Annotated in this window: 55 protein-coding genes and 1 riboswitch (2 of these 56 running past the window's edge); of the genes, 18 read left to right on the top strand and 37 right to left on the bottom strand. The window is 60.0% G+C overall.

Annotated elements, in window-relative coordinates:
* Both gyrA and mtnA read right to left on the bottom strand, forming a co-directional pair.
* Positions 1–1,384, bottom strand: the 5' portion of a protein-coding gene (gene gyrA / locus ACI77H_RS05435; protein WP_407010780.1) for a DNA gyrase subunit A. The gene continues 1,280 nt to the left of window position 1, outside the view; the window shows 1,384 of its 2,664 coding nt (coding positions 1–1,384); its start codon is at positions 1,382–1,384; its stop codon lies beyond the left edge, outside the window.
* 433 nt (positions 1,385–1,817) lie between these two features.
* A complete protein-coding gene (mtnA, locus tag ACI77H_RS05440) occupies positions 1,818–2,894 on the bottom strand; it encodes an S-methyl-5-thioribose-1-phosphate isomerase (RefSeq protein ID WP_407010781.1) in 1,077 nt (358 codons plus the stop codon).
* A gap of 108 nt (positions 2,895–3,002) precedes the next feature.
* Between mtnA and ACI77H_RS05445 the strand changes: the two genes are divergently transcribed.
* The 5 genes from ACI77H_RS05445 to ACI77H_RS05465 all read left to right on the top strand — a co-directional run bounded on the left by ACI77H_RS05445 (position 3,003) and on the right by ACI77H_RS05465 (position 7,947).
* The gene (locus ACI77H_RS05445; RefSeq protein ID WP_407010782.1) at positions 3,003–4,337 is read left to right on the top strand and encodes a TRZ/ATZ family hydrolase; all 1,335 of its coding nucleotides are present in this window, start codon (positions 3,003–3,005) and stop codon (positions 4,335–4,337) included.
* 57 nt (positions 4,338–4,394) lie between these two features.
* Complete coding sequence (ubiG, locus tag ACI77H_RS05450; RefSeq protein WP_109633737.1) at positions 4,395–5,093, top strand: bifunctional 2-polyprenyl-6-hydroxyphenol methylase/3-demethylubiquinol 3-O-methyltransferase UbiG; 699 nt, start codon at positions 4,395–4,397, stop codon at positions 5,091–5,093.
* A gap of 4 nt (positions 5,094–5,097) precedes the next feature.
* Positions 5,098–5,769 carry an N-acetylmuramic acid 6-phosphate phosphatase MupP gene (gene mupP / locus ACI77H_RS05455; RefSeq protein ID WP_407010783.1) on the top strand — a complete coding sequence of 224 codons (672 nt, stop codon included), beginning with the start codon at positions 5,098–5,100 and terminating at the stop codon, positions 5,767–5,769.
* Between the two features lie 136 nt (positions 5,770–5,905).
* Positions 5,906–6,646 carry a YciK family oxidoreductase gene (locus ACI77H_RS05460; RefSeq protein WP_407010784.1) on the top strand — a complete coding sequence of 247 codons (741 nt, stop codon included), beginning with the start codon at positions 5,906–5,908 and terminating at the stop codon, positions 6,644–6,646.
* Positions 6,647–7,020: 374 nt separating this feature from the next.
* Positions 7,021–7,947, top strand: a complete 927-nt coding sequence (locus ACI77H_RS05465; RefSeq protein ID WP_407010785.1) for a GGDEF domain-containing protein — start codon at positions 7,021–7,023, stop codon at positions 7,945–7,947.
* A 47-nt stretch (positions 7,948–7,994) separates the two neighbouring features.
* Here ACI77H_RS05465 and ACI77H_RS05470 read toward each other — a convergent pair whose 3' ends face one another.
* The 4 genes from ACI77H_RS05470 to ACI77H_RS05485 all read right to left on the bottom strand — a co-directional run bounded on the left by ACI77H_RS05470 (position 7,995) and on the right by ACI77H_RS05485 (position 12,757).
* Positions 7,995–9,869: an MFS transporter gene (locus ACI77H_RS05470; RefSeq protein WP_407010787.1), complete on the bottom strand. Its 1,875-nt coding sequence runs from the start codon at positions 9,867–9,869 to the stop codon at positions 7,995–7,997.
* A gap of 87 nt (positions 9,870–9,956) precedes the next feature.
* Positions 9,957–11,105, bottom strand: a complete 1,149-nt coding sequence (locus ACI77H_RS05475; RefSeq protein WP_407010789.1) for a TDT family transporter — start codon at positions 11,103–11,105, stop codon at positions 9,957–9,959.
* A gap of 105 nt (positions 11,106–11,210) precedes the next feature.
* On the bottom strand, positions 11,211–11,522 hold the full coding sequence (locus ACI77H_RS05480) for a cupin (RefSeq protein WP_407010790.1): 312 nt from the start codon (positions 11,520–11,522) through the stop codon (positions 11,211–11,213).
* A 41-nt stretch (positions 11,523–11,563) separates the two neighbouring features.
* Complete coding sequence (locus tag ACI77H_RS05485; RefSeq protein WP_407010791.1) at positions 11,564–12,757, bottom strand: MFS transporter; 1,194 nt, start codon at positions 12,755–12,757, stop codon at positions 11,564–11,566.
* A gap of 91 nt (positions 12,758–12,848) precedes the next feature.
* Here ACI77H_RS05485 and ACI77H_RS05490 point away from each other — a divergent pair, with 91 nt between their 5' ends.
* Both ACI77H_RS05490 and ACI77H_RS05495 read left to right on the top strand, forming a co-directional pair.
* The gene (locus ACI77H_RS05490; protein WP_407010792.1) at positions 12,849–13,388 is read left to right on the top strand and encodes a TetR/AcrR family transcriptional regulator; all 540 of its coding nucleotides are present in this window, start codon (positions 12,849–12,851) and stop codon (positions 13,386–13,388) included.
* Positions 13,389–13,638: 250 nt separating this feature from the next.
* On the top strand, positions 13,639–17,109 hold the full coding sequence (locus ACI77H_RS05495) for a NahK/ErcS family hybrid sensor histidine kinase/response regulator (protein WP_407010793.1): 3,471 nt from the start codon (positions 13,639–13,641) through the stop codon (positions 17,107–17,109).
* Positions 17,110–17,221: 112 nt separating this feature from the next.
* Here the strand turns inward: ACI77H_RS05495 and rmuC are convergent, their stop codons facing one another.
* Both rmuC and ACI77H_RS05505 read right to left on the bottom strand, forming a co-directional pair.
* Positions 17,222–18,586 carry a DNA recombination protein RmuC gene (gene rmuC / locus ACI77H_RS05500; RefSeq protein ID WP_407011044.1) on the bottom strand — a complete coding sequence of 455 codons (1,365 nt, stop codon included), beginning with the start codon at positions 18,584–18,586 and terminating at the stop codon, positions 17,222–17,224.
* A gap of 175 nt (positions 18,587–18,761) precedes the next feature.
* The gene (locus ACI77H_RS05505; RefSeq protein WP_407010794.1) at positions 18,762–19,082 is read right to left on the bottom strand and encodes a sel1 repeat family protein; all 321 of its coding nucleotides are present in this window, start codon (positions 19,080–19,082) and stop codon (positions 18,762–18,764) included.
* Between the two features lie 997 nt (positions 19,083–20,079).
* On the opposite strand from ACI77H_RS05505, the gene ACI77H_RS05510 reads away from it, so the two are divergent.
* The 3 genes from ACI77H_RS05510 (at position 20,080) to ACI77H_RS05520 (ending at position 22,489) form a co-directional block, all read left to right on the top strand.
* The gene (locus ACI77H_RS05510; protein WP_008031832.1) at positions 20,080–20,304 is read left to right on the top strand and encodes a hypothetical protein; all 225 of its coding nucleotides are present in this window, start codon (positions 20,080–20,082) and stop codon (positions 20,302–20,304) included.
* Between the two features lie 276 nt (positions 20,305–20,580).
* Entirely contained in the window at positions 20,581–21,063 is a 483-nt protein-coding gene (locus ACI77H_RS05515; protein WP_008033583.1) for a hypothetical protein, read from the top strand.
* A gap of 145 nt (positions 21,064–21,208) precedes the next feature.
* On the top strand, positions 21,209–22,489 hold the full coding sequence (locus ACI77H_RS05520) for an OmpP1/FadL family transporter (protein WP_407010796.1): 1,281 nt from the start codon (positions 21,209–21,211) through the stop codon (positions 22,487–22,489).
* 90 nt (positions 22,490–22,579) lie between these two features.
* Here ACI77H_RS05520 and ACI77H_RS05525 read toward each other — a convergent pair whose 3' ends face one another.
* From ACI77H_RS05525 to cobO, 14 genes are all read right to left on the bottom strand, one after another.
* The gene (locus tag ACI77H_RS05525) at positions 22,580–23,131 is read right to left on the bottom strand and encodes a glutathione peroxidase (RefSeq protein ID WP_407010797.1); all 552 of its coding nucleotides are present in this window, start codon (positions 23,129–23,131) and stop codon (positions 22,580–22,582) included.
* Positions 23,132–23,187: 56 nt separating this feature from the next.
* Complete coding sequence (locus ACI77H_RS05530) at positions 23,188–23,310, bottom strand: hypothetical protein (RefSeq protein ID WP_407010798.1); 123 nt, start codon at positions 23,308–23,310, stop codon at positions 23,188–23,190.
* Entirely contained in the window at positions 23,307–24,515 is a 1,209-nt protein-coding gene (locus tag ACI77H_RS05535; protein WP_407010799.1) for an MFS transporter, read from the bottom strand. Before ACI77H_RS05535 ends, ACI77H_RS05530 begins: the two co-directional genes overlap by 4 nt.
* A 52-nt stretch (positions 24,516–24,567) precedes the next feature.
* Positions 24,568–24,972 (bottom strand): MarR family winged helix-turn-helix transcriptional regulator, encoded by a 405-nt coding sequence (locus tag ACI77H_RS05540; protein ID WP_407010800.1) that lies wholly within the window; start codon positions 24,970–24,972, stop codon positions 24,568–24,570.
* Positions 24,973–25,123: 151 nt separating this feature from the next.
* Positions 25,124–25,858, bottom strand: coding sequence for an adenosylcobinamide-GDP ribazoletransferase (locus tag ACI77H_RS05545; RefSeq protein ID WP_407010801.1), 735 nt, complete (start codon positions 25,856–25,858; stop codon positions 25,124–25,126).
* Positions 25,859–25,860: 2 nt separating this feature from the next.
* The gene (cobC, locus tag ACI77H_RS05550) at positions 25,861–26,436 is read right to left on the bottom strand and encodes an alpha-ribazole phosphatase family protein (protein WP_407010802.1); all 576 of its coding nucleotides are present in this window, start codon (positions 26,434–26,436) and stop codon (positions 25,861–25,863) included.
* Complete coding sequence (gene cobT / locus ACI77H_RS05555; RefSeq protein WP_407010804.1) at positions 26,433–27,488, bottom strand: nicotinate-nucleotide--dimethylbenzimidazole phosphoribosyltransferase; 1,056 nt, start codon at positions 27,486–27,488, stop codon at positions 26,433–26,435. Before cobT ends, cobC begins: the two co-directional genes overlap by 4 nt.
* A complete protein-coding gene (cobU, locus tag ACI77H_RS05560; protein WP_407010806.1) occupies positions 27,485–28,006 on the bottom strand; it encodes a bifunctional adenosylcobinamide kinase/adenosylcobinamide-phosphate guanylyltransferase in 522 nt (173 codons plus the stop codon). The genes cobT and cobU overlap by 4 nt, the downstream gene beginning before the upstream one ends.
* Before the next feature lie 121 nt (positions 28,007–28,127).
* Positions 28,128–29,579: a cobyric acid synthase gene (locus tag ACI77H_RS05565; RefSeq protein ID WP_407010808.1), complete on the bottom strand. Its 1,452-nt coding sequence runs from the start codon at positions 29,577–29,579 to the stop codon at positions 28,128–28,130.
* Positions 29,576–30,568 carry a threonine-phosphate decarboxylase CobD gene (gene cobD, locus ACI77H_RS05570; RefSeq protein WP_407010810.1) on the bottom strand — a complete coding sequence of 331 codons (993 nt, stop codon included), beginning with the start codon at positions 30,566–30,568 and terminating at the stop codon, positions 29,576–29,578. Before cobD ends, ACI77H_RS05565 begins: the two co-directional genes overlap by 4 nt.
* Positions 30,561–31,469: an adenosylcobinamide-phosphate synthase CbiB gene (gene cbiB, locus ACI77H_RS05575; protein ID WP_407010812.1), complete on the bottom strand. Its 909-nt coding sequence runs from the start codon at positions 31,467–31,469 to the stop codon at positions 30,561–30,563. The genes cobD and cbiB overlap by 8 nt, the downstream gene beginning before the upstream one ends.
* The gene (gene bluB / locus ACI77H_RS05580) at positions 31,466–32,116 is read right to left on the bottom strand and encodes a 5,6-dimethylbenzimidazole synthase (RefSeq protein ID WP_407010814.1); all 651 of its coding nucleotides are present in this window, start codon (positions 32,114–32,116) and stop codon (positions 31,466–31,468) included. The genes cbiB and bluB overlap by 4 nt, the downstream gene beginning before the upstream one ends.
* Positions 32,113–33,480 (bottom strand): cobyrinate a,c-diamide synthase, encoded by a 1,368-nt coding sequence (locus tag ACI77H_RS05585; protein WP_407010816.1) that lies wholly within the window; start codon positions 33,478–33,480, stop codon positions 32,113–32,115. Before ACI77H_RS05585 ends, bluB begins: the two co-directional genes overlap by 4 nt.
* On the bottom strand, positions 33,477–34,088 hold the full coding sequence (gene cobO, locus ACI77H_RS05590) for a cob(I)yrinic acid a,c-diamide adenosyltransferase (RefSeq protein WP_407010818.1): 612 nt from the start codon (positions 34,086–34,088) through the stop codon (positions 33,477–33,479). The genes ACI77H_RS05585 and cobO overlap by 4 nt, the downstream gene beginning before the upstream one ends.
* A 79-nt stretch (positions 34,089–34,167) precedes the next feature.
* Positions 34,168–34,402: riboswitch (cobalamin riboswitch) on the bottom strand.
* A 154-nt stretch (positions 34,403–34,556) separates the two neighbouring features.
* Here cobO and ACI77H_RS05595 point away from each other — a divergent pair.
* Together ACI77H_RS05595 and ACI77H_RS05600 are read left to right on the top strand one after the other, a co-directional pair.
* Positions 34,557–35,141 carry a hypothetical protein gene (locus tag ACI77H_RS05595; protein WP_407010820.1) on the top strand — a complete coding sequence of 195 codons (585 nt, stop codon included), beginning with the start codon at positions 34,557–34,559 and terminating at the stop codon, positions 35,139–35,141.
* A gap of 68 nt (positions 35,142–35,209) precedes the next feature.
* Positions 35,210–36,523 (top strand): PQQ-dependent sugar dehydrogenase, encoded by a 1,314-nt coding sequence (locus ACI77H_RS05600; protein WP_407010822.1) that lies wholly within the window; start codon positions 35,210–35,212, stop codon positions 36,521–36,523.
* A 25-nt stretch (positions 36,524–36,548) separates the two neighbouring features.
* Here the strand turns inward: ACI77H_RS05600 and ACI77H_RS05605 are convergent, their stop codons facing one another.
* The 6 genes from ACI77H_RS05605 to ACI77H_RS05630 form a co-directional block, all read right to left on the bottom strand.
* Positions 36,549–37,202: an O-methyltransferase gene (locus ACI77H_RS05605; RefSeq protein ID WP_407010824.1), complete on the bottom strand. Its 654-nt coding sequence runs from the start codon at positions 37,200–37,202 to the stop codon at positions 36,549–36,551.
* Positions 37,203–37,217: 15 nt separating this feature from the next.
* Positions 37,218–37,754 (bottom strand): C40 family peptidase, encoded by a 537-nt coding sequence (locus ACI77H_RS05610; RefSeq protein ID WP_407010826.1) that lies wholly within the window; start codon positions 37,752–37,754, stop codon positions 37,218–37,220.
* A 220-nt stretch (positions 37,755–37,974) separates the two neighbouring features.
* Positions 37,975–38,601 (bottom strand): C40 family peptidase, encoded by a 627-nt coding sequence (locus tag ACI77H_RS05615; RefSeq protein WP_407010828.1) that lies wholly within the window; start codon positions 38,599–38,601, stop codon positions 37,975–37,977.
* A gap of 213 nt (positions 38,602–38,814) precedes the next feature.
* Positions 38,815–39,519, bottom strand: a complete 705-nt coding sequence (gene hda / locus ACI77H_RS05620; RefSeq protein WP_008033543.1) for a DnaA regulatory inactivator Hda — start codon at positions 39,517–39,519, stop codon at positions 38,815–38,817.
* Positions 39,520–39,749: 230 nt separating this feature from the next.
* Complete coding sequence (locus ACI77H_RS05625) at positions 39,750–40,823, bottom strand: AI-2E family transporter (protein WP_407010830.1); 1,074 nt, start codon at positions 40,821–40,823, stop codon at positions 39,750–39,752.
* A gap of 38 nt (positions 40,824–40,861) precedes the next feature.
* Positions 40,862–41,920: a DUF2066 domain-containing protein gene (locus ACI77H_RS05630; RefSeq protein WP_407010832.1), complete on the bottom strand. Its 1,059-nt coding sequence runs from the start codon at positions 41,918–41,920 to the stop codon at positions 40,862–40,864.
* A gap of 384 nt (positions 41,921–42,304) precedes the next feature.
* On the opposite strand from ACI77H_RS05630, the gene purM reads away from it, so the two are divergent.
* The 3 genes from purM to ACI77H_RS05645 are packed head-to-tail and all read left to right on the top strand — an operon-like array spanning position 42,305 to position 44,735.
* A complete protein-coding gene (gene purM / locus ACI77H_RS05635) occupies positions 42,305–43,363 on the top strand; it encodes a phosphoribosylformylglycinamidine cyclo-ligase (protein WP_010456810.1) in 1,059 nt (352 codons plus the stop codon).
* Positions 43,363–44,013: a phosphoribosylglycinamide formyltransferase gene (gene purN / locus ACI77H_RS05640; protein ID WP_407010834.1), complete on the top strand. Its 651-nt coding sequence runs from the start codon at positions 43,363–43,365 to the stop codon at positions 44,011–44,013. Before purM ends, purN begins: the two co-directional genes overlap by 1 nt.
* A gap of 8 nt (positions 44,014–44,021) precedes the next feature.
* On the top strand, positions 44,022–44,735 hold the full coding sequence (locus ACI77H_RS05645; protein WP_407010836.1) for a DUF3108 domain-containing protein: 714 nt from the start codon (positions 44,022–44,024) through the stop codon (positions 44,733–44,735).
* Between the two features lie 84 nt (positions 44,736–44,819).
* On the opposite strand, the gene ACI77H_RS05650 is transcribed toward ACI77H_RS05645, so the two are convergent.
* Positions 44,820–46,445, bottom strand: a complete 1,626-nt coding sequence (locus tag ACI77H_RS05650; protein WP_407010838.1) for a methyl-accepting chemotaxis protein — start codon at positions 46,443–46,445, stop codon at positions 44,820–44,822.
* A gap of 251 nt (positions 46,446–46,696) precedes the next feature.
* On the opposite strand from ACI77H_RS05650, the gene ACI77H_RS05655 reads away from it, so the two are divergent.
* Both ACI77H_RS05655 and ACI77H_RS05660 read left to right on the top strand, forming a co-directional pair.
* On the top strand, positions 46,697–47,113 hold the full coding sequence (locus ACI77H_RS05655) for an OsmC family protein (RefSeq protein ID WP_407010840.1): 417 nt from the start codon (positions 46,697–46,699) through the stop codon (positions 47,111–47,113).
* 61 nt (positions 47,114–47,174) lie between these two features.
* Positions 47,175–48,041 carry a pirin family protein gene (locus tag ACI77H_RS05660; protein ID WP_407010842.1) on the top strand — a complete coding sequence of 289 codons (867 nt, stop codon included), beginning with the start codon at positions 47,175–47,177 and terminating at the stop codon, positions 48,039–48,041.
* Between the two features lie 184 nt (positions 48,042–48,225).
* On the opposite strand, the gene htpG is transcribed toward ACI77H_RS05660, so the two are convergent.
* The 3 genes from htpG to ACI77H_RS05675 all read right to left on the bottom strand — a co-directional run bounded on the left by htpG (position 48,226) and on the right by ACI77H_RS05675 (position 51,137).
* The gene (htpG, locus tag ACI77H_RS05665; protein ID WP_407010843.1) at positions 48,226–50,130 is read right to left on the bottom strand and encodes a molecular chaperone HtpG; all 1,905 of its coding nucleotides are present in this window, start codon (positions 50,128–50,130) and stop codon (positions 48,226–48,228) included.
* Positions 50,131–50,211: 81 nt separating this feature from the next.
* Positions 50,212–50,664, bottom strand: coding sequence for a PaaI family thioesterase (locus ACI77H_RS05670; protein WP_407010845.1), 453 nt, complete (start codon positions 50,662–50,664; stop codon positions 50,212–50,214).
* Positions 50,661–51,137, bottom strand: coding sequence for a PaaI family thioesterase (locus ACI77H_RS05675; protein WP_407010847.1), 477 nt, complete (start codon positions 51,135–51,137; stop codon positions 50,661–50,663). Before ACI77H_RS05675 ends, ACI77H_RS05670 begins: the two co-directional genes overlap by 4 nt.
* A 157-nt stretch (positions 51,138–51,294) precedes the next feature.
* Between ACI77H_RS05675 and ACI77H_RS05680 the strand changes: the two genes are divergently transcribed.
* Positions 51,295–51,528, top strand: a complete 234-nt coding sequence (locus ACI77H_RS05680; protein ID WP_064679026.1) for a hypothetical protein — start codon at positions 51,295–51,297, stop codon at positions 51,526–51,528.
* Between the two features lie 67 nt (positions 51,529–51,595).
* Here ACI77H_RS05680 and ACI77H_RS05685 read toward each other — a convergent pair whose 3' ends face one another.
* From ACI77H_RS05685 to sucC, 5 genes are all read right to left on the bottom strand, one after another.
* Complete coding sequence (locus ACI77H_RS05685) at positions 51,596–51,997, bottom strand: MAPEG family protein (protein ID WP_407010849.1); 402 nt, start codon at positions 51,995–51,997, stop codon at positions 51,596–51,598.
* Complete coding sequence (locus ACI77H_RS05690; RefSeq protein WP_407010851.1) at positions 51,997–52,734, bottom strand: DUF599 domain-containing protein; 738 nt, start codon at positions 52,732–52,734, stop codon at positions 51,997–51,999. Before ACI77H_RS05690 ends, ACI77H_RS05685 begins: the two co-directional genes overlap by 1 nt.
* A 188-nt stretch (positions 52,735–52,922) precedes the next feature.
* Positions 52,923–54,236, bottom strand: coding sequence for a branched-chain amino acid transport system II carrier protein (brnQ, locus tag ACI77H_RS05695; RefSeq protein WP_407010853.1), 1,314 nt, complete (start codon positions 54,234–54,236; stop codon positions 52,923–52,925).
* Positions 54,237–54,626: 390 nt separating this feature from the next.
* Complete coding sequence (gene sucD, locus ACI77H_RS05700; protein ID WP_003210566.1) at positions 54,627–55,508, bottom strand: succinate--CoA ligase subunit alpha; 882 nt, start codon at positions 55,506–55,508, stop codon at positions 54,627–54,629.
* Positions 55,508–55,825, bottom strand: partial view of an ADP-forming succinate--CoA ligase subunit beta gene (gene sucC / locus ACI77H_RS05705; RefSeq protein ID WP_007898980.1) — the 3' end only. It continues 849 nt past the right edge of the window; 318 of the gene's 1,167 nt are visible here — the last part of the coding sequence; its start codon lies beyond the right edge, outside the window; the stop codon is at positions 55,508–55,510. The genes sucD and sucC overlap by 1 nt, the downstream gene beginning before the upstream one ends.

Consider the following 55,825-nt stretch of genomic DNA (forward strand, 5'->3'; position numbering starts at 1 on the left):
GTTCCAGAATGGCTTGCGCCTGTTCCGGCGACAGGAAGTACTTGCCTTCGCGCAGACCGTATTGCGGGTCCAGGGTTTCTGGACGGCACGAATCGGCACCGGCACGTTCAACCATCGCGACCACGGCGGAAGATTCCCACGCGGTCTTGATCAGCGCTTCCTTGGCTTCCGACGGCGTCGGCGAAGCCTTGATCAGGGCGATGACCGGGTCAATGTTCGACAGGGCAACCGCTTGACCTTCGAGGATGTGACCCCGTTCACGTGCTTTACGCAGTTCGAACACGGTGCGACGGGTAACCACTTCGCGACGGTGACGCACGAAGGCTTCCAGCAGGTCCTTGAGGTTCAGGATCCGTGGACGGCCGTCGATCAGCGCAACGATGTTGATACCGAACACCGCTTGCAGCTGGGTCTGAGCGTAGAGGTTGTTGAGGATCACCTCAGGCACTTCACCGCGACGCAGCTCGATCACGACGCGCATACCGTCCTTGTCGGACTCGTCGCGCAGTTCGGTGATGCCTTCGAGCTTCTTCTCTTTTACCAGCTCGGCGATCTTCTCGATCAGACGGGCCTTGTTCAGTTGGTAAGGGAGTTCGGTGATGACGATCTGCTGGCGACCACCGACCTTGTCGATGTCTTCGATCATCGAGCGGGCGCGCATGTAAATACGGCCGCGACCGGTGCGGTAGGCTTCGATGATGCCGGCGCGACCGTTGATGATCGCGGCGGTCGGGAAGTCCGGACCGGGGATGTATTGCATCAGCTCATCGATGGTCAACTCAGGGTTGTCGATGAGGGCCAGGCAACCGTCGATGACTTCACCGAGGTTGTGCGGCGGGATGTTGGTCGCCATGCCCACGGCAATACCGCTGGAGCCGTTGACGAGCAGGTTGGGAATACGGGTCGGCATGACCGCCGGGATCATTTCGGTGCCGTCGTAGTTCGGCACCCAGTCCACGGTTTCTTTGTGCAGGTCAGCCAGCAGCTCGTGCGCCAGCTTGGTCATGCGCACTTCGGTGTATCGCATGGCCGCGGCGTTGTCGCCGTCCACCGAACCGAAGTTGCCCTGACCGTCTACCAGCAGGTAGCGCAGCGAGAATGGCTGCGCCATCCGAACGATGGTGTCGTACACCGCGGTATCACCGTGCGGGTGATACTTACCAATCACGTCACCGACAACACGGGCAGATTTCTTGTACGGCTTGTTGAAGTCGTTGCCCAGCTCGCTCATCGCGAACAGCACGCGCCGGTGCACGGGCTTCAAGCCATCGCGCGCATCCGGCAGTGCCCGCCCGACAATTACGCTCATTGCGTAGTCGAGGTAGGACTGCTTCAGCTCGTCTTCGATATTGACCGGGAGGATTTCTTTGGCCAGTTCGCCCATGAGAAGCTCGATTCCTTTTTCTGGTGAAACCTCGTCACATCCATATGGGACGAACGAAGCTCGTCGCTGCAGGCTGAGTGCCATGCACCGACTTACGACAAATCAACGAGTTATGCCATGGATTTGCGCAGTAAAGACAACCCCGTGGGACTGCCTCGGAAAACGCCGGATGTTATCACAAGAGCCGCCACGCACCTATCCCCCAGATGCGCATGGAGTGTAGTTAGTTGACTGGTGGCAGGCTTAACGGAGACGAGAGAGGCTCAGAGGGTTGCCGAATGCAGAATTCAGACTGATTTATTGACTTTGCGGGCCTCATCGCGGGCAAGCCCGCGCCCACAGGGATCCTGGAATGCCCGAAATTTGCGGCACAACACACATTTCTGTGGGAGCGGGCTTGCCCGCGATGGCGATCGATCAGACACCAAACCCTTTAATGCAGACGCTTACGGCACATCAACTGCGCCATCTTCGCCGTGTCCGGACGTTCGACAATGCCTTTTTCGGTAACGATCGCATCGATCAAATCCGCCGGGGTGACGTCGAACACAGGGTTGAACGCATCCACATCCGCCCCGACTCGCTTGCCGCCGACTTCCAGCAACTCGCGGCCGTCACGCTCTTCAATTGGAATGTCATCGCCACTGGCCAGGTTCATGTCGATGGTCGAACTCGGGGCCACCACCATGAAGCGCACGCCGTGGTGCATGGCATTGACCGCCAGTTGATAGGTGCCGATCTTGTTGGCCACGTCGCCATTGGCGGTGATCCGGTCGGCGCCGACGATGACCCAGGTGATGCCTTTGGTCTTCATGATGTGGGCCGCGGCGGAGTCGGCATTGAGCGTCACAGGGATGCCTTCGTTGGCCAGCTCCCATGCGGTCAGTCGCGAACCTTGCAGCCACGGACGGGTTTCGTCGGCATAAACGCGCTCGACCATGCCTTCGATAAAAGCCCCTCGAATCACCCCCAGCGCAGTGCCGAAACCGCCAGTGGCCAGCGCGCCGGTGTTGCAATGGGTCAGGATCGCCTGCGCGTTGCCCTGGTGCTTGCGAATCAGGTCCACACCCAGTTGCGCCATGGTCAGGTTGGCTTCTCGATCACTTTCGTGAATGGCGATAGCCTCCGCTTCCAGCGCCGCCAGAGGGTCGGCATCGCCCTTGAGACGATCAAGGCGGTCACGCATGCGGCTCAGCGCCCAGAACAGATTCACCGCGGTTGGACGGGAATCGGCCAGCAACGCGTAATCCTCTTCCCACGACGCCTGCCAGTCATCGCCCTCGGCAATTCGCGCGCGGGCTGACAGCACCATGGCATACGCGGCACTGATACCAATCGCCGGCGCGCCACGCACCACCATCGAACGAATGGCCTCGGCCACGCCAGCCGCACTGGTGTAGGCGATCCAGGTTTCCTCGAACGGCAAAACACGCTGATCCAGCAGGTACAGGGTGCCATCACGCCAATCGATGGCCTTCACTTTCTCCGCAGCCAACAGTCGATCGCGCATCCCTCACCCCGCACTCATGAACAAAAGCCGCCGATTATAGCGATCCCCCCGCGAAGACGCTCGGGTATACTTCGCCATCCATTACAAAAGCCTTGGAACCGACCCTCGATGCCGAACACTGCCGCTGCGCTCGACCTGTTATTGCTGCCGACCTGGCTGGTACCCGTCGAACCCGCTGGCGTTGTCCTCAAAGAGCATGGCCTGGGTATCCGCGACGGACGCATCGTGTTTATCGGCCCGCGGTCCGCCGCACTGAAGCTTGATGCCACCGAAGTGCGCGAACTGCCGGACATGCTGCTCAGCCCCGGCCTGATCAACGCTCACGGGCACGCGGCGATGACCCTGTTCCGCGGCCTGGCCGATGACCTGCCGCTGATGACATGGCTGGAAAACCACATCTGGCCCGCCGAAGCCAAATGGGTCGATGAAGCGTTTGTACGCGATGGTACCGACCTTGCCATCGCCGAACAGATAAAAGGTGGCATCACCTGCTTCTCTGACATGTATTTCTTCCCGAAGGTTGCCAGCGAACGCGTGCATAACAGCGGCATACGCGCGCAAATCGCGATTCCGATCCTCGATTTCCCGATTCCGGGCGCCAGTACGGCGGACGACGCCATTCGTCAGGGCGTCGAACTGTTCAACGATCTCAAGCACCACGAGCGCATCAAAGTCACCTTCGGCCCCCACGCGCCTTACACCGTGGGCGACGAAAACCTGGAGAAAATCCGGGTGATCGCCGAAGAGCTGGACGCGTCGATCCACATGCACGTCCACGAAACCGCCTTCGAAGTGCAGCAGGCAGTCGAGCAGCGCGGCGAGCGCCCGCTGGCCCGACTTGCACGCCTGGGCCTGTTGGGGCCGCGATTCCAGGCCGTTCACATGACGCAGATCAGCGATGAAGACCTGGTGATGCTGGTAGAAAGCAACACCAATGTGATTCATTGCCCGGAGTCGAACCTGAAACTGGCCAGCGGTTTCTGCCCGGTGGAGCGCTTGTGGCAGGCCGGCGTCAATGTGGCCGTCGGCACCGACGGCGCGGCCAGCAACAACGACCTCGACCTGCTTGGCGAAACCCGCACGGCTGCGTTGCTGGCCAAGGCCGTCGCCGGCTCGGCCACCGCGCTGGACGCCCATCGCGCCCTGCGCATGGCCACGCTCAACGGCGCCCGTGCCCTGGGCATCGAGGCTGAGGTCGGTTCGCTGGAAATCGGCAAGGCTGCGGACATTGTCGCGTTCGACCTCTCGGGTCTGGCGCAGCAGCCGGTGTACGACCCGGTTTCGCAGCTTATCTATGCCACCGGCCGCGACTGCGTGAAGCACCTTTGGGTGGGCGGCAAACAACTGCTCGACGATCGTCGCCTGACCCGCCTGAATGAAGAACAGCTGCGCGCCACCGCCAAGGCCTGGGGCCAGCGCATCAGCGGCCACACCGAATTGTAAGCACCCCGGGGCCAACCGCCGGGGCAACAGGATTTTTCAAGTTTTAGAGGATGAACCATGAGTAACGTCGACTACGCCGAAATCGCCAAATTCGAAGCCCTGGCCCATCGCTGGTGGGACCGCGAAAGCGAGTTCAAACCACTGCACGACATCAACCCGCTGCGGGTCAACTGGATTGATGAGCGGGTCAATCTGGCCGGCAAGAAGGTCCTCGACGTCGGTTGCGGCGGCGGCATCCTCAGCGAAGCCATGGCACAACGCGGCGCGACCGTGATGGGCATCGACATGGGCGAAGCGCCGCTGGCCGTCGCTCAGCTGCACCAACTGGAATCGGGTGTAAGCGTTGAATACCGGCAGATCACCGCCGAAGCCCTGGCTGAAGAAATGCCCGAGCAGTTCGACGTGGTCACGTGCCTGGAAATGCTCGAACACGTACCGGATCCTTCCTCGGTGATCCGCGCCTGTTTCAAAATGGTCAAACCGGGCGGCCAGGTGTTTTTCTCCACCATCAACCGCAACCCCAAGGCATATCTGTTCGCCATCGTCGGCGCCGAATACATCATGAAGCTGCTGCCGCGCGGCACGCACGACTTCAAGAAATTCATCCGCCCTTCAGAGCTCGGTGCCTGGAGCCGCATGGCTGGCCTGACCGTCAAGGACATCATCGGCCTGACGTACAACCCGCTGACCAAACACTACAAACTGGCGGCCGACGTGGACGTCAACTACATGATCCAGACCCTGCGCGAGGAGTAAGCCGATGCGTATCAGAGCAGTCCTTTTCGACATGGACGGCACGCTGCTCGACACCGCGCCGGACTTCATTGCGATCTGTCAGGCGATGCGTGCCGACCGCGGCTTGCCGCCGATCAACGACAAGCACATCCGCGACGAAATTTCCGGCGGCGCCAAGGCGATGGTCGCCGTGACCTTCTCCATGGACCCGGAATCTCCGGGCTTCGAAGAACTTCGCCTGGAGTTCCTCGAGCGCTACCTCGTGGGCTGCGCGGTGCACAGCAAGCTGTTCGACGGCATGGGCGAATTGCTGGCCGACATCGAGAAAGCCAACCTGATCTGGGGCGTGGTCACTAACAAACCGCTGCGGTTTGCCGAGCCGATCATGCAGCAGCTTGGGCTGGCCGAACGCTCGGCGCTGCTGATTTGCCCGGATCACGTAAAGAACAGCAAACCGGACCCAGAGCCGTTGATCCTCGCGTGCAAGATGCTCGACCTCGACCCGGCCAGCGTACTGTTCGTAGGTGATGACCTGCGCGACATCGAGTCCGGTCGCGATGCCGGCACCAAGACCGCCGCCGTGACCTATGGCTACATCCATCCGGAAGATAACCCGCGGCATTGGGGCGCGGACGTGGTGGTCGATCATCCGTTGGAGTTGCGCAAGGTGTTGGACAGCGCGCTCTGTAGCTGCTGAACCGCACCGCCTTGCAGGAGCCGGCTTGCCGGCGATGGCGATACTGGAAACGCCATCGCCAGCAAGCGGGCTCCTACAAAAGCAGGTCCGGTGGATCGCGTCACTACGCACACGTTCTGATTTTTGAGGTTTTTTTATGTTTGATTATTCCGCCCGCCCTGAATTGCTCAAGGACCGGGTCATCCTGGTCACCGGCGCCGGTCGCGGCATCGGCGCTGCTGCGGCGAAAACCTACGCTGCGCATGGCGCTACCGTGCTGCTGCTGGGCAAGACCGAAGCCAACCTGACCCAGGTCTATGACGAAATCGAAGCCGCCGGTCACCCACAACCGGCGGTGATCCCGTTCAACCTGGAAACCGCCCTGCCCCATCAATACGATGAGCTGGCAGCGATGATCGAAACCGAATTCGGCCACCTCGACGGCTTGCTGCACAACGCGTCGATCATTGGTCCGCGCACGCCGATCGAACAGCTCTCCGGCGAAAATTTCATGCGCGTCATGCAAGTCAACGTCAACGCGATGTTCATGCTGACCAGCACGCTGTTGCCACTGCTCAAACTGTCGCAGGACGCCTCGGTGGTGTTCACGTCCAGCAGCGTCGGCCGCAAGGGTCGTGCGTATTGGGGCGCTTACGGCGTCTCCAAATTCGCCACCGAAGGCCTGATGCAAACCCTGGCCGACGAAGTCGACACCGTCGCACCGGTACGCTCCAACAGCATCAACCCGGGCGCCACCCGCACCAGCATGCGCGCCCTGGCTTACCCCGGCGAAAACCCGCTGAGCAACCCGACACCCGAGGAGATCATGCCGGTCTACCTTTACCTGATGGGCCCGGACAGCACCGGCATCAACGGCCAGGCATTCAACGCTCAGTAACACCGTGCGTCGCTTTTGTGCCGTGGCGAATTTCCGTCACGGCACTCAACAAGCGTCGCAACTGCACCCGATTTCAGTCAAACAAATGTCGCTGAATAAGCTAGAAAAAGCCAAAAACACTTCCAATACGTTGATTTTAAATGGCTTTAATCCGAATGAACCGAATGGCATGACTTTCGCTCTATATCTGCTCAGACACGCCGTGTGAAAGCAAGCGGGCAGACCCTTCGAGCCGATAGGTTACTAATCTTCAGCAAAGCAGATTAGACTTGCGCCAAATGTCCTACGGGACTGATGGACCAGTATGACTCGCAGCCCAAAGCCGCTCTCACCCAGCCTGTAAGACAGACTTACTGCTTAGGGGTGCACGCCATATGAAATCACCTTCCCAGACCAACGCAATTGACTTCGATAGCGCCAAATTGCAACGCCTGGGCTTTGGTCAGCAGCCCCGTCTGCTGGAGAGGCCGGTCAGTCTTGCGCAATTGCGCCAGCAATTGAGTTTGCAGCTGCAAACCAGCCTTGAGCCGCAACGCATTCTTGGGCTGTTCTTCCGCGAAATTCAGCGCCTCGTACCGCTCGACGCCTTGAGCTACCAGCACAAGGCCAGCGACTTGCGCCTGGAATTCGGCCAGCGCGGCCACCACTCGATCAGCTATAGCCTCAGCCATGAGGGCGAGCATCTGGGGGAATTGGTGTTCCGCCGCAATCAGCGTTTCAGCGAGCAGGAACTGGGCAATCTCGAGTCTTCGCTGTCCGCGTTGATGTATCCGATGCGTAATGCCTTGCTCTACCGCGCCGCCACCCAAAGTGCCCTGCGCGACCCGCTCACCGACACCGGCAACCGCATTGCCATGGATCAGACGCTGCAACGGGAAATCGACATGTCGCGTCGGCATCTGCAACCCTTGTCGCTGCTGATGCTGGACATCGACCACTTCAAACACATCAACGATACCCACGGCCACAGCGCCGGCGATGATGTGCTCAAGGCCGTTGCAGCTTCGATCAAAAGCCAGTTGCGCAACGTCGACATGGTGTTTCGCTTTGGCGGTGAAGAGTTCCTGATTCTGCTGTCCAACACCGGCCGCGAGGCAGCGGCCATGGTCGGTGAGCGGCTGCGGTTTGCTGCGCAGGCCAAGGATTATCTGGCCGATGGCAAGCTGATCGAGCTGACCGTCAGCCTCGGCTGTTCGACCCTGCTGCCCGGCGAGTCAGCCGAAAGCCTGTTGCGTCGAGCCGACAGTGCGCTGTATGTGGCCAAGCGTGAAGGACGCAACCGCTTGGCAATGGCGGGCTGAAGGCTTGCCGGCGGGCTCGCAACCGTCGCGGCCCGCATCGACAGGAATCAGCGCACAGCGCCACGCAGCTCCCCGACCAACTCTTGCAACCTGGCGGGCTCTGCCACCTCAACCGCCACCGCCGGCCCCGCCACCAGGGTCACCCGCGACCACAACCGACGGAACACGCCCTTGTCGGGATCGCGACTGAAGAAACTCCCCCACAGCCCCTGCAATGCCAGCGGAATCACCGGCACCGGCGTCTCTTCGAGAATCCGCGTCAACCCGCCCTTGAACTCGTTGATCTCGCCATCGGCGGTCAATTTGCCTTCAGGGAAGATGCACACCAGCTCACCGTCCTTCAGATATTGAGCAATGCGCGTGAAGGCCTTTTCGTAAATCTGAATGTCTTCCTGACGTCCCGCGATCGGAATTGTCCCGGCCGTGCGGAAGATGAAGTTCAGCACCGGCAGGTTGTAGATTTTGTAATACATCACAAAGCGAATCGGCCGACGCACCGCGCCGCCAATCAGCAGTGCGTCGACGAAAGACACGTGATTGCACACCAGCAACGCCGCGCCTTCATCCGGAATCAGCTGCAGATTGCGATGCTCCACGCGATACATGGAATGGCTGAGCAGCCAGATCATGAAACGCATGCTGAACTCGGGAACGATTTTGAAGATGTAGGCGTTGACGCCAATGTTCAGCAGCGAGACCACCAGGAACAGGTGGGGGATCGACAGCTTGACCAGGCTCAGCAGCACGATCGAGACAATCGCCGAGACCACCATGAACAGCGCGTTGAGAATATTGTTGGCGGCAATCACCCGCGCCCGCTCGTTCTCCGGCGTGCGCGACTGGATCAGCGCGTACAGCGGCACGATGTAAAAACCACCGAAAATTCCCAGGCCGAGAATGTCGACCAACACCAGCCAGGTGTGGCCAAACCCCAGCACTTCAATCCAGCCGTGGCCATTGACGCTCTCGGGAATTCCACCGGAATGCCACCACAGCAGCAAACCGAACACGGTCAGACCGAACGAACCGAACGGCACCAACCCGATCTCGACTTTGCGCCCGGACAGCCTCTCGCACAGCATCGATCCCAGTGCGATACCGACCGAGAACACAGTGAGAATAAGGGTCACGACGGTTTCGTCGCCGTGCATCCATTCCTTGGCATACGCCGGGATTTGCGTCAGATAAATCGCCCCGACAAACCAGAACCACGAGTTGCCGACAATCGAGCGCGACACCGCCGGCGTTTGCCCCAGGCCCAGTTTCAAGGTGGCCCAGGATTGACTGAAGATGTTCCAGTTCAGGCGCATTTGCGGCGACGAGGCCGCCGCCCGTGGAATGCTGCGACTGGCCAGATAACCGAGCACTGCAATACCGATGATCGCCGTGGACACGATAGGCGCGTAATGCGCGGACGACATCATGACCCCGGCGCCGATGGTCCCGGCGAGGATCGCCAGGAAGGTGCCCATTTCCACCAGACCGTTGCCGCCCACCAGTTCTTCTTCGTGCAAGGCCTGGGGCAGGATCGAGTATTTCACCGGCCCGAACAGCGCCGAGTGCGTGCCCATGGCGAACAGCGCCAGCAGCATCAGCGACAGGTGATCGAACAGGAAACCGATTGCGCCTACCGCCATGATGGCGATTTCCCCGAGCTTGATCAGACGGATCAGCGCGTCCTTGGCGAACTTCTCGCCGAACTGCCCGGCCAGTGCCGAAAACAGAAAGAACGGCAGGATGAACAGCAACGCACACAGATTGACCCAGATCGAACGATCACCCTCGATAGTCAATTTGTACAAAATGGCGAGGATCAACGATTGCTTGAAAACGTTGTCGTTGAACGCCCCGAGGGACTGAGTCACGAAAAACGGCAGGAAGCGCCGGGTGCGAAGCAAGGTGAACTGTGAGGGGTGACTCATCTTCCGTGTGTCCCTGATGATGGCGTGGATGCTGTTATTGGAATGTCGGACGTCGATCCAGGCCACACATTACCTAATCTTTGCAGGTTATTTGTTTAATCCTGCAATGCACGGCGAGACAAACAACTCGCCACGCCACGCGCCCTGCACCGTGCGTTTGGCAACGATCAGCCACATCACCGTCAGCAACGCCACCAACACACAGCCAAAGGCACTGAAAAACGTCAGGTTCAAGGTGCTGGCCAGCTTCAACGTCGCAAGAGAATAGACGCCCAGCGGAAAGGTGAAACCCCACCAGCCGAGGTTAAATGGAATCCCGGCGCGCAGGTAACGCCCGGTGATCAGCAGCGCGATCAGCATCCACCACAAACCGAAGCCCCACAGGGTGATTCCCGCTACCAACCCCAGCCCCGCTGCGATTTCCCCCACGCCAGCCAGCCCATTGGCGGCGAAGATGGCCGGTGCGTCGGCGCCCAGCAGCAACATACCCAGCGCCCCGGTACCAATCGGGCCGAGCGCCAGCCAGCTCGAAGCCGCCATGTTTTCGTGGGGCAATTTATGCAGCGCCATGCGCAGCAATAGAATTGTCAGAATGCTGAACGCCACCGGAAGGGAAAATGCCCAGAGCACGTAGCTGGTCACCAACACCACAAGTTGCGCATGGGCCTCGGCCAAGTGCGGCGCCAGCAGCCCGCCACTGGCGGCCGCCACTTCCGCCGCCACCACCGGCAACAGCCAAACGGCGGTCATCTGGTCGATGCTGTGTTCCTGGCGGGTGAACATCATGTAGGGAATCAGCACACCGCACGCCAGCGACATCGCCACGTCCAGCCACCACAGCAGCGCGGCCACATGCACGACACCCTCGCCCCAGCGCGGCAGGCCAAAGAGCAGGAAACCATTGATGATGGTCGCCAACCCCATGGGAATCGTGCCGAAAAACATCGACACCGTAGAGTGTCCGAAAATCCGCCGTGCCTCGTCGAAAAACAGTACCCAGCGCGCCGCGTACAGCGTCGTGAACAAGATGAACAGGCCAATATTGAACAGCCAGAGGGCTTCGGCGATTGCATGCAGACCTGGCACCGCGACAGGTAACTGGGCGAGGGCTAACGCCAAAACGCCAGTACCCATGGTCGCGGCAAACCAGTTCGGGGTGAACTGGCGGATGACCTCGCGCGGGTGCTGCAAGTGCCTGAAGGGTTTGAAAACGGGGGTGGTATTGGGGCATGTCATAGCGAACTCCTGTCCTCTGTTGAGGTGGAATTCAGGGTAGGCCCAAATCGAATATCTATATAACGGGTAATATCTCTAACTGTTATCTGTTTTGTAGATATAGCGTCAAACGCTGCCTTCCGATTCGATCACCAATATCCTCGCCACCCCCAACGGATGCGCTACATGCTCGGTGCCCACCGAGGCGTAGAAGATATCGCCGACACCCAACATCACGTCTTTCTCCAGACCTGCTTCGCGATAGCGCATCTGCACCTGGCCATCGAGCACGACAAACACTTCCTCGCCATCGTTCACGTGCCACTTGTATGGCTGATCGGTCCAGTGCAAACGGGTGGTGATACCGTTCATGTTGGCGATGTCCAGCGCTCCCCAGGCACGGTCAGCGGTGAAGGAATGGCTGCGGATGATTTTCATGGTCGGTCCGTCGAATGGAATGGCGTTACCAAGGCTAGCGATCATTGAACATCGGCGCTACAGACTTTGATCGACTGCTCGCGCATCAACACCAGCAACGCACCGACAGACAGGACGATCAGCACGGCACCATAGCCATCGGTGGTCGCCACCAGACCAAACGTCCGCGTCAGATTCCCCGCCAGCAACGACGGCAAGCAGAACGCCAGGTAACTGAGCACATAAAACGCCGACATCAACCCGGCCCGCTCATGGGGCAGCGCCAGCGGAACCAGGCTGCGCACCGCTCCGAGGAAACCGGCGCCGAAGCCGCAACCGGCCACCAGTGTGCCAAGGAAAAACCATGGCAGGCTGGCGCTGTGCACGCCCAGCAACAGCAACACGACACCGATGGGCAGTAACGTGCCGCCCAACAACAACGCCTTGGCCGGGGGCCGATTGCGCAGGGTGAAAATCATCAGCGCGCCGGTCAGCGTCAATGCGGCCACGGTCGATCCGCCGACCAGGTTCGACGTTGAGCCGGTGGCTGTGCGCACCAACGAAGGGGCGAGCGAAGCGAAAAACCCCCCGAGCGCCCAGGTAGCGGTGTTGAGCGGCAGTACTCGCCACAAGGTGGCCCGCGCCTTTACCGGCACATGCAACGTCGGACGCAGCGAAGCCAATGCCCCCGGTTGCGCACTGACGCTTTCCGGCAGGCGCCAGACGTACAGCGCCTGCATCACAAACAGCGCGAGCAACACCCAATAAGTGAGCTGCAACGGCAGCGGCGCAAACTCGGCCAACAAGCCACAGCCCATGCCGCCGAACGCCATGCCGAGCAGCGGTGCCACACTATTGATAAGCGGTCCCTGCTGGCGATCAGTGTCCAGCAACGCAGCACTCAATACGGCGGTGGCCATCCCGGTCGCAAACCCCTGCAGAATCCGTGCGCTAATCAACCACACCACACTGTCAGCGTTGATAAACAGCAGCATCGCCAGCACGTTCAGCAGCACAGCCGTAAAGATCACCAGTTTGCGTCCCAAATAATCCGAGAGCGAACCCACCGTCAGCAGCGCCACCAGCAAACTGATGGCGTAAACACCGAAGATGACGGTGAGCATCGCTGCAGAGAATTGCAGGTGCTCTTGATACAAGTGATACAACGGCGTCGGCGCCGTGGAAGCGGCGAGAAAACTGAGTAAAGTGATCGCCAGAAACCACAGGCTGGAACGGTTGGAAGCTGAATTCGACATGCGCACACTCCGCAAAAGCTAATTTTTTGCTTTTGCGGAGTGTGCTACTCGTCAACGCTTAAAGCAAATTCTTTGTGTTAAGGTCCGCTCCATGGCTATTAAAGAAGGTTTACGCCCCGGCGGCCGCAGTGCCCGGGTGCAAGAGTCGATTCATTCGGCGGTCCGCGCACTCCTTGACGAGCAGGACCGTTCCACCGTGACCGTGCCGCAAATCGCGGCGCGTGCAGGGGTTACGCCGTCGACCATATACCGGCGATGGGGCGATTTGTCGGCGTTACTGGCGGATGTCGCCCTGGCGCGCATGCAACCCGAAAGCGAGCCGGCCAACACCGGCAGCCTGCGCGGGGATGTACAGGCCTGGGCCGAGCAATATCTGGACGAGATGAGCTCCGAACCCGGCCGCAACATGCTGCGCGATGTGCAATCGAGCCCGACACCAGGCCTTTGCGTGACGCTCATCGGCGGGCAGTTGCAGATGATTCTGGATCGTTATCCTGATCAGCCGAAACCGGGTGTTGATCGGCTGATCAATCTGGTGGCGGCGCCTTCGGTGTTTCGCATTCTGTTTTCGCCGGCGGCGCTGGAGGTTGAGGAATTGCATCGGTTGATCGAGATTGCGTTCAGTCAGTAAAACCGCCTTCGCGCGCGGCTCGCTCCCCCTGTTGATCATCCGCAGGCATGGAACTTGTGATCAACCCAAGTCCAATACAGGAGCGAGCCGGCTCGCGAAGAGGCCAGCACACGCACTAAAAACCTGACTGATCCTCCACCCTGCGACACCCCACCACGCCACGACCTTGGTCGACACTGACTAACTCGGACGGTCGTGCGAGACTGTCCGTCCGGGCTGTAGTCACGGGTGTCTTTTGTCTGGAGTTTCCATGTCGCTGTCCAGCGGGCTGATCGCCGCCGTCGCCCTGGCCTATATGGCCATCATGTTCGCCATTGCCTTCTACGGCGACCGTCGCAGTGCGCCGTTGCCGCCGCGCGTGCGCGCCTGGGTGTACAGCCTGTCGCTGGCCGTTTATTGCACCAGCTGGACATTCTTCGGCGCCGTCGGCCAGGCCGCCGAACAACTCTGGTCGTTCCTGCCGATCTACCTTGGGCCGATCCTGTTGCTGGTCTGCGCGCCGTGGGTCCTGCAAAAAATGGTGATGATCAGTAAACAGGAGAACATCACCTCCATTGCCGACTTCATCGCCGCCCGTTACGGCAAATCCCAGTCACTGGCGATCGTCGTGGCGCTGATCTGCCTGGTCGGCGTGCTGCCCTACATTGCGTTGCAGCTCAAAGGGATCGTGCTCGGGGTGAACCTGTTGATCGGTGCCGGCGCCGACGCCATGGGCACCCGCGCCCAGGACACGGCGCTGATTGTGTCGCTGGTGCTGGCGCTGTTCACCATTGTCTTCGGTACGCGCAACCTCGACGCCACCGAACACCACCGCGGCATGGTGCTGGCGATCGCGTTTGAATCGCTGGTCAAGCTGTTCGCCTTTCTCGCGGTCGGTGCATTCGTGACCTACGGCCTGTACGACGGTTTCGACGATCTGTTCAACCAGGCCATGCTCGCGCCGCGCCTCGAGGCCTACTGGAAGGAAACCATCAACTGGCCGTCGATGGTGGTGCAGACCGGAGTGGCGATGATGGCGATCATCTGTCTGCCCCGGCAGTTCCACGTGACCGTGGTGGAAAACATCGACCCGCAGGATTTGCGCCTGGCCAAGTGGGTGTTTCCTGCGTATCTGGCGCTGGCGGCGTTGTTTGTCGTGCCGATCGCGCTGGCCGGCCAGATGCTCTTGCCCAGTTCGGTGTTGCCGGATTCATTTGTTATCAGTCTGCCACTGGCGCAGGCCCACCCGGCGCTGGCAATGCTGGCCTTTATCGGTGGTGCTTCGGCGGCGACCGGCATGGTGATTGTCGCCAGCGTGGCGCTGTCGACCATGGTCTCCAATGACATGCTGTTGCCGTGGTTGCTGCGCCGCAACAACGCCGAGCGGCCGTTCGAAGTGTTCCGCCAGTGGATGCTCTCGGTGCGCCGGGTCAGCATTGTGGTGATTCTGCTGTTGGCGTACGTCAGCTATCGGCTGCTGGGCTCGACCGCGAGCCTGGCGACCATCGGCCAGATCGCTTTCGCCGCCGTGACCCAACTGGCCCCGGCCATGCTTGGCGCGTTGTACTGGAAACAGGCCAATCGTCGCGGTGTGTTCGCCGGCCTCGCAGCCGGAACGTTCCTGTGGTTTTACACGCTGATTCTGCCGATTGCCGCGCACAGTCTGGGTGTGTCTTTGAACACTTTCCCCGGGCTGGCGTGGCTGCACAGCAACCCGCTGAACCTGCCATTCACACCGCTGACCCAAGGCGTGATGCTGTCCCTCGCGGCCAATTTCACGCTGTTCGCCTGGGTATCGGTGCTGTCGCGTACGCGAGTTTCGGAGCACTGGCAGGCGGGGCGTTTCATCGGTCAGGAAATCAGTGCGCGTCCCAGCGCCCGTTCGATGCTGTCGGTGCAGATCGACGACCTGCTGCAACTGGCCGCACGGTTTGTTGGTGAAGAACGCGCCCGTCAGAGTTTTATCCGTTTCGCCTATCGCCAGGGCAAAGGCTTCAACCCGAACCAGAACGCCGACGGCGAGTGGATCGCCCACACCGAACGCTTGCTGGCCGGGGTGCTCGGTGCTTCATCGACGCGCGCGGTGGTAAAAGCCGCTATCGAAGGTCGGGAAATGCAACTTGAGGATGTCGTCCGAATCGCCGACGAAGCCTCGGAAGTGCTGCAATTCAACCGCGCGCTGCTGCAAGGCGCGATCGAGAACATTACGCAAGGCATCAGCGTGGTTGACCAGTCGCTGCGGCTGGTGGCGTGGAACCGGCGTTATCTGGAACTGTTCAATTATCCGGATGGTTTGATCAGCGTCGGCCGGCCGATTGCCGACATTATTCGCTACAACGCCGAACGCGGTCTGTGCGGTCCCGGCGAAGCCGAAGTGCACGTCGCCCGCCGTTTGCACTGGATGCGTCAGGGCCGTGCCCACACCTCTGAACGACTTTTCCCCAATGGCCGTGTGATCGAGCTGATCGGCAACCCGATGCCCGGCGGCGGTTTCGTCATGAGTTTTACCGACATCACCGCGTTCCGCGAGGCCGAGCAAGCACTGACCGAAGCCAACGAAGGCCTGGAGCGCCGGGTTACCGAACGCACCCACGAGCTGTCGCAACTCAACGTGGCGCTGACCGAAGCCAAGGGCACCGCGGAGTCGGCCAACCAGTCGAAGACCCGCTTCCTCGCGGCAGTCAGCCATGACCTGATGCAACCGCTGAACGCCGCACGGCTGTTTTCTGCGGCCCTGTCCCATCAGGACGACGGCTTGTCCGGCGAGGCGCAGAAACTGGTTCATCACCTGGATACATCACTGCGCTCGGCCGAAGACCTGATCAGCGATTTGCTGGACATTTCTCGCCTGGAAAACGGCAAGATCAATCCGGATCCGAAACCGTTCGTGCTCAATGAGCTGTTCGACATTCTTGGTGCAGAGTTCAAAGCGCTGGCCCGGGACCAAGGGCTAAAATTCCGCGTTCGCGGCAGCACGCTGCGGGTCGACAGCGACATCAAACTGTTGCGACGGATCTTGCAGAACTTCCTGACCAACGCCTTTCGCTACGCCAAGGGCCCCGTGCTGCTGGGGGTTCGTCGGCACAAGGGTGAACTGTGCCTGGAGGTCTGGGACCGTGGGCCGGGCATCCCGAACGACAAATTGAAAGTGATTTTCGAAGAATTCAAACGCCTGGACAGCCATCAGACCCGTGCCGAAAAAGGCCTGGGCCTGGGGCTGGCGATTGCTGACGGGTTATGTAGCGTGCTGGGCCACAGCTTACAAGTGCGCTCGTGGCCAGGTCGTGGCAGCGTGTTCAGCGTCAGTGTGCCGTTGGCTCAGGCACAAATCGCGTCGCCGAGCAAAGTCGCCCCGCTCAACGGCAAGTTGCTGAGCGGCGCGCAGGTGCTGTGCATCGACAATGAAGACAGCATCCTCATCGGCATGAACAGTTTGCTGACCCGTTGGGGTTGTCAGGTCTGGACCGCGCGCAATCGTGACGAATGCGCGGCGCTGCTCAACGATGGCGTTCGTCCGCAATTGGCGCTGGTGGATTATCACCTGGACGATGGCGAGACCGGGACCGAGTTGATGGCGTGGCTGCGCACCCGTTTGGGCGAGCCGGTGCCCGGTGTGGTGATCAGCGCCGATGGGCACCCAGAGACCGTGGCGCAAGTGCATGCGGCGGGGCTGGATTACCTGGCCAAACCGGTGAAACCGGCGGCGTTGCGGGCGTTGTTGAGTCGGCATTTGCCGTTGTAGGTGTGTAGATGTTTAGCCCTGTGGTGTTTCAACGGACGCCATCGCCGGCAAGCCGGCTCCTACATTAAATCGGTCACATGCAGGAGCCGGCTTGCCGGCAGTGCTTTTCAGCTTACTCGGGCAACTCGGCCAAGCCATCTACATCAGTCATCGCCCGCTCCAGCAGGTCCGCCGGCAGGCTCTTGCTCGCCCGCGCGCCGAGTAACTTGAGTTGCTCACTGCGGCTGACCAGATTGCCGCGTCCTTCCGTCAGCTTGTTGCGCGCTGAGCTGTAGGCCTTATCCAGTTGCTGCAAGCGATTGCCGACTTCATCCAGGTCCTGAATAAACAGCACGAACTTGTCGTACAGCCACCCGGCCCGCTCAGCGATTTCCCGGGCGTTCTGACTCTGCCGCTCCTGCTTCCACAGGCTGTCGATGACCCGCAGCGTGGCGAGCAATGTGGTCGGGCTGACGATCACGATGTTGCGGTCGAACGCTTCCTGAAACAGCGCTGGCTCAGCCTGCAACGCAGCGGAAAACGCCGCTTCGATGGGCACGAACAGCAAAACGAAATCCAGACTGTGTAAACCGTCGAGACGCTTGTAATCCTTGCCGGCCAGGCCTTTGACGTGGTTACGCAGCGACAGCACGTGCTGCTTGATGGCGATCTGGCCGATGGCATCATCTTCGGCCGCCACGTATTGCTGATAGGCGGTCAGGCTGACTTTGGAGTCGACCACCACCTGCTTGTCGCCCGGCAGATAAATGATCACGTCCGGCTGGAACCGCTCACCGTCCGGGCCCTTGAGATTGACCTGAGTCTGATACTCGCGGCCCTTCTCCAGACCCGCGTGCTCGAGCACTCGCTCGAGAATCAGCTCACCCCAGTTACCCTGGGTCTTCTGCCCTTTCAAGGCACGGGTCAGGTTGGTGGCTTCGTCGCTCAGGCGCAGGTTCAGCTGTTGCAGGCGCTCCAGCTCCTTGGCCAGCGAGAAACGTTCACGAGCCTCGGCCTGATAACTTTCCTCGACGCGCTTTTCAAACGACTGGATGCGCTCCTTCAAAGGATCGAGCAACTGCCCCAGACGCTGCTGACTGGTTTCGGCGAAGCGCTGCTCGCGCTCATCGAAGATCTTGCCCGCCAGTTCGGCGAACTGTGCGCGCAATTCATCTCGCGAGCCTTGCAGGTCGCTGAGACGTTGCTGATGACTTTCCTGTTGCTCACGCAGTTCCGCACTCAGCGAAGCCGCTTGCGCGTCCAGGCGACGCAACTCAACGTCTTTGCCGGCGCGCTCGATGTTCCAGGCATGAGCGGCGTCGCGCGCGTCATCACGTTCGATCTGTAGCAGTTCGACTTCACGGCGCACGGCGGCCAGGTCTGCCTGCTTGGCGGCGTTGGCCTGCGCCAAATCAGCGATTTCGTCGCGAGCCGCTTCGAGTTGAGCATTCAGCCCGTCCTGTGCCAGGTTGGCCATGGCCAGACGCTCTTCCAGCAGTGCAACTGCTGACTGCGTGGTGCTCGCCCGACGCTGAAGTTGCCAGGCCAATACCAGCAACGGCAGCGCCGCACCCGCCAGACCGAGCAATATGCTGGTCAAGTCCATCGCCATAGCCAATCCTGCCCATTCGATAAAGCTTGAAGGTTAACCAAGGCGTCAGGTCTTGGACAGCTCAGTCTTCGACCAGACCGAGTTCCCGCTGAGCGCGCCGATCCCCGGCCCGCGCAGCCTGACGCAAGAGGTCCTGGCCAATTCGGCGGTCCCGGGCATTACCGCATTCGCGGCACATCAACTGGCCGAGACGGCTCTGCGCGGCCACCACTCCTTCACGCGCCGGCTGTTTGAGCAGACGCCCGGCGAAGTGTTTGACGTTGTGGTTTTCGCCCAGGCGCGGGCTATCGAGCAGCCACTCGGCCACGCGCATCGAAAAGCGCTTGGGTGGGGTAACACTGAGTGTCGAGGTTACGGAATCTGATACTGAGCGAAACTTCATAAAGCACTGTGGGGCAGATCGGAAGGCGCGCCACTCTACTCTTTTTTTCTTACAGGTAAAGCCTAAAAAAACCCGGCACGCCCGTCCTAGAGCAAGCGCTCGGGACAATCCACAGAAGCTGTGGATAACTCAGTGGACAACCGCCCTTGAACTCTCGCAAAGCCCTGTGGAATGGGGCTCGCAGTCAAACTGACGATTTTTTCACCAGTAAAAAAAACCGATGTTTTTCATTGACTTAAATTTTGGTTACAGGCACCCACTACGCTGGAGGGCCAGATGACAGCGGGGTGACAGTCCGCGCAACTTATGTGCACAAGTACCTTCCAGGCAGTTATATCGGTGCGCTTTTTCGGCGCATTTTTTTACCTGACTTGGGGATAAACCTTGGCGAACCCATGATCCAGGCCGATTCTGTACCGACGAACGTCGACGACCGACGGTCGGAATTTGTGCCATTACCGGGCGAAACCGGCGCTCCAAGGCCATCGGTGAGCACCAATCCGCGCACGAATGGCCATACCCTGGAGATGTTTTTGGCTAACACACTTCCCTTCTGCAATTCAATCCGTTAGTATCCGCGGCGTTAGTACCAAGCTGAAAGTCAATTCTGGTCGAACAAATCCTCCCGGTCAGCCTTCCCAAAGGAAGCCTCTACCGAACAAGCGGGATCGACCACCTCGATGGTTTCCAGGTAAACCTTGCGCCAACACAGCCTTTGAATCGAAAGCAAAGGGTGTTGCGAAGCTCACTTACTCTGACCGAACCAGCCTGCAAATTGATCAGGATCTTCACCCCGGGCCCAGAACCTTTGCCCTTGATGTGTTGCCTGCCCTCCTAAGTACCTACCTGCCAGCCCAAGCGCGCCAACTTAATCAGCGCTTCAAACTGGCTGCTTTGTTCCAGTCGGGTTCTTCGTTCGACCAATGGTGGTCGTCGTCACTGGAACGTTTTAATTTTGCACGGTTCTTATCCGTGTCGCTTGTAGGAACACCCAATAATGACTACTCAAATCCACACCCAGGATGCCATCCGCACCCTAACCAACGCTTTTGCACCAATGAACTGCCTGATCATGGCCGCTCGCAAAGGCTGCTTCAGCTTCACGCTGGTCAACGAACACGGCATCGCTCGTCACAGCGAACGCCTGTACCCCGATCAATACTCCAGCGCCGAGCCGCTGCAGGCAGTGATCGAGCGTACCCGTCAGGCACTGGTTGCCTGAGACGTCGGAAACGCTGAAAACCTCAAAAGCCTCGCTTGAAAAGCGGGGCTTTTTATTGCCCGATATTTCTCTTTCCGCAGCCGTCGCGTAAGCACTAACCGATATAACGGTTATAACTGGCTGCCGGAAATATTTTAAAAACAGTCCTTTACAGCACGAATATGACACTACACTTCAACTCAAGCGGCTTGAACCGCTTACGGCGAGCCTGAGTCGATCCACCCGCTGCCAACGCACCCTTCAGGACTCGCCGACCACTTCATGTTCGAGGGTTTTATGGGTATCGCTGCCAGCGAACTGTGCCGTTATGTGATCCGTCCGACGCTGATTTACCTGGGACGCCATAGCGCGACCGCCGAATCCCTGCTGCTGGGCATCGCCGCCAGTCAGTCAGCCCTTGGTTCCGCCCTGCATGACCGCCGTGGACACGGCTTGTACCGAATCGCCGAACCCCGCCATCAGGCACTCTGGGACCACTACCTGGCACTTGACCCGGAACGCGCAAGCCTGGTGCGCGGACTGGCCAGCCAGCACGCATTCCTCAGTGGCCCGCACCTCGAATTGACCGTCAACCTGCGTTACGCCACAGCCATCGCCTGGCTGCTGGTCGAAGAACAGAACACCCCGCTTCCCGAAGCAGACGACTTGCTGGGAATGGCCCGCATCTGGCGCCAGACCTTCCAGCCCCAAGGACGCCTGAGAGACTTCACCTACGCCTGGCAAACCTGCGTATCGCCGCTGAATCAAGTCGCCTGCTGAACCCCTCGCTGCAGAAGATCGCCCAACAGGTCGCGATTTGGTCGGATTGTCCTACAAAACCGCTCTAAATCAAGGCATACAGCCTATAGCGCTGGGACGAAAATGTTGGTAATTTTCGCCCCGGTGATCACCAGGAGTTCTAATAATGAAAAAAGTAATGCTCAAAACCACCCTTAGCCTCGCCGTTACCATGGCATCCACCCAGATCTTTGCAAGTGGCTTTGCCCTCAACGAACAAAGCATCAGTGGAATGGGCACAGGCTTTGCCGGGCGATCTTCATCTGCCGATGACGCAAGTACAGTATTTGGCAACCCTGCCGGTATGGCGCGCCTCAAGCGCGAACAAGTGACCGGTGGTGTGGCATTTATCGACGCGCACGCTGACATCAGTGATGCCAGCTCCCGCCCGAATCGTGGTACCAACAAAGGTGACATGGTCCCGTTCATGGGCGTTCCCATGGGTTACTACGTAAAGCCAATCGATGAGCAGTGGGCAGTCGGTTTCGGCGTCTACGCTCCATTCGGCCTGGTGACCGACTACGAGAACGGCTTCGCCGGCAAATACTTCGGCAGCAAGAGCGAAGTCAAAATCGTCACCCTGCAACCAACCGTCAGCTATGCCTTCAACGACAAGGTGTCGATCGGTTTCGGTCCGACCATCAACCGCATCGACGGGAAGCTGGAATCGAACCTGTCGCTGAACCCGCAGGCAGCGGACGGCAGCGTCAAGATCAAGGGTGACGACACCGCTATCGGCTACAACATCGGCATCATGGTTCAAGCCCTCGAAAGCACTCGCCTCGGCCTGACCTATCACTCGAAAGTGAAGTACAAACTCGAAGGTGACACCAAGGTCAACTACGGCGTGCTCGCGGCACTGGGCCAGAACCCGAACCAGAAGTTCGACGCTTCGCTGGACATTACCACCCCTGAGTCCCTGGACTTCTCGGTCACTCATCAGCTGGACGACCAGTGGACCCTCTACGCAGGCAGCACCTGGACTCGCTGGAGCCGCCTGAAAGAAATCACCGTCGAGAACGAAGGCGTTCCTGCCGCGTTGGCCGCCCGAGGCCTTGGCACCATCACTGAAGAGCAGAACTGGCACGACACCTGGGCTCACGCCATCGGTGCTTCCTATCAGTTGAACAAGCAATGGGTGCTGCGTACCGGTCTGTCCTTCGACCAGGCACCGACCAACAACCAAAACCGCTCCCCACGCATCCCGACGGGCGATCGCAAGATCTTCAGCCTGGGCGCCGGCTGGAGCCCGACCGACGACCTGACCATCGACGTAGCGTATTCGTACCTGCGCGAAGAGTCGGTCAAGGTCAACAACAGCAACGGTGCCCCTCGCAACCAGAGCTACAGCGCCAAGTATGAAAACTGGGCGAACGGTTTCGGCGTCGGTGCGACCTACCGCTTCTGAGGTGATTCACGGCGAGCCTGAACCCCTCGCCAACTGAATCAAAAAAGCCCCGCACTCCTTACAGAGGCGGGGCTTTTTAGTGGGCGTCGATCAGGGCTGTGAAGCCAGGGCTTTTTCCACGGCGGCGATGAATTCGGGATCGTCAGGCGTGGTGAGGCTGGAGAAGTTGGCGATCACCTTGCCTTTGCGATCGATCACATACTTGTAGAAATTCCATTTCGGCGCATCGCTTTGGGCGGCGAGGACCTCGAACAGATGAGTCGCATCGTCACCGCGAACTTTCTGCGGCTCGGTCATGGTGAAGGTCACGCCGTAATTCACATAGCAAACCTTGGCGGTTTCCTCGCCGTCCTTGGATTCCTGCTTGAAGTCATTGGAAGGCACACCGATCACCTCCAGCCCCTGCCCTTTGTAACGCTGATTCAGCGCCTCGAGGCTTTTGAACTGCGGGGCGAAACCGCAAAAGCTTGCAGTATTGACCACCACCAGCGGTTTACCGGCGAAGCGTTGGCACAGGTCGATAGTGTCCTTGGACCGCAGCTTGGGCAACGAACCTTCCAAAAGCTCGGGACACTCGGCCGCTTGAGCCAATCCGGTAAACGCCACCAGTAACGCGGGAACAGCAAACCAGCGCATCAGCATGTTCATGCATCCTTGAAAAAGTCGTCTGCAATGAACTTACTCGCCCTCACATCGTGCTAGCAAGCGCCCATGCCCAATTGCATCAACGCCAGACCGCCCTGATGCCAGCCCCACCAGGTCAGGGCCAGCAGCAGCACGCCACCCGCTGCCACGGCAATTCGTGGCCAGAGGCTGTTCATATCGCGCTCATCCGGGTTTGCAGGCGCGCCACCGGCCGCTCACGCACTGGCCAATTCAAGGCGGCTGCCAACAGGCTCAAGAGAATCGCTACTTGCCAGATCAAGTCATAGCTCCCGGTTCGGTCATACACCACCCCGCCCAACCAGCCCCCCAGGAACGACCCGAGCTGGTGGAACAGGAAAACGATCCCACCGAGCATGGACAGATTTCGTACGCCGAACAAGGTCGCCACAGTGCCGTTGGTCAACGGCACCGTCGACAGCCACAGGAACCCCATGGCCATGCCAAACAGATACGCCGTGGTCGTCGTCACCGGCGCCCACAGGAACAGGACAATGACTACGGCTCGCAGTAAATACAGGCCGGTGAGCAAACGCGGCTTGGACATCCGCCCGCCGAGCCACCCCGCCGTGTAAGTACCGAAAATGTTGAACAAACCGATCAGCGCCAGCACCGTCGTGCCGACCGTGGCAGGCAAATGCTGATCCACCAGATACGCCGGCAAGTGCACGCCGATGAACACGACCTGGAACCCGCAGACAAAAAAGCCGAACGACAGCAACCAGAATCCCGAATGGGAACAGGCTTCGCGTAATGCTTCGGAGAGGGTCTGCTCATGACCAAGGACCGGCAGCGGTTTGTCCTTGAGCATGCTCACCAGCGGCACGATCAGCGCCACCAGCAGGCCCAGCACCAGCAATGCCGCCGACCAGCCGAGCCAACCGATCAAACCCAGCGTGCCCGGGACCATCGCGAACTGGCCAAAAGAACCGGCAGCGCTGGCGATGCCCATGCCCATGCTACGTTTCTCTGGGGGTACCACGCGGCCAACCACACCAAGGATCACCGAAAAGGAAGTGCCCGACAGCCCGATGCCGATCAATAGGCCCGCGCTCAGCGACAGGGTCACTGCCGAATCGGACAAGCCCATGAACAGCAGGCCTATCGCGTAGAGCACGCCGCCGATCAGCACCACTTTCGCCGCGCCGAAGCGGTCGGCCAATGCGCCGGTAAACGGCTGCGCCAGGCCCCAGATCAGGTTTTGCAGGGCGATGGCAAAGGCAAACGTCTCACGCCCCCAACCGAACTCGGCACTCATCGGCGCCAGAAACAGCCCGAAACCGTGTCGCACACCCAGAGACAACGCAAGGATCAGCGCACTACCCACTAAAACCCAACCGCAAGTACGCCACATCGATGTCATTCTTATTCTCCGGTAGCGGGTATATACCCGCTTAAGATCGGAAAAACTGGCGTCAGGCCAGTTCGTCCAGCAACTTCAGCAAAGTTTCGCGTTTTTCGGCGCCCAGACGATCAACCAATCGCTGCTGCGCCGCCTCCCAGGCTGGCAGAGCCGCTGCCAGGCGTTCAGCGCCGGCCTCGGTCAACCTGACGATGCGGTTGCGCATGTCCTCGCCCTCGACCAGCATGACCAGGCCTTCGCCCTCCAGCACCCGCAGATTGCGCCCGAGGGTACTGCGGTCCAGACCCATCGCTTCCGCCAGGGCGGAAATACTCGGCTCATTCAGACGCTGCAGATTGCACAGCAAAGAATACTGGGCAACGTTGATTCCGAAGCCGTCGAGAGCGCCGTCGTAATGCCTGCTGACGCCACGGGCAGCGCGACGCAGGTTGATGCATAAACATTGGGAGTCAAGCATGGTGCGTGTATATACCCGCGAGTGTGTTAAATCAAGTTACAGATTGGCCGCTCAGCGCTTGCAGTGTCGGGCAGATCGCTATCGCGAGCAAGCTCGCCCCCCTGTCGGAGCGAGCTTGCTCATGATGAGGCGATAAAATTCAGCGCATTAATCATCTGACCAACACCAGACCCACTAACACCCCAACCTCCAGCAATTCCAGCAGCGCCCCCGCCGTATCGCCCGTCGTCCCACCCAGTCGCCGCAACATGACCAGCCGCAACCAGACAAACACCAGCGCCGCCAACACCAACGCCAAAACACCGCTCAGGCCTGCAATCAGCACACACGCCAATGCACTGGCCGCCAGCACCTGTTTACCGGCCGAACGCGGCAGATGATCGGCCAGCGCCTGCCCCAAACCACCGGCCCGCACATACGACGTGGTCAGGAATAACCCCAACAACGCCGCGCGTCCAATCAACGGAACGATGATCAGGAAAACGCTGTGCTGTTGTTCGATCAATGCCAGCAACGCCGCGAACTTCAGCAGCAACACCAAGACCAGCGTGACCACCGCTATCGGACCGCTGCGCGGGTCCTTCATGATCGTCAGCGTCCGCTCGCGATCGCCAAAACCACCGAGCCACGCATCGGCGCTATCGGCCAGGCCGTCGAGGTGCAGCGCACCGCTGAGCAACACCCAAACCGTCAACAACAACGCCGCGTGCAGCAACAACGGCGCGCCTGACAACACCCAGTTCAACCCCCACAGGATCCCGCCGAACAGCAGCCCCACCAGCGGATAGAACAGCAGCGAACGCCCCAATTTCTCGGGCGCCGGCATGCCCGGCAGACGAATCGGCAAGCTGCTCAGAAATTGCAGGGCGATCCAGAACGGCAACATGATCAGATCGCTTCCTTGAGAATGGCGCCAGGTTCGACGCTTAACGAAAACAGCGAACCATGGCCGACTTCAACGTTGAGCAACTGCTCGCGTGGCAAACCCCGCGCCTGCGCCAGCAACAAACGCATGACACCGCCATGGCTGATCAGCAACACACGTTCACCCGCGCAGGCCGCCTGCAAACGCCCGACCGCGGTCAGCACCCGCGTCGAAAAATCCGCGACCCGCTCACCCTGCGGCGGCGTAAACGCATAGGGATCGGCCCAGAACAAACCCAACGCCTCGGCGTCCGTTTCCATCAGCGCCGCTGCGCTTTGCCCTTCCCAGGCACCGAAGTGCAGTTCTTGCAGATCCTTATCCAGTTGCACCGGCACACCCAGTTGCGCACCAAGCTCTTCGGCGAACCGCGCACAGCGTTGCAATGGCGAACTGACCAGCCGATCCCATGGCCCCTGCGCGACCACCGCTGCGCGCATCTGCGCCCAACCTGTGGCGGTCAGTGCATCGTCGAGGCTGCCGCGCAAACCACCGCCGAGTTCGGTTTCGCCGTGGCGTAACAGGTCCAGGCGCAAGGTCATGCCGGACGATCCGCCACGGCGGCTTCAGCGAAGGTCGCCATTTGCCCGTGAAGGTCACACGCCAGGCGCAGCAACGGCACGGCCAACGCCGCACCGCTACCCTCGCCCAAGCGCAGGCCGAGGTCCAGCAAGGGCTCGGCGTGCAGGGTTTCCAGCACATGGCGATGACCCGGTTCGGCACCGCGATGTCCGAACAACAGCCACTCGCGGCAGTGCGGATTCAAGCGCACCACCACCACCGCGGCGACGCTGCAAATGAACCCGTCCACCAGCACCGCGACACCTTCCTGGGCACACGCCAGATAAGCGCCCACCAGTGCAGCGATTTCAAAACCGCCGAGGTTGAACAGGGTTTGCAGCGCATCGTCGCGCTGAGCGCTGTGCAAGGCTAAAGCACGCTCGATGACCTGAGCTTTATGACTGACACCCGCCGCGTTCAGGCCGGTGCCCGGCCCCGTCAGGTGCACCACCGGGCAATCCAGCAAGGCACAGGCCAATGCGCTGGCCGCCGTGGTGTTGCCGATGCCCATTTCGCCGCCAATGAACAACTGCGCGCCCGCTGCCATGGCGCGCTGCACGCTGTCTCGACCGGCCTGCAAGGCGCGTTCGCCCTGAGCTTGAGTCATGGCTGGGCCGTTAACAAAATTCGCGGTACCAGCACCGATGTTCAAGTGACGCACGCCCGGCAGATCCAACGACGGCGTGACCGTGCCGAGGTCGACCACTTCCAGGGACGCGCCGAGCTGACGCGCCAACACACTGATCGCCGCGCCACCGCTGACAAAATTGTGCAGCATCTGCCCGGTGACTTCCTGGGGGAACGCCGACACACCTTCGGCGACCACGCCATGGTCACCGGCAAAAATTGCGATCCACAGCTGATCCAGGCGTGGCTTGACCTGCCCCTGCAATCCCGCCAACTGCACCGCCACCGACTCCAGCCGTCCGAGGGAACCGGCCGGTTTGGTCAATTGCTGTTGGCGGGCTTCGGCCTGCTCGACGGCTTGGGCATCGATCGGCTTGCACGGGTTCAGCCACCAGGATTGAGTCATAACGCGGTTCCTTTCAGAGTCAGGGGCAGGCCGGCGACGGTCAGGACGACTCGCTGACAGCGCTCGGCCAAAGCTTGATGCAGCCAACCGGCTTCATCGACGTAGCGGCGAGTCAATTCGCCCAGCGGCACGACACCCATTCCGGTCTCGTTGCTGACAAAAATGATTTCACCCGGCAATTGCGCCAGGCACTCCAGCAGCGCTTCGCGTTCGGCCGTCAGACGCTCGGCGTCGTCGAGCATCAGCAGATTGGTCATCCACAGGGTCAGGCAATCCACCAGCAGGCAACGCTCGGCGCTGGCGGTTTCGCGCAGCACGCGGGCCAGCTCAACGGGTTCTTCGATCAGCGCCCATTCGACCGGACGACGGGCGCGGTGATGGGCGACCCGCTCGTTCATTTCACCGTCCAGCGCTTGGCTGGTGGCGATGTAGGTCACCGGGAGCTGGCTGTCTGCTGCCAGTTTTTCGGCCAGACGACTTTTGCCGGAACGGGCGCCGCCGAGGATCAGTTGCAGCATGGTTCATTCCTTAAAATCTTTGGTGTAGCGACTGCCGCCTTCGCAAGCAAGCCCGCTCCCACAGGTGATCGCATTCCAATGTGGGAGCGGGCTTGCTCGCGAAGGGGCCAGTCCGGTCAACTTAAATCCCGCAGAGCTCACGCAACAGCCGGGTATCGAGATGCTTCTCCACCAAATCCGCCAAGCGCTCGATATCGCGCTCACGCAACCCGTGGTAATCCACATCCTGTACGTCCTGCAAACCCGCCCAACGCAACAGCGCACTGCACGCGGCCGGCGATTCGAACAGGCCATGCAGGTAGGTGCCAAAAATCTGCCCGTCGCCACTTTGTGCGCCATCGCAGCGGCCATCGTCCAACTGCACGGCGGCGTTTTCCAGAGCCGGCCCGGTGGTCACGCCGGCATGAATTTCGTAGCCGCTGACCGGCGCATCTTCCAGCGCCAGGCGCCCGCGCACATTGCGCAACTGCTTCTCTTCTTCCAGTTGCGTTTCGAACGCCAGCAACCCCAAACCGGCACTGGAACCCGGCGCACCTTCGAGGCCCAACGGATCGTGCACCTGCTCGCCGAGCATTTGCAGGCCACCGCAAATACCCAGGACTTTTCCGCCGTAGCGCAAATGGCGGGCGATGGCGGTTTCCCAGCCGTTGGCGCGCAGGTACGCGAGGTCGCTGCGCACGCTTTTCGAGCCGGGAAGAATGATCAGGTCGGCGGGTGGAATCGCCTGACCGGGACCGATGAATTGCAGGTCGACTTGCGGGTGCAGGCGCAGCGGATCGAAGTCGGTGTGGTTGCTGATGCGCGGCAACACCGGCACCACCACTTTGAGCACCTGATCGGCCTTGTCGGTCTGGCGCTGATCGATGCCGTCCTCGGCCTCCAGGTGCAGGTCCATTACGTACGGCAGAACGCCAATCACCGGTTTGCCGGTGCGGGCCTCCAGCCAGTCGAGACCCGGTTGCAGCAGCGCAATGTCGCCGCGAAAACGGTTGATGATGAAGCCTTTGACCCGCGCCTGCTCGCTCGGCGACAGCAGTTCGAGGGTGCCGACCAAATGCGCGAACACCCCGCCGCGGTTGATATCGGCGATCAACACAACAGGGCAATCCACCGCCTCGGCGAACCCCATATTGGCGATGTCGCCGGCGCGCAGATTGATCTCGGCCGGCGAGCCCGCGCCTTCGACCATGACCACCGGATACGCCGCGCTTAGCCGCGCATGGGAGGCGAGCACCGCTTGCATGGCGATGGCTTTGTAGTCGTGATAAGCGACCGCGTTCATCGTCGTGACGGCGCGCCCATGGATGATCACCTGGGCGCCGGTGTCGCTGTTGGGCTTGAGCAGCACCGGGTTCATGTCGGTGTGCGGTTCGAGGTTGGCAGCCTGAGCCTGTACCGCTTGCGCGCGGCCGATTTCGCCACCGTCAGCGGTCACGGCACTGTTGAGCGCCATGTTCTGCGGTTTGAACGGCACCACGCGCACGCCCTGCCGCGTGACCCAGCGACACAACGCCGTCACCAGCGTGCTTTTACCGGCGTCGGAAGTGGTGCCCTGCACCATCAGCGTAGTCATCGGCTTTCCTTGGCGTAATCGGCGAACGCTTGATCGAGTCGGTCCCAGTCAGACTCTTCGCCGGGCAGACCGAAACGCAGGCTGCTGTTGTGGATGAACAACCGCAGCAGAATGCCGCGCCGGGCCATGAACTCATGCAGCTCTTCGGCGCGCTCGGTCACCAGCCATTGAAACAACGCGCAACCGCCTTGAGGTTTGAAGCCGTGACCTTCAAGCAACAGCGCCAGACGCTCGCTGGCTGCTTCGGTACGCAGACGCTGTCTGGCGTGGCCTTCGGTATCCTGCAAACACGCTTGGCCCAGCACACGAGTCGGTCCGCTGACGGCCCAGGGACCGACTTGTTCGGCGAGCAACTTGAGCAACTTGCGCTCCGCCAGCACGAACCCCAAACGCACCCCGGCCAGACCAAAAAACTTGCCGAAGGATCGCAGCACAATCAAGCCGACCAGATGGGCACACGGCGCCAGGCTCAACTGCGGCGTGTTGTCCATGAACGCTTCGTCGACCACCAGCCAGCCACCGCGTTGCGCCAGCCTGGAATGCCAGTCGAGCAGACGGCTCGGGGTCAGGCTCAGGCCCGTCGGATTATTCGGGTTGACCACCACCAGCACGTCGAGGCTGTCGAGGAAGAAGTCGACCTCCTGCTCCAGCACTTCACGCACGATGTAGCCGTTGCGGCGCCAGGCTTCGGCGTGCTCGGCGTAACACGGCGACAGCACGCCAACTTTGCCAACCCGACGCAAACGCGGCAGCAACTGGATCGCCATTTGCGAACCGGCCACCGGCAACACCTGCGCGGCACCGTAATAATCACAGGCGGCCTGCTCCAGACCGTCATCGGTTTCCGGCAACCGCGCCCAGGCGCGCAATGGAATGTCCGGGACCGGAAACGGCCAGGGCGCGAGGCCGCTGGACAGGTCAAGCCAATCGGCTTCGGCGATGCCGTATTCGAGCGCGGCCTTGCGCAAACGTCCACCGTGTTCAAGCATAGAATTCAGCTCCCACGCAGAGAATCAGCAGCCATAACCATACCCCGCGCTGGACCAATTGCCAGCCGCGGTCGATGGCGTCGGCGTCCGCCGGTACACCTTCGCCCAGCTGCGGACGTTGATGCAATTCACCGTGATAAATCGCCGCCCCGCCCAGCTCGACACCCAACGCACCGGCACCTGCGGCCATCACCGGACCGGCATTCGGGCTGTCCCAGGTCGGGCCTTGGGTGCGCCAGCATTTCAGGGCGAGCCGGGTTTTGCCCAGCAGCGCGTAGGTCAATGCCACCAGCCGCGCAGGAATGTAGTTGAGCACGTCGTCGATCTTCGCCGCGGCCCAGCCGAAACGTTCGAAGCGTTCGTTGCGGTAGCCCCACATCGCATCCAGCGTATTGCTCAATCGGTAGAGCACCACGCCAGGCGCACCGGCCACGGCAAACCAGAACAACGCGGCAAACACCGCGTCGCTGCCGTTCTCCAGGACCGATTCGGTGGCGGCGCGGGCGACTTCGGTTTGATCCAGTTCGCTGGTCTGGCGACTGACCAGATAGCCGACGCGTTTGCGCGCCTCGTCCAGATCATCGCTGCGTAGCGCCTTGGCGACCGGCTCGACATGCTCACCAAGACTGCGCAGGCCGAGGGCGCAATAGAGCGCGAGAATCTCGACGAGCCAGCCGACATAAGGCGCCCAGGAGAAAGCGGTGGCGAGCAAGGTCAGCGGCAACACCGCGATCACCCATGCCGTGACGCCGTGGCTACGCCAGCCGCGCCCGCCACCATTGAAACGTTGCTCGATGCGGTCGGCAAGACGGCCGAACGCCACCAGCGGATGCCAGCGTTTGGGTTCACCCAGCAGCGCATCCAGCGCAACCGCGGCGACACTCAACAACGCCACACTCATTGACTCACTCCCCAATAATTTTCGTACAACAATTCACTGAGCGGACGCGCTTGCGCCCAGCCTTCGAGTACCAGCATCGGCGCCGGATAGAATTCCTTGACCGGGCCAAGGCAAAGAACTGCCAACGGCTTGGCCCCGGCGGGCAAACCCAGCAGGTCGGCCAGGGCTTGCGGCTCGAATAGAGAAACCCAGCCCATGCCGAGCCCTTCGGCACGGGACGCCAGCCACAGGTTCTGGATCGCGCAGGACAACGAGGCCATGTCCATTTCCGGCAGGGTGCGACGGCCAAAGATGTGCCGCTCGCGATCGTCCATCAACGCGGCGACCAGCACCTCGGCGCAGTCATTGATGCCTTCAACTTTCAGCTTCATGAATTCGTCGGTGCGTTCGCCTAGGGCTTCGGCGGTGCGCATGCGTTCTTCTTCCACCAACCGCTGGATCTGGCCACGCAGGGTGCGGTCGCTGATGCGGATGAATCGCCAGGGCTGCATCAGGCCGACGCTTGGCGCCTGATGTGCGGCTTCGAGCAGGCGCCGGAGCAACTCCGGTTCGACGGTGCCGCCGCTGAAGTGGCGCATGTCGCGGCGTTCGGCGATGGCCCGATAAACAGCATCGCGCTCGGCTTCACTGAAGGCGTTGTCGGTCATGGCCTCTTCGCTGGCAAGCCAGCTCCCACAATTGATCGATGTGATCCCGCCCCCCCAGCGTCCGCACGGTCAGGCGCAAACAATGCGGCAACCGCTGATGGATTGGACGGAAAATAAAAATGCACATAAGAAGCGGTCATCCGCCCCTCCCGATAAACCGCTTCCGCCCCGCGCCCGCCATTCGGGCTGAGGCCACGGGCAATAGGCTCAAGTTCAGTGCTGGTCAGCGAATGGTGATAGGTGTGCCCGCGCAGCGAACCTTCCGGCAACTCGACCGCCTGCAACGCCAGCGCCGCCAGGCGCTTTTGCATCACCGCATCACCGCGAAGCAAACCGACCAGCTCAGCGCGCGTGCCTTCGACGTCGGTCAGCGAATCGAGCAAATACAACATGCCGCCGCACTCGGCCAGCAATGGTTTGCCCGCCGCGTGGTGAGCGCGAATGGCGTTGAGCATTTGACTGTTCCGTGACAGCGCCACATGGTGCAATTCCGGGTAGCCGCCCGGCAGATAGAGGCTGTCAGCCGCCGGCAATTGCGTGTCGCGGATCGGCGAGAAAAATGACAATTCGGCGCCCATGGCTCGCAGCAGATCCAGGCTCGCGCCGTAGGTGAAGGCGAAGGCTTCATCACGGGCCACGGCGATGCGCACACCTTTGAGCAACGGCTCGGCAGTGATCACATCCGGCGCGGCGAATTCGACCGCCGGTGGCAGCGCGACCTCGCAACTGCTGGCCAGCGCGTTGGCGGCTGCGTCGAGGCGATGATCGAGATCGTTCAACTCGCTGGCCTGAACCAGACCGAGGTGCCGACTCGGCAATTCGATCCCGGTTTCCCGGGACAAGGCGCCGTACCAGCGCAAACCTTCAGTGAGGCTGCCTTCTAGCAATTGCGCATGCCGCAAGGTGCCGACGCGGTTGGCCAGCACCCCGGCGAACGGCAAGTCCGGCTGATACTTCGCCAGCCCCAACGCAAGCGCGCCGAAGGTCTGCGCCATCGCCGTGCCGTCGATCACCCCGAGCACCGGCACACCGAAGTGCCGCGCCAGGTCAGCGCTCGACGGCGTGCCGTCGAACAGCCCCATGACGCCTTCGATCAGGATCAGATCCGCTTCACCGGCGGCTTCCCACAACAGTCGACGACTTTCCTGCTCGCCGACCATCCACATGTCCAGTTGATACACCGGTGCACCGCTGGCGCGCTCGAGAATCATCGGATCGAGAAAGTCCGGGCCGCATTTGAACACGCGGACCTTGCGCCCCTGATTGCGATGCAAACGGGCCAGCGCAGCGGTGACGGTGGTCTTGCCCTGTCCGGAGGCCGGCGCGGCAATCAAGACCGCCGGGCAATGACGTGGTTGATTCACAGCTCGACGCCTTTTTGCGCTTTGATCCCGGCCTGGAACGCATGCTTGATCACGCCCATTTCGGTGACGGTGTCAGCCAGCTCGATCATTTCCGGCTTGGCGCCGCGACCGGTGACGACCACGTGTTGCATCGGCGGACGTGCCTGCAAGTCACTGAGCACCTGATCGAGATCGAGGTAACCGTGCTTGAGGGCGATGTTCAGTTCATCGAGCACCACCAGGCCGATCGAGGGATCGCGTAGCAGTTCGCGGGACACTTCCCACGCCGCTTCGGCGGCGGCGATGTCGCGCTGGCGATCCTGGGTCTCCCAGGTAAAACCCTCGCCCATCACATGAAACCGTACCTGCTCCGGGAAACGCCGGAAGAACAACTCTTCGCCCGTGCTGTTGCGCCCCTTGATGAACTGCACCACGCCACACTGCATGCCATGGCCCAACGAGCGGGCGAGCATGCCGAACGCCGAGCTGCTTTTGCCTTTGCCGTTGCCGGTCAGCACCAGCAGCAGGCCGCATTCATTCGGGGAGTTGGCGATGCGTTCGTCGATCACGGCTTTTTTGCGCAGCATGCGCGCCAGATGGCGTTCGTCACGATCGGGGGTATCAGTCATGGGGAGCTCTCCGTTGAGGCTGGATAACGGCGGGCAGGCACAAGAATAGACGGCAAGAAGCCTGGCATCGCCCACCGTGATGCCGCTGGATGGATCAGGCCGGTCTCCGGGCTCATGAGCGGCGTTGGCCTGACTGCGCGCCTTCCCATATCGATGATCGACACAGTGGCTCAAGGCGCAGTCTTCACTCATTTACCGTTGCGGGGGCAGCGCCGGGATCGTGGTTCTTCATTCATCGAATGAACGCACTCACCGGCTTCCCTGTTTCACTCTGTCGACCGACGTCACAGAGCACCTGAAACAAGCCGCGAAGGTTAGAGGGTTGGGGGTGGAGCGTCAATTAAAGCCGGGGCGCCGCTGGGCGAATAACTGCCACTGATCAATAAAATGACGCCAATCTTGTGCCACGCTCTCAGCAGTGATATCAAAGCGCCACAACCTGACAACACAATAACAAGGGTGAGCCACATGCAAGGCATGATCATCAGCAATCCGAAGCTGGAATTCCTGCGCCCGGTGCTGGAGCGCTGGTTTGACTGTATCGACCGCTACAACGCGGTGCGCGGCGACAACGACACGCCTTACTGGTACGACGAAAAAGCCAACCTAGGCTTGCTCTCGGCCGCCGCGTGGATGGCGGAAATGGTCACGCTTCAACAGACACCCACCCGCAAACACAACGAGGAAGGCGAACGCAACGCCCGCGCCGACCTGTTCATTGCCACCAGCGAAGAACGCGCCTACCTTCAAGTCACGCAGCGTTGGCCACGGGTCAACGGCCTGAACCTGACACAGGCCCTGGCCGATATCACCAGCGACGCCAAGCGCATCAGCTACGCCAGCGACCTGAAACTCGGCTGCCTGTTCGTCGCGCCGCAAAAGGCCCAGCACGGCGCCACCCCGGAAGAACTGCAGGACATGGTCGACGACCTGCAAAAGGAACACACCTGCGCTGTCGCCTGGTATTTCCCCTACGCCTACCGCAAGTTGCGCAACGAAGCGGGCAACTATCACCCCGGTATCGCCGTGCTGTTCAAGGAAGCTCGTGGCTGAGTGGTTGAACCATCGCGGGCTTGCGCTTCTCTACTGATCAGGTCACTGCATTTATAGGGAAGATCAGCATGCGCAAGCCCCAGCTCGTTCTCATCATCGCTCTCGCCGGAGGGCTCGCCGCCTGCGGTGAAACATCCAGCCTGCAAGTCTCCGACGGCACCGGCCCGTCACCCAAACTGCCGGAACCGAACAAGACCCTGATCCCGACTGTGAACATCGCCCCGGCGATCGGCTGGCCGGACGGTGTGAAACCTGTGGCCGCTGCGGGAACGCAAGTGGCGGCCTTTGCTGAAAACCTCGATCACCCGCGTTGGCTGTACGTGCTGCCAAACGGCGATGTGCTCGTCGCCGAGACCAATGCGCCACCCAAACCCGACGATGGCAAAGGCGTTAAAGGCTGGGTCATGAAGAAAGTCATGGGCCGCGCCGGTGCGGGCGTCCCGAGTCCGAACCGCATCACGTTGCTGCGCGACAAGGACCACGATGGCATCGCCGAAACCCGCTCGGTGTTTCTGGAAAACCTCAATTCGCCCTTCGGCATGACGCTGGTTGGAAATGACCTGTATGTCGCTGACACGGACCGCTTACTGCGTTTCCACTATGAAGTCGGCGACACGGCTATCAAATCGCAGCCGATCAAAGTGGTCGATCTACCGGGGGGTACGCTGAATCACCACTGGACCAAAAACGTCATCGCCAGCAAGGACGGCAGCAAGCTCTACGTCACGGTGGGCTCCAACAGCAACGTCGCCGAAAACGGCATGGACCAGGAAGTAGGTCGCGCGGCGATCTGGGAAGTGGATCGCGCCACCGGCAACCATCGGATCTTCGCCTCAGGCCTGCGCAATCCCAACGGCATGGCGTGGGAACCGCAGAGCGGCGCGTTGTGGACGGCCGTCAACGAGCGGGATGAAATCGGCAGCGACCTGGTGCCGGACTACATCACCTCGGTCAAGGACGGCGCATTCTATGGCTGGCCGTTCAGTTATTACGGTCAGCACGTCGACTTTCGCGTCGAGCCGCAAAACCCGGACCTGGTGGCCAAGGCTATCGCACCGGACTACGCGGTCGGCCCGCATACCGCATCACTGGGCCTGACGTTTGCTGATGGCAACACGCTGCCAGCGCAATTCAAGGACGGCGCGTTCATTGGCCAGCACGGTTCGTGGAACCGCAAGCCGCACAGTGGTTACAAAGTGATTTTCGTGCCGTTCAGTGCCGGCAAACCGACCGGGCAGCCGGTTGATGTGCTGACCGGGTTCCTCAATAAAGACGAAGATGCCATGGGCCGGCCGGTGGGCGTGGTGATTGATCAACAGGGCGATTTGCTGGTGGCGGATGACGTGGGGAACAAGGTGTGGCGGGTGTCGGCAACTAAATAGCCGCAGCTCCCACAGGGTTCAGCGTTTAGCGCTTGCGGCACAGCGTTAACCCATCGCCCAACGGCAACAGCGACAGATCCACGCGCGAGTCATCCTTCAAGGCGAGATTCAGTGCCTGGATGGCTCGGGTGTCTTCACTCTCGGGATTGCGCTCCAGCACCCGCCCGCTCCACAGGGTGTTATCAAACACCGCCAGACCACCAACGCGCAGCAGACGCAGCGCGTGCTCCAGGTAGGCAGGATAGTTAGCCTTGTCAGCATCAATGAACATCAAATCGAATTGTCCGGGCTGATCCAACTGAGCCAGGGTTTCCAGCGCGGGCGCCAGGCGCAGGTCAACACGATGAGAGACGCCTGCTTCCTGCCAGTAGCGGCGCGCCGTGGCGTTGTAGTCGCCGGGGATATCACAGCAAATCAGCGAGCCGTCATCCGGCAAAGCCGCCGCCATGCACAACGCGCTGTAACCGGTGAAGGTGCCAACTTCCAGCAGGCGCCTGGCGCAGGTGAGTTTCACCAGCAAGGCGAGGAACTGCCCCTGCTCCGGCGCCACCTGCCAGCGCGCCATCGGCAGCGCCTGGGTTTCCTCGCGCAAACGCTTGAGCAGCGGCGTTTCCCTCAGGGAAACGTCGAGCAGGTATTGATACAGGGAATCGTCGAGATTGAGTGTACGTGCGGTCATGACGACCTCTGCGAACTAGGGGTTGCGCGCCAAATGCTCGGGTTGCAGAACACGCTTGGCGCTCAGGTAGGCTTTCTGCCAATACGCCTTGGACAAGCTGTCGAGCTTCACCGTGCCACCCGTGGCTGGCGCATGAACGAAGCGGCCTTCGCCAACGTAGATCCCGGCGTGGCTGACCTGAGAACCGCCATTGGTGGCGAAGAAAATCAGGTCACCGGTTTGCAAACCTTCCTTGCCGACATTGGCTGCCTGCATGCTGATCATCTCGCGCGTGGTGCGCGGCAGGGAAATTCCGGTGACGTCACGGTAGACATAACCGATCAGGCCACTGCAATCGAACCCGGAATCTGGCGTATTGCCGCCCCAGCGATAAGGCGTGCCCACCAGCCCCAACGCGCGAAACAGCACGTCTTCTGCTTCGGGAGAGAAAGCCTGGGAAGAACCGAAAACAATCGGCGCGCGAGCCACCGGCGCAGGTGGCGGCGTGCGGCTGGCGCAGGCGCTGAGCAGCGCGGCGAAAAACATGAGAGCGAGGCGGGCCGACATCGTCATAAGCAGAACATCCTGATCTGGCTGCGGCTTTTTCCACCGGAAAGGCAGAAAAGAAAACCGCCTGCGCAGGACGCAGGCGGTTTGCCATCAATAATAGATCAGGATTCTAGCGGGTACGCGGCAAACTTCAAGTAAGACTTTAAGTTCGCCTTACAAACTGTCCGCCTTCTCTGTTGCAGAGACGTCGTTGTCGCCACTGATGTGGCGACAGGCCAGGCAATTACTTGCGTGCCGTGACCACGGTCGGGGCCATCGCGAGTGCGCGCTTGGCTTCGATGAAGGTCTTGCTCCAGTAGCTGTCGCCCAGGCTATCGACCCGGACACCACCGCTTTTGCGGCTGCTGGAGTGGATGAATTGGTTGTCACCGAGGTAGATCCCGGCGTGACTGACACGACCGCTACGACCATTGGTGGCGAAGAACAGCAGATCACCCGGCTTGAGCGCACTACGAGAAACCAGTGGCGCGTCAACATTGATCATTTCGCGAGTGGAGCGCGGCAGGTTCATGCCGGCCTCTTCACGAAACAGGTAACCGATGAAGCCGCTGCAATCGAAACCGGCTTCGGAGGTGCCGCCGAAACGGTAACGGGTACCGATCAGGGACATGCCACGTTCGAGAATGCTGTCGGCCAGAACAGGAAGCTGGTACGACTTGCCATCGGCGAAGTCAGCCAGTTCTTTGTCGGTGGCCAGCTCTTCCTGGAAAAGAACGGAAGAAGATTGCGCAGTAACTGAATTTCTAACCTGCTGTTGTTGCTCTTGCTGGGACACTGGAGAGTGAGCAGCGCAACCAAACAACAGGGTGACGAGTGCGAGAGGCACGAGGGGTGCGAAGCGATTTAGCATGGGCACGACCGTGGCTGATAGTTGTAAAGAAGCCGAGACTATGCCCGCTATCATCCTCATTTGCAAATTCAATCGAACTTTATGTGACTTTCCGGTTTCGCGTTTCCATCTAAGCGCTTAAGCCCCATTTAGACGCTTGCGCAGCCTGCCCCGTGTAGGAAAGCGGATTTTGTGGCGCCTGAAATATGCCGGAACCCGCGAAAAACCTGGGCTTTACCAGCCCAGCGTTTCTTTCAGGAACGGAATGGTCAGCTTGCGCTGAGCCTGAAGGGAGGCCTGATCGAGACGCTCAAGCAACTCGAACAGCGCGCTCATGCTGCGAGTACCGCGAGTCAAAATAAAATGCCCGACTTCGTCGGTCAGGTGCAGGCCGCGACGGGATGCACGCAGTTGCAAGGCTCGCAATTTGTCTTCGTCGGACAACGGCCGCATCTGGAAGATCAGCGCCAGGGTCAGACGGGACTTGAGGTCCGCCAGCTTCACCGGCAATTCACGCGGCGAGGTCGACGCAGCAATCAGCAAACGCCGACCGCTATCACGCAGACGGTTGAACAGATGGAACAACGCCTCTTCCCAATCCGCGCGCCCGGCAACTGCTTGCAAGTCGTCGAGGCAAACCAGTTCGTATTGTTCGAGGTTATCGAGAATTTCGATGCCGCGATCCAGCAGCTCGGCCAACGGCAGGTACACCGCAGGCTCCCCCAGCTGCTCAAAGCGCAGACAGGCCGCCTGCAGCAAATGCGTACGCCCTACCCCGTCCTTGCCCCAGAGATAAATCAGGCTTTCGGTCCAGCCGGCGTCGGCTTCGCAAAGCCGCTCGACATAGCCGAGTGCAGCGGCATTGGCGCCTGGGTAGTAATTGATAAAGGTAGCGTCATCACGCAGACGCACACCTAGGGGCAGCTGAATCGGTTTCATGCTGACTGAACAGTTCCAAAGGAACCGTTAGTGGCCTCTGTGTAAAGTTTGCGAAGTTTATACCCGTGACGCTGACCGCACAATGCGACAGACCATAAGCAAAATCAAAGGTTTGCGTTATCGCGGTGGTTTTATGGGTGTTTCTTTGGCGGCGTATGTGACAGCCGCGCAAGAGATACGGGCCAGCCTGGCACTGAACCAGGCCGCCCGCGACGGGTCACCAGCGAACCTTAAAGCTCGGGTTCGTCGACGCCACTGTAGATATCAGAATCCTTATACAAATCATGCACATGACGCACCAGCACCATGATCACCGCCGCCACCGGGAGCGCCAGCAGCACGCCGGTAAAACCGAACAGCTCACCCCCGGCCAGAATCGCGAAGATCACCGCCACCGGATGCAGACCGATCCGGTCGCCCACCAGCAATGGCGTCAGCACCATGCCTTCCAGCGCCTGACCGACCATGAACACCGCGACGATACCCACCATCGGGTACAAGTCGCCGCCGAACTGGAACAGACCGGCAATCAATGCCGCGCCGATCCCGATGACAAACCCCATGTACGGCACGATCGCCGCCAAGCCAGCAATTATCCCGATCAGCAGCCCCAGTTCCAGCCCGACCAGCATCAGCCCCGACGCGTAGATCACGCCCAGCGCCACCATCACCAGCAACTGCCCGCGCACGAACGCCCCGAGCACTTCATGGCATTCGCCGGCCAGGATCACCACGCGCTCTTCACGATCACGAGGCAACAGGCTGCGGATCTTGGCCATCATCACATCCCAGTCCCGCAGCAGGTAAAAACTCACCACCGGAATCAGCACCAGATTGGCCAGCCAGCCGATCAACGCAAGGCCCGAAGCGGTCGCCTGACTCAGCACCACGCCGACGATGTCGGTGGTCTGGCCCATATGTTCGCTGATCGCCGCTTTGAGTTTGTCGAATTTCCAGAAGCCATCCGACAACCCGAACTTCGATTGCGCCCACGGCAATGCGGTGTGCTGCAACCAGTCAAGCATCTGTGGCGCCAGCTCATACAAGCGAAACAACTGCTTGGCGAGCATCGGCACCAGCACCAGCAACAACGTGGTGAAAATCAAAGTGAACAGCGCGAACACCGACACCACGCCCCAGGTCCGAGAGAGGCCGGCCTTTTCCAGCCGATCCACCAGCGGGTCGAACAAGTAGGCCAACAGCAGCGCCACCAGGAACGGCGTCAGAATCGGATGCAACAGCCAGATAAACGCGCAGAGCAGAACCACCCCACCCAACCAGAACCAACGCCGCGTATCGGCCATGTACCACTCCATATGCATCTATATAAAGAAAGAAAACCTTACCAACGGAAACGCAACTGCGGCACCGGTGCAGGCGTTGGCGCGACAGCAGGCGCCGAACCCTCCGCCACCGGCTGAACAGCCGCCGTCGGTGCCGACGCCTCACCCGCCGGAACTTCCTGCAACTTCGCCAGCGACAACTGCGAGCGCAACTGCTCGGCGCTGCCGTTGACCCGGTAAAGAATCCGGTCACCGTCAACACTTTGCAGGCGCGCGCCAAAAGGCTCCAGCAAATGCCCGAGCGCGGCATAGTGCTCCAGGTTCATGCCCTGCACTTCCAGCAACTGCTCTCCCGAAGCACCCGGCTTGACCACAAACCGAGGCGCCAGACGCTGACTGACCGCCAGCATCACCGCGTCAGCCACAGCAGCCTGATCTGCGCCCTGCACACTGCCCGCCTCTTTCTGATCGCCCAACCACAAATGCCATTTGGCCTGCCACTGACCGCCCTCTTCCCGGGCATGCACTGCCAGCAGGGCATCGGCGTTGTAACGTTCCGATGCGCCGCGCAGTGGTGCTGCATCCGTACCTTCCAGATTCGGCGCGGTGGCGACCAATTGTTCACTCAAGTCCGCCAAGGGCAGATGCAGCGGCAGCCCACGATGCTGTGCGGCGCGACGTAGCGGCGTGGCAGCGGCCTGGCCATCACCGACCAGGCTCGAACCTTCGGTGGAATCGTTCAACCACCAACCGAGGATCGACGGCCGGTTCGCGCCCCACAGTGACAGTCCGGCACGGCGCAACGCCTGTTCGGTGGAAGCCGGGTCGAAATCGACTTTCAGCACTTCCGGCGGGCCGGCGTCGAAGCCGTACTGACTGATGATCTGCTGCGGGTCCTTGCGGATCGCCGCCAGGCCCGGGCTTTGTGCCGCCTTGGGATCGCCGGTCAGGCGCAACACCAGCGTATCGAGCGCGCGCTGAGTGGCTTGATCACGCTCTTCAGGCGCCTGACTGGTGACAGGCTCGCGCACCTGATAAAGGCCTTTTACGGTTTCGGCTTGGCTAGCCAGACTGACCAGGGACAAACAACCCACAAACAATGATCTGAAAAAACGCATGGAAGATTCCTGACGACAAGAGCGGCTGGAACTGACCGCATGAAGACAATCGAGCAAGACTGTGACCATTGCCCGCCGTAAAACATTCACACGTCCCGGTTAAGTTTTTCGCACTGCCATAACGATAGACGGTTAATCGCGATACCTTATACAGCCAAGCGGGAGGCGACCAACACGGGCAATCACGGTTTTTTTGTATCGATATGCCCCTGCTGTCGGCCTGAGGATGGCCGCTGCCCCTCAAGCCTGATAAAATCGCGCGCCTTCGCAGACCGGCAACAGCCGGGCACCCTGAAATTCGCGCAAGGCACATGCCCTTCGTTTGTTTCGGCGGTCCCACTGGACTCGGTCGTTACCCCTGAATCCCCCCTAAAGGCCTGGATCATGAGCAAGCAACCCTCCCTGAGCTACAAGGACGCCGGTGTAGACATCGACGCCGGTGAAGCATTGGTCGAACGCATCAAGAGCGTCGCCAAGCGCACTGCGCGCCCGGAAGTCATGGGCGGCCTGGGCGGTTTCGGCGCCCTCTGCGAAATCCCGGCCGGCTACAAGCAGCCCGTGCTGGTTTCCGGCACTGACGGCGTCGGCACCAAGCTGCGCCTGGCGCTGAACCTGAACAAACACGACAGCATCGGCATCGACCTGGTGGCCATGTGCGTGAACGACCTGGTGGTCTGCGGCGCCGAGCCGCTGTTCTTCCTCGACTACTACGCCACCGGCAAACTCAACGTCGAAACCGCGACCCAGGTCGTGACCGGTATCGGCGCAGGCTGCGAACTGTCCGGCTGCTCCCTGGTGGGCGGCGAAACCGCTGAAATGCCTGGCATGTACGAAGGCGAAGACTACGACCTGGCCGGTTTCTGCGTCGGCGTCGTGGAAAAATCCGAAATCATCGACGGTTCGAAAGTCGCTGCCGGCGATGCCCTGCTCGCCCTGCCGTCTTCCGGCCCGCACTCCAACGGCTACTCGCTGATCCGCAAGATCATCGAAGTGTCGGGTGCCGACATCGAAAACATCCAGCTCGACGGCAAGCCGCTGACCGACCTGCTGATGGCTCCGACCCGCATCTACGTGAAGCCGCTGCTCAAGCTGATCAAGGACACCGGCGCGGTCAAAGCCATGGCCCACATCACCGGTGGTGGCCTGCTGGACAACATCCCGCGCGTACTGCCAAAAGGCGCTCAAGCCGTGGTTGACGTGGCGAGCTGGACCCGCCCTGCCGTGTTCGACTGGCTGCAAGAGAAAGGCAACGTCGACGAAAACGAAATGCACCGCGTGCTGAACTGCGGCGTTGGCATGGTGATTTGCGTGGCGCAAGAGCACGTTGAAACCGCGCTGAACGTCCTGCGTGAAGCCGGCGAGCAGCCTTGGGTCATCGGTCAGATCGCCACCGCTGCCGAAGGCGCGGCCCAGGTTGAACTGAAGAACCTCAAGGCTCATTGATGTCCCAGACCTGTGATGTGGTGGTGCTGTTGTCCGGCACCGGCAGTAACTTGCAGGCCTTGATCGACAGCACGCGGACCGGCGACAGCCCGGTCCGCATCGCCGCGGTGATTTCCAACCGCGCCGACGCCTACGGCCTGCAACGCGCCAGGCAGTCGGGTATCGACACCCGCTCCCTGGATCACAAGGCGTTCGAAGGCCGCGAAGCCTTCGATGCCGCGCTGATCGAACTGATCGACGCCTTCAATCCCAAACTCGTGGTACTGGCCGGTTTCATGCGCATTCTCAGCGCTGACTTCGTGCGCCACTACGCGGGTCGCCTGCTCAACATACATCCCTCGCTGCTACCCAAATACAAAGGGTTACACACTCATCAGCGCGCGCTGGAGGCCGGCGACACTGAACACGGCTGTTCCGTGCACTTTGTCACCGAGGAACTCGATGGCGGACCACTGGTCGTACAGGCAGTAATACCGGTAGAGTTGCACGATTCGCCGCAAAGTCTGGCGCTGCGAGTTCACACCCAGGAACACCTGATCTACCCGATGGCCGTACGCTGGTTTGCCGAAGGTCGTTTATCACTCGGTGAACAAGGTGCTTTACTGGATGGCAAGTTACTCGCGGCCAGCGGCCACTTGATTCGAACCTAGGAGATTTTATGCGTCGCGCCCTGCTCTTCGCTTGCGCTCTGCTTGCCCTGCCTTTCGCGCAGGCTGCGGAACTTCAACCTTTCTCCGCCAGCTACACCGCCGACTGGAAGCAGTTGCCCATGAGCGGCACCGCCGAGCGCAGCCTCACCAAGGAAGCCAACGGCGTCTGGAAGCTCAGTTTCAAGGCTTCGATGATGATCGCCAGCCTGACCGAAGAAAGCACCCTGACCCTGGACAAGGACACCCTGCTGCCACAGTCCTACCACTTTGAGCGCGGTGGTCTGGGTAAAGCCAAAAAGGCTGACCTGGATTTCGACTGGACCACCAAAATGGTCACTGGCACCGATCGCGGCGACGCAGTCAAGATCCCGCTCAATCGCGGCATGGTCGACAAATCCACCTATCAGCTTGCTCTTCAGCACGACGTGGCTGCCGGCAAGAAAAGCATGAGCTATCAGGTGGTCGATGATGGTGAAGTCGATACGTATGACTTCCGCGTGCTGGGCTCGGAAAAGGTCGACACCAAGGCTGGCCAGATCGACGCGATCAAGGTCGAGCGCGTGCGCGACCCGACACAAAGCAAACGCATCACCGTGCTGTGGTTCGCCAAGGATTGGGATTACCTGCTGGTCCGCCTGCAACAGGTCGAAACCGACGGCAAGGAGTACAACATCATGCTCCTCGACGGCAAGGTCAACGGCAAGTCTGTCAAAGGCAGCTGATCCGGATCGATATGAAAAGCCCCGCTCATGCGGGGTTTTTTTAGCTTTGAAAAAGGCGTAGCGCCTGTAGAAGCGATGCCGGGACTAAACCGAAAACCGCGCCACCATTGAATTCAAATCCACCGCCAATCGCGACAGCTCCTGACTCGCCGCGCTGGTCTGATTCGCGCCCGCCGAAGTCTGCAACGCCAGATCACGAATGTTCATCAGGTTGCGATCCACTTCCCGCGCCACCGCTGCCTGTTCCTCCGAAGCGCTGGCAATCACCAGGTTGCGCTCATTGATCAAGGTGAACGCCGAGGCAATCTCTTCCAGCGCAATGCCGGCGGTCTTCGCCACTTCGAGCGTCAAGCGTGCGCGGGTATTGCTTTGTTGCATCGAGGAGACCGCAGAGTCGGTGCCCTGCTGGATGCCAGCGATCATCTGTTCGATTTCCCGCGTCGATTGCTGAGTCCGGTGCGCCAGAGCTCGCACCTCATCGGCCACCACCGCAAATCCGCGCCCGGCGTCCCCGGCCCGCGCCGCTTCGATCGCTGCGTTCAAGGCCAACAGGTTGGTCTGCTCGGCAATCGAGCGAATCACGTCCAGCACCTTGCTGATGCCATAAACCTTCTGCGCGAGGGCTTCGACCTGAGAGGCATTAGCGGTGACATCGTCGGCGAGGGATTCAATCGACAACACCGTCTGGTTCACCTGCTCGCGGCCATGCTGGGCAATCCGGTCGGATTCACGAGACGCTTCGGACGTGGCCACCGCGTTGCTCGCGACCTCTTCCACTGCCGCGGTCATCTGATTGACCGCCGTCGCCGCCTGATCGATTTCCAGGCTCTGCTGATGCAGACCGCGCGTCGCGTCTTCCGTCACACAACTGAGCTGTTCAGAGGCCGACGCCAATTGGCTGGAGGAATCGGAGATGCGCCGAAGGGTGTCGCGCAAACTCTGCTGCATGCTTTTGAGTGCGTGCAGCAGGCGCGCCGGCTCGTCCTTGCCGCTGATGTGAATGTCGCCGGTCAAATCACCGCTCGCCACCCCTTCAGCCACCCTCAACGATTGCGCGAGGGGCAACACGATGCTGCGCGTCAGCAACAGCGCCAAGGCAATGGTCATCAACGCCGTCACACCAATCATCACGCCCACCCAGACCCTGGAGCTGCTGAACACCGCACGCCCCGCCTCGGTCGCGAGGTTGGCGTTGTGCTTGTTCAGCTCCACCAACTCCTTGAGCGTCACCGCGATGCCATCGGCCAACGGACTCATCTCACCATTAAGGATCGCTGCCGCCTCCTCCACTCGTCCCTCAGCAGAAAGACTCATCAGCTGACTCTGAAATTGCAGATATTGCTGCTCGGAGGTTTTGAAACGGTCGAACAGCACACGTTCCTCAGGCAGTACGATCAGTCGGTCATAGCGTTGCTGCGCTTCGTTGAGCGCACCTTTGAGTTCGTTGAGTTTGCCGACGTTTTGCGCCAACGCCTGCGGATCGCGGTTGATCAACAGGCGCATGGTCAGGGCCCGAAGTCGCAGCATGTCCTGACTCATTTCGCCGACAGCCATCACACTGGGCAGCCAGTTGTCATCGACCTGATCAGACTGAGCGCGCATGTTCGACATCTGCAGCAAGGCAAACGCCCCCAACCCAAACACCATCAGCGCCAGCAAGCCAAAACCCAGGCCCGCACGCGGCGCAATATTGAGACTTCTGATACTCATTGCTCTGGTTCCTTCCAAAAGCGCTGCATCAACCCTGCAGCGGGTTGCTTTAGACGATATCGGTCCAGAGAAAATTTGCGTAAGACGAAAACGAGATATCAAAACGCCCCAACTACTTCGACCACCGGGCGGTAACGATTCAGCCGCCGGACTGCGGCATATCGAGAAAGTGGAACGCGTCGCGGGAGGAATGCTCTATACCTTCAAGATCTTTTTTGATCGAATGACTTTCCCTACTGCCGAGGTTTCTCATGACCGTTACCGTCAATACCGTTTCCGCCGAAGGTTTTCGCCACAGCGTACAAATCGATGATCACGAACTCTTTGCCGATGCGCCGGCCTCGGCGGGCGGCGAAGGCTCGGCGCCGGAGCCGCACGACTACTTCGACGCAGCCCTCGGGGCCTGCAAGGCTCTGACGCTTAAAATGTACGCGAAGAAAAAGGACATTCCGCTGACGGGCGTTGGGGTGGAGGTCAAACGCGACAACAGTGAAGAGCAGAAAGGCAAATATGTCCTTCACGTCAAACTGACGCTCAAGGGTGTGCTCACCGACGCGCAGCGCGACGAACTGCATCGCGTGGCTGATCGATGCCCGGTGCACAAGCTGATGACCACCACTGACGTCAGCATCGAAACCCATCTGTCCGAAGGTGCGTTCAGCCAATAGCGGCAAGGCTCGGGCTAGCGGGTTATGCTCCACGCGTCACCCGCTCAGCCTGGAATGCACCATGAACACTCCGCTCGTGATTCGCCCCCGCGCCGAAGATGTCGAAGGCCAACCGATTTTTCGCCCGCTGCCGTCAGCCAAATGCCGCAGCGTCGGGCCTTTTGTATTTTTCGACCACATGCTGCAAACCCGTTATCCGGCAGGTAAAGGCATGAATATCCGCCAGCACCCGCACATCGGTCTGTCGACCCTTACCTACTTGTTCGAGGGAAAAATCCAGCACAAGGACAGCCTCGGTTCCGATCAGGTGGTGGAGGCCGGCGACGTCAGCTGGATGACTGCCGGCAGCGCCATTGCCCACGTCGAGCGCACGCCCGAGGCCTTGAAGGCCAGCGGTTTCACGATGCACGGTTTGCAGATCTGGCTGGCCTCACCCAAGGATCATGAACAGGGACCGGGGCACTACAGCCATCACCCGGCAGCCACTTTGCCGGTCAGCGATAACCTAGGCGTGAAGATCCGAATGATCGCCGGGTCAGGCTTTTGCCTGGAATCGCCGGTGCCGGTGCTGTCTCCCACGTTGTATGCGGAACTGATACTGCAAACGGCGACGACGTTGCTGATTCCCACCGAGCATGACGAACGGGCGTTGTACGTGTTGAGCGGTGAAGTGCAGCTGGATGGCGAGTCGATAGAACCGCATTCGCTCGTGGTGTTGCCTGCGGGGGAAGAAATGACGCTGTTCGCCGAGAGCGACTGTCATGCGATGTTGTTCGGCGGCGCGCCGCTGGATGGACCGCGACGGATCAACTGGAATTTTGTGGCGAGCGATCCGGCGGCGATTGATGAAGCACGCCGACGCTGGGCGGCCGGGGATTGGCCGACGGTGCCCGGGGAAAGCGAACGAATCGAGCTACCCCTGAAATAGGCCTTCACTGCTCAACCATATCCCGTGTAGGAGCTGGCTGGCCAGCGATGGCGATCATGAGGACGCCATCGCCGGCAAGCCGACTCCTACACGTCCGGTGATTAGCCCTGACTCATGACTCATATCGAGTAAAAGAACCCCGAATAAAAAAACCCGCCGAAGCGGGTTTTTTTTAACAACGCTGTTAAACCGACAGTTCAACCAGCAGCTTGTTGAGACGGCGCACATACGCGGCCGGGTCTTTCAAGCTGTCGCCGGCCGCCAGGGCCGCCTGATCGAAGAGGATGTGCGACAGGTCGCCGAAGCGCTCGTCGCTCTGCTCGTTGTCGAGTTTCTCGATCAGCGGGTGCGCCGGGTTGAATTCGAAGATTGGCTTCGAATCCGGAACCTTCTGCCCGCTGGCTTCGAGGATCTGCCGCATCTGCAGGCCCAGGTCCTGCTCGCCGATGGCGAGAATCGCCGGGGAGTCGGTCAGGCGATGGGAAACCCGCACTTCAGCAACCGAATCGCCCAGTGCAGCTTTCAGACGCTCAACCAGACCTTCCTTGGACTTGGCGACTTCTTCCGCAGCTTTCTTGTCCTCTTCCGAGTCCAGATTGCCGAGGTCCAGGTCACCGCGCGCCACGTCGACAAAGCTCTTGCCGTCGAAGTCGCTGAGGTAGCTCATCAGCCACTCGTCGATACGATCGGTCAGCAGCAGCACTTCGATGCCTTTCTTGCGGAAGACTTCCAGGTGCGGGCTGTTTTTGACTTGCGCGTAGGTTTCGCCGGTCAGGTAGTAGATCTTGTCCTGACCTTCCTTGGCACGGGCCAGGTAGTCAGCCAGACCGACCACTTGCTCGCCTTCTTCGCCCTGAGTGGAGGCGAAACGCAGCAGGCCAGCGATTTTCTCTTTGTTTGCAAAGTCTTCTGCCGGGCCTTCTTTCATGACCTGGCCGAAGTTTTTCCAGAAGCCTTTGTATTGCTCAGGCTCGTTCTTCGCCAGTTTTTCCAGCATGTCCAGCACACGCTTGGTCAGCGCCGACTTCATGGAGTCGATGATCGGGTCTTTCTGCAGGATTTCCCGCGACACGTTCAGCGACAGGTCGTTGGAATCGACTACGCCTTTGATAAAGCGCAGGTACAGCGGCAGGAACGACTCGGCCTGGTCCATGACGAACACACGCTGCACATAAAGCTTCAGGCCTTTCGGCGCTTCGCGCTGGTACAGGTCGAACGGTGCACGGGTCGGTACGTAGAGCAGCGAGCTGTATTCGAGCTTGCCTTCGACCTTGTTGTGGCTCCAGCTCAGCGGATTTTCGTAGTCGTGAGCGATGTGTTTGTAGAACTCCTGGTATTCCTCGTCCTTGATCTCGGTGCGAGGACGGGTCCACAGGGCGCTGGCGCGGTTGACGGTTTCCCATTCAACGGCTGGCTTCTCTTCGCCTTCAACGGCTGCCACTTCTTTCGGCAACTCGATCGGCAAAGCGATGTGGTCGGAGTACTTCTTGATGATGTTGCGCAGACGCCAGCCATCGGCGAACTCGTCTTCAGCGGATTTCAGATGCAGAACGATGCGGGTGCCGCGCTCGGCTTTCTCGACGGTGGCAACTTCAAAATCGCCTTCGCCCTTGGACGACCAATGCACGCCTTCGCTGGCGGCAGCACCGGCACGACGGCTGAATACGTCAACTTTGTCGGCGACGATGAAGGCAGAGTAGAAACCCACGCCGAACTGACCGATCAGGTGCGAATCTTTTTTCTGATCGCCGGACAGGTGTTTCATGAAATCGGCGGTGCCGGATTTGGCGATGGTGCCCAGGTGGGTGATCGCGTCTTCACGGCTCATGCCGATACCGTTGTCTTCGAGGGTGACGGTTTTAGCGTCCTTGTCGAAGCTCACGCGGATTTTCAGTTCGGCGCCACCTTCCAGTAACTCTGGCTTGGACAGGGCTTCGAAACGTAATTTGTCGACAGCGTCAGAGGCGTTCGAGATCAATTCGCGAAGGAAAATTTCCTTGTTGGAATACAGCGAATGGATCATGAGGTGCAGCAGCTGCTTCACCTCGGTCTGGAAGCCCAGGGTTTCCTTTTGAGTTTCCACACTCATGGTCATCAAACTCCAATCAGATGGCAGTGGCCGCGACCTAAAGGGTCGACGGCGGGTTGTCATCAAAGTTGGGGGCTCGGATCAGGATTTCAAGGGCTCATCGATTTTGAAGTGCGCGCGAGCCGTGGCGATAGGCTCGGCCTCGGTGCTTTGCCAGGCGGTCACCGCCACGTTGGCGACACGCCGTCCCTGACGGCACACCTGGCAGCGAGCCCACGTATCGCGAAACTGCCCGGCGCGCAGGTAGTCGAGAGAAAAATCGATGATCTTCGGCACACCCGGCGAGCCGGTAAAAACCAGCAGGTGCAAGGCGGCTGCCAGCTCCATGAACCCGGCAATCACGCCGCCGTGAATCGCCGGCAGTAAAGGGTTACCAATGTTGTCCTTGTTGGCCGGCAGGCGAAACAGCAGATCATCGCCAACCCGCGAGCACTCGACACCGATCAACTTGGCGTAGGGAATAAGGTGCAATAACGAGGCATAGTCGCCCAGCTCATGGGCCTGTTGCAGTTGTTCCTTGAAGTTGTCAGTCATTTCGCATCTCCGGCGATGACACCACCAAACCCTTTGGTGCCTTTGACGCCTTTGCCCATGCGCATGAATGTGCCGACAACGTGGGCGATGGGGTGTTCGGGATCGTCCTGATAGGCAAAGCCACGGGCGAAGATCACGTCGGTGGTGACCCGGTAGCACTGGGCAAAACCATAGACATCCTTATGCGGCTCGGCGGCGTGCATATAGTCGATGCGCAAATCGAGGGTCGGGCAGACTTCGAATTCGGGCAGCACACACAGGGTCGACATGCCGCACGCAGTGTCCATCAGGGAGGTCAATGCCCCGCCATGGATCACGCCGGTCTGTGGATTGCCGACAATCTGCGGGCTGTACGGCAGGATGACCGTCAGTCCATCGCTGCTGGCGCTGTGAACGCGCAAACCAAGTACCTGACAATGCCTGAGCGCCGAAAGAAATCGCGTCGCACGCTCAAAAATGGGGTTTTCGGCCATGTGATAAACACTCTTCTTAACATTCGGAAATTGTATTGGGCGTATGCGTAAAAGTTCCCATGGGAATAATCTTATATATCTGAACGAATTGAGGAACTTAACCCTGACGGGCACGCTCGAAAGGCCAGTAGATATTTTCCATAAGGAGAAACACCCCATGCGTAAAACTTTAGCTATTGCCTTGATGTTGACCGCTTCCCTCGGTCTCGCTGCCTGCGATAAAAAATCCGAGGACAAAGCTCAAGATGCTAACCAACATGCTGAGCAAGCTCAGCAAGACATGAACAAAGCTCAGGATAAAGTGAACGACGCAGCGAAAGAAAACGCCGAAGCTGCCAAAGCTCAGGCTGAATCGAACGAAGCCGCTGCAAAAGAAGCACCTAAAAACTAAAACAGTTTTTAGCGTGATAAAGAAAACCCGCCTAATGCGGGTTTTCTTTTGCCTGTCATTTACCCAGTTAGAGCAAAATAGTTCTAAAAGTCGGACTAATCATCAGTAGCAACGAACACACTAATCCGACAATCCACACCAGACTCCGCTGCCACGCCAGATCGCCCCAATAACACGATAAGTAAATGACGCGCGTCACCACAAAGATGATTGCCAGCGTATCAATCAGCCACCCCGCCGTTTGCGTGGTGTGCGCCATCAACACCCCCACCGCAAACAATATAAACGCCTCAAAACAATTCTGATGAGCCGCCACTGCCCGGGCGCCGAACCCCGTGAGTTGTGCCTGCTGCTGTCGGGGCAGGTGATTGTTGTAACCGCCCTGCTCTTTCATGGCCCTGGCCACCGGCATACGCGCCACGTAGATCAGCAAGGCACTGATAAACACACACCAGAACGGAATACTCATCAAGCGGCCTCTTTGTTCACCTCAGGCAATGGCGCCTCTGTAGGGGTATAGACCATCACGTCGAGAACGTCGGAATGAAACTCCCGGCGATACAGCACCAGCACCACGCCAGCACTCATCAACATGAACAACCAGGGGCTAACGAACCACGCCAGCATGGTCATGCCGAAGTAATAGGAACGCAGGCCGAAGTTGAACTGGTTGGCGGCCATGGAAATGACACGCGCCGCCCGGGCCGCAAAGGCTTTGCGCTCCTGCTCCGAAACATGGCGCTCCCCGACCATGGGCGCCGAACCGATCAGAATGGCCGCGAAGTTGTATTGGCGCATGCACCAGCTGAAGGTAAAGAACGCATACACAAACACCAGCGCCAGGCACAGCAACTTGATCTCCGACATCCCTTGGGAAGCCTGTTGCACCATCGGGATGTCTGCCAGCAGTGACACCGCCCGTTCCGACGCGCCCAGCACGGTGAGAATACCGGCCAGGATAATCAGCGTGCTGGAGGCGAAGAACGAAGCGTTGCGCTCCAGATTGCCGACCACACTGGCGTCGGCAATGCGGTTGTCGCGCAGCAGCATGCGGCGCATCCAGTCTTCGCGGTACAGGTGCAACACACTGGCCAGGCACGCGGTGTCGCGGCCCTTCCATGTCGCATAACGGGTGTAGCCACCCCAGCAGATGACAAACCAGACGGCGGCGAGAATGTGGATCAGGTTGGCGTGGATGAACGACATGCAGGTCCTTGTGAATGTGTTTGCGACGGTAGAACTGTAGGAGAGAGCTTGCTTCTACAAGATAGTGCTTCGACGTTAGCTCACGGGAAAAGACACTGCCTCACGCGCATAAAAAATGCCCCGTATCGATTGATACGGGGCATTTCTGTTGTAGCCCAAGGCACGCTTGTGGCGAGCCATGAATCAGCTTAGGCCAGCACTTCTTCGCGCTTGCCCAGCAGGCGATCGCAAACCACCGCGACCACCAGGGTCATGACCGACGGCACCAGCCACGCCAGGCCTTGCTCGCTCAACGGCAAGTGTGCCAATTGCGTCGGCATCCAGTCCGCCAGGCCCGCGCCATTGAGCGCGTCAATCAGGCCGAAGATGAACGACACCAGCATCACCGGACCGACAATGCGCCCCTGCTCATGCCAGAAGTCCTTGCAGAAGCTCAGGGCTACCAGCGCGATGCACGGCGGGTAGATCGCAGTCAGCACCGGGATCGAGAACGCAATCAGCTTGGTCAGGCCCAGGTTGGACACCAGCAAGGAGAACGCGGCGAGGATGATGACCAAAGTCTTGTAGGACAGTGGCAGCACACGGCTGAAGTATTCGGCGCAGGCACACGTCAGACCGACCGCCGTGACCAGGCAGGCCAACGAAATCAACACCGCGAGGAAACCGCTGCCCAAGGAACCGAAGGTGTGTTGAACGTAAGCGTGCAGCACCGCCGCGCCGTTGGTCGCACCAGCAGCCACTTCATGGCTGCCCGAACCGAGGCGGAACAGGCTGACATACACCAGCGCCAGACCAACGCCGGCGATCAGCCCGGCAATGATCGCGTAACGGGTGATCAACACCGGCGATTCGACACCGCGGGAACGGATGGCGTTGACGATCACGATGCCGAACACCAGCGCACCCAGGGTATCCATGGTCAGATATCCGTTGATGAAGCCCTGGGAAAACGGTGCCGCGACATACTCGGGCGTCGCCACGCCGATGTCACCGGCCGGCAGCGCGAACGCGGCGATGCCGAGTGCCGCCAGGGCGATGATCTTCAGCGGTGCGAGGAAACGTCCTACGGTATCCAGCAAACGCCCCGGGTAGAGCGAGATAAAGAACACCAGCAGGAAGTACACCGAGCTGTAGAGGAACAGCGCCAGCGGGCTTTCCCCGGTCAGTGGCGCCAGGCCCACTTCAAACGAGACGGTCGCGGTGCGCGGCGTCGCGAACAGCGGGCCGACGGCGAGGTAGCACGCGGCGGCCAGCAAGCCACCAGCAACTTTGCCGATCGGGCTGCTCAAGGCATCCATGGCGCCTCCGACCTTGGCCAGGGCAACCACGGTGATCACCGGCAGACCCACCGCGGTGATCAGAAAGCCCAGCGCCGCCATCCAGACATGGGGCCCGGACTGCAAACCGACGATAGGCGGGAAGATGATGTTGCCAGCCCCGACGAACAGAGCAAACGTCATAAAACCAAGTGCCAGGATGTCCTGGCCTTTCAACACTTTCATTAAGGAAATACCACACTACTGAATCGGAATTTAGAGAGGGATTTCCCTTATGGGTGAGGGAAATGCTGTCGACCCGCATAGGACCGACCCTTTAGCGCGAAGCTTCCTTGTGGGATGCGGACGCAAAAATGGCGGCTAGCCTAACGAATTTGAGCGACAAACGCACTGTTAGGGGGCGAACTATCCGATCTGCGACATTTTTGTGTCGCGTTTTCATACGCAATGTTCATACACCGCGGCTCTTGTAGGAGCCAGCTCGCTGGCGAAGGCACCGAGCCTTATGCACCGAGTCGCCTGAATCGCCGGCAAGCCGGCTCCTACAGAGTCAGAAACGACAAAGGCCACCCGAAGGCGGCCTTTGTTTGGTGAAGCGTCAGCTAAGCGCGAGGCTTACTTGACAGCCCAACCGGTCAGCTCGGACAAAGCCTTGCCGATGTCTGCCAGCGAACGCACGGTTTTAACGCCTGCGTCTTCCAGGGCAGCAAACTTCTCGTCTGCAGTGCCTTTGCCGCCAGAGATGATTGCGCCAGCATGGCCCATGCGCTTGCCCGCAGGGGCAGTCACACCAGCGATGTAGGAAACAACCGGCTTGGTCACGTGTGCCTTGATGTAGGCAGCCGCTTCTTCTTCAGCCGAACCGCCGATCTCGCCGATCATAACGATCGCTTCGGTCTTCGGGTCTTCCTGGAACAGCTTCAGGATGTCGATGAAGTTCGAACCCGGGATCGGGTCACCGCCGATGCCGACGCAGGTCGACTGACCGAAACCGGCGTCAGTCGTCTGCTTAACAGCTTCGTAGGTCAGGGTGCCGGAACGGGAAACGATACCGACCTTGCCTGGCAAGTGAATGTGACCTGGCATGATGCCGATCTTGCATTCGCCTGGAGTGATCACGCCTGGGCAGTTAGGACCGATCAGGACTACGCCCAGTTCGTCGCACTTGACCTTGGCATCCAGCATATCCAGGGTAGGAATGCCTTCAGTGATGCAAACGATCAGCTTGATGCCGCCGAATGCTGCTTCCAGGATGGAGTCTTTGCAGAAAGGAGCTGGAACGTAGATCACGCTGGCGGTGGCGCCAGTGGCAGCTACAGCATCTTTCACGGTGTTGAACACTGGCAGACCCAGGTGCTCGGTGCCGCCTTTGCCTGGAGTTACGCCACCAACCATCTTGGTGCCGTACTCGATGGCTTGCTGGGTGTGGAAACTACCTTGCGAACCGGTAATACCCTGGCAGATAACTTTGGTGTCTTTATTGATCAGGACGCTCATTATTTGCCCTCCGCAGCTTTAACGACTTGTTGAGCAGCGTCGGTCAGGCTGGTAGCAGCGATGATGTTCAAACCGCTTTCTGCCAGTACTTTAGCGCCCAGCTCAGCGTTGTTGCCTTCAAGGCGAACAACAACCGGGATTTTCACGCCGACTTCTTTCACTGCGCCGATGATGCCTTCGGCAATCATGTCGCAACGAACGATGCCACCGAAGATGTTGACCAGTACTGCAGCGACGTTAGTGTCGGACAGGATGATCTTGAATGCTTCGGTAACGCGTTCTTTGGTAGCACCGCCGCCCACGTCGAGGAAGTTGGC

Origin of the sequence: Pseudomonas sp. O230 (genome assembly GCF_045447035.1) — a bacterium.
Lineage (GTDB): Bacteria > Pseudomonadota > Gammaproteobacteria > Pseudomonadales > Pseudomonadaceae > Aquipseudomonas.

What these genes read in the sequence shown, in the direction of transcription:
- cbiB (WP_407010812.1), bottom strand. Translation starts at nt 31,469, where the DNA reads ATGAGTGTGGCGTTGTTGAGTGTCGCCGCGGTTGCGCTGGATGCGCTG.
- ACI77H_RS05645 (WP_407010836.1), top strand. Translation starts at nt 44,022, where the DNA reads ATGCGTCGCGCCCTGCTCTTCGCTTGCGCTCTGCTTGCCCTGCCTTTC.
- ACI77H_RS05495 (WP_407010793.1), top strand. Translation starts at nt 13,639, where the DNA reads ATGTCGCTGTCCAGCGGGCTGATCGCCGCCGTCGCCCTGGCCTATATG.
- ACI77H_RS05520 (WP_407010796.1), top strand. Translation starts at nt 21,209, where the DNA reads ATGAAAAAAGTAATGCTCAAAACCACCCTTAGCCTCGCCGTTACCATG.
- cobT (WP_407010804.1), bottom strand. Translation starts at nt 27,488, where the DNA reads ATGACTCAATCCTGGTGGCTGAACCCGTGCAAGCCGATCGATGCCCAA.
- ACI77H_RS05445 (WP_407010782.1), top strand. Translation starts at nt 3,003, where the DNA reads ATGCCGAACACTGCCGCTGCGCTCGACCTGTTATTGCTGCCGACCTGG.
- ACI77H_RS05610 (WP_407010826.1), bottom strand. Translation starts at nt 37,754, where the DNA reads ATGACGATGTCGGCCCGCCTCGCTCTCATGTTTTTCGCCGCGCTGCTC.
- ACI77H_RS05685 (WP_407010849.1), bottom strand. Translation starts at nt 51,997, where the DNA reads ATGAGTATTCCGTTCTGGTGTGTGTTTATCAGTGCCTTGCTGATCTAC.
- ACI77H_RS05475 (WP_407010789.1), bottom strand. Translation starts at nt 11,105, where the DNA reads ATGACATGCCCCAATACCACCCCCGTTTTCAAACCCTTCAGGCACTTG.
- ACI77H_RS05490 (WP_407010792.1), top strand. Translation starts at nt 12,849, where the DNA reads ATGGCTATTAAAGAAGGTTTACGCCCCGGCGGCCGCAGTGCCCGGGTG.
- ACI77H_RS05670 (WP_407010845.1), bottom strand. Translation starts at nt 50,664, where the DNA reads ATGACTGACAACTTCAAGGAACAACTGCAACAGGCCCATGAGCTGGGC.
- ACI77H_RS05525 (WP_407010797.1), bottom strand. Translation starts at nt 23,131, where the DNA reads ATGCTGATGCGCTGGTTTGCTGTTCCCGCGTTACTGGTGGCGTTTACC.
- ACI77H_RS05485 (WP_407010791.1), bottom strand. Translation starts at nt 12,757, where the DNA reads ATGTCGAATTCAGCTTCCAACCGTTCCAGCCTGTGGTTTCTGGCGATC.
- ACI77H_RS05505 (WP_407010794.1), bottom strand. Translation starts at nt 19,082, where the DNA reads ATGAAGTTTCGCTCAGTATCAGATTCCGTAACCTCGACACTCAGTGTT.
- ACI77H_RS05460 (WP_407010784.1), top strand. Translation starts at nt 5,906, where the DNA reads ATGTTTGATTATTCCGCCCGCCCTGAATTGCTCAAGGACCGGGTCATC.
- purN (WP_407010834.1), top strand. Translation starts at nt 43,363, where the DNA reads ATGTCCCAGACCTGTGATGTGGTGGTGCTGTTGTCCGGCACCGGCAGT.
- cobU (WP_407010806.1), bottom strand. Translation starts at nt 28,006, where the DNA reads ATGCTGCAACTGATCCTCGGCGGCGCCCGTTCCGGCAAAAGTCGTCTG.
- ACI77H_RS05545 (WP_407010801.1), bottom strand. Translation starts at nt 25,858, where the DNA reads ATGTTGCCGTTCTGGATCGCCCTGCAATTTCTGAGCAGCTTGCCGATT.
- ACI77H_RS05605 (WP_407010824.1), bottom strand. Translation starts at nt 37,202, where the DNA reads ATGACCGCACGTACACTCAATCTCGACGATTCCCTGTATCAATACCTG.
- brnQ (WP_407010853.1), bottom strand. Translation starts at nt 54,236, where the DNA reads ATGAAAGTGTTGAAAGGCCAGGACATCCTGGCACTTGGTTTTATGACG.
- ACI77H_RS05655 (WP_407010840.1), top strand. Translation starts at nt 46,697, where the DNA reads ATGACCGTTACCGTCAATACCGTTTCCGCCGAAGGTTTTCGCCACAGC.
- htpG (WP_407010843.1), bottom strand. Translation starts at nt 50,130, where the DNA reads ATGAGTGTGGAAACTCAAAAGGAAACCCTGGGCTTCCAGACCGAGGTG.
- cobC (WP_407010802.1), bottom strand. Translation starts at nt 26,436, where the DNA reads ATGACCTTGCGCCTGGACCTGTTACGCCACGGCGAAACCGAACTCGGC.
- ACI77H_RS05690 (WP_407010851.1), bottom strand. Translation starts at nt 52,734, where the DNA reads ATGTCGTTCATCCACGCCAACCTGATCCACATTCTCGCCGCCGTCTGG.
- ACI77H_RS05675 (WP_407010847.1), bottom strand. Translation starts at nt 51,137, where the DNA reads ATGGCCGAAAACCCCATTTTTGAGCGTGCGACGCGATTTCTTTCGGCG.
- bluB (WP_407010814.1), bottom strand. Translation starts at nt 32,116, where the DNA reads ATGACCGACAACGCCTTCAGTGAAGCCGAGCGCGATGCTGTTTATCGG.
- ACI77H_RS05600 (WP_407010822.1), top strand. Translation starts at nt 35,210, where the DNA reads ATGCGCAAGCCCCAGCTCGTTCTCATCATCGCTCTCGCCGGAGGGCTC.
- ACI77H_RS05650 (WP_407010838.1), bottom strand. Translation starts at nt 46,445, where the DNA reads ATGAGTATCAGAAGTCTCAATATTGCGCCGCGTGCGGGCCTGGGTTTT.
- ACI77H_RS05510 (WP_008031832.1), top strand. Translation starts at nt 20,080, where the DNA reads ATGACTACTCAAATCCACACCCAGGATGCCATCCGCACCCTAACCAAC.
- ACI77H_RS05595 (WP_407010820.1), top strand. Translation starts at nt 34,557, where the DNA reads ATGCAAGGCATGATCATCAGCAATCCGAAGCTGGAATTCCTGCGCCCG.
- cobD (WP_407010810.1), bottom strand. Translation starts at nt 30,568, where the DNA reads ATGCTTGAACACGGTGGACGTTTGCGCAAGGCCGCGCTCGAATACGGC.
- ACI77H_RS05630 (WP_407010832.1), bottom strand. Translation starts at nt 41,920, where the DNA reads ATGCGTTTTTTCAGATCATTGTTTGTGGGTTGTTTGTCCCTGGTCAGT.
- ACI77H_RS05530 (WP_407010798.1), bottom strand. Translation starts at nt 23,310, where the DNA reads ATGAACAGCCTCTGGCCACGAATTGCCGTGGCAGCGGGTGGCGTGCTG.
- ACI77H_RS05565 (WP_407010808.1), bottom strand. Translation starts at nt 29,579, where the DNA reads ATGACTACGCTGATGGTGCAGGGCACCACTTCCGACGCCGGTAAAAGC.
- ACI77H_RS05480 (WP_407010790.1), bottom strand. Translation starts at nt 11,522, where the DNA reads ATGAAAATCATCCGCAGCCATTCCTTCACCGCTGACCGTGCCTGGGGA.
- hda (WP_008033543.1), bottom strand. Translation starts at nt 39,519, where the DNA reads ATGAAACCGATTCAGCTGCCCCTAGGTGTGCGTCTGCGTGATGACGCT.
- ACI77H_RS05515 (WP_008033583.1), top strand. Translation starts at nt 20,581, where the DNA reads ATGGGTATCGCTGCCAGCGAACTGTGCCGTTATGTGATCCGTCCGACG.
- ACI77H_RS05680 (WP_064679026.1), top strand. Translation starts at nt 51,295, where the DNA reads ATGCGTAAAACTTTAGCTATTGCCTTGATGTTGACCGCTTCCCTCGGT.
- mtnA (WP_407010781.1), bottom strand. Translation starts at nt 2,894, where the DNA reads ATGCGCGATCGACTGTTGGCTGCGGAGAAAGTGAAGGCCATCGATTGG.
- ACI77H_RS05660 (WP_407010842.1), top strand. Translation starts at nt 47,175, where the DNA reads ATGAACACTCCGCTCGTGATTCGCCCCCGCGCCGAAGATGTCGAAGGC.
- ACI77H_RS05615 (WP_407010828.1), bottom strand. Translation starts at nt 38,601, where the DNA reads ATGCTAAATCGCTTCGCACCCCTCGTGCCTCTCGCACTCGTCACCCTG.
- ubiG (WP_109633737.1), top strand. Translation starts at nt 4,395, where the DNA reads ATGAGTAACGTCGACTACGCCGAAATCGCCAAATTCGAAGCCCTGGCC.
- purM (WP_010456810.1), top strand. Translation starts at nt 42,305, where the DNA reads ATGAGCAAGCAACCCTCCCTGAGCTACAAGGACGCCGGTGTAGACATC.
- ACI77H_RS05625 (WP_407010830.1), bottom strand. Translation starts at nt 40,823, where the DNA reads ATGGCCGATACGCGGCGTTGGTTCTGGTTGGGTGGGGTGGTTCTGCTC.
- cobO (WP_407010818.1), bottom strand. Translation starts at nt 34,088, where the DNA reads ATGACTGATACCCCCGATCGTGACGAACGCCATCTGGCGCGCATGCTG.
- ACI77H_RS05465 (WP_407010785.1), top strand. Translation starts at nt 7,021, where the DNA reads ATGAAATCACCTTCCCAGACCAACGCAATTGACTTCGATAGCGCCAAA.
- ACI77H_RS05470 (WP_407010787.1), bottom strand. Translation starts at nt 9,869, where the DNA reads ATGAGTCACCCCTCACAGTTCACCTTGCTTCGCACCCGGCGCTTCCTG.
- ACI77H_RS05535 (WP_407010799.1), bottom strand. Translation starts at nt 24,515, where the DNA reads ATGACATCGATGTGGCGTACTTGCGGTTGGGTTTTAGTGGGTAGTGCG.
- ACI77H_RS05540 (WP_407010800.1), bottom strand. Translation starts at nt 24,972, where the DNA reads ATGCTTGACTCCCAATGTTTATGCATCAACCTGCGTCGCGCTGCCCGT.
- mupP (WP_407010783.1), top strand. Translation starts at nt 5,098, where the DNA reads ATGCGTATCAGAGCAGTCCTTTTCGACATGGACGGCACGCTGCTCGAC.
- sucD (WP_003210566.1), bottom strand. Translation starts at nt 55,508, where the DNA reads ATGAGCGTCCTGATCAATAAAGACACCAAAGTTATCTGCCAGGGTATT.